Source organism: Micromonospora aridisoli (assembly GCF_056150025.1).
The window spans coordinates 1-57,671 of record NZ_JAXCFK010000018.1 but is presented as its reverse complement, the minus strand read 5'-3'; the positions used below and the strand labels follow the sequence as shown (position 1 = coordinate 57,671).

The following is a 57,671-nucleotide window of genomic DNA, read 5'->3' as shown; positions in this document are numbered from 1 at the left end:
GGAGGTGGCCCAGGCCCGGGAGTTCGTCGAGGCGATGCCGGGCGGGCTGGACACTCCGGTGGCACAGGGGGGGACGAACGTGTCGGGCGGCCAGCGGCAGCGGCTGGCGATTGCCCGGGCGCTGGTGCGCCGCCCCGCCGTCTACCTCCTCGACGACGCGTTCTCCGCGCTGGACCTGCGGACGGACGCCGCGCTCCGAAAGACGCTGCGGACGGCCACTGCGGACGCCGTGCTGATCATCGTGGCACAGCGAATCGCGTCCATCATCGACGCGGACCAGATCGTCGTGCTCGACGACGGCGAGGCGGTTGACGTCGGCCGACACGAGGAACTGCTCGAGCGATGTCCGACGTACGCCGAGATCGCAGGCTCCCAGCAGCCAGCCGTGTCGGCGCGGTGAACGGCACCCAGTACGCCCGGGCCGGTCGGCCCGGTGCCCGCGCCAGATGGTTGGGGACCGCTCTGCCCGGACCACGGTCGGCGGCGTTCTGGACCACGGTCCGACGCCTGGCCGCCCGCCTGCGTCACGACCGGATCTGGATCCTGACCGTGGCTGGGCTGGCCGCCGGTGGTGTCGCGCTGAACGTGTGGCTGCCGCGGCTGCTCGGACGCGCAACCGACCTGGTGTTCGCCGGTGTCGTCGGCAGCCAGTTGCCCGCCGACATCTCTCACGAGCAGGCCGTGCGGGACCTGCGGGCAGCCGGGGAGGAGGAGCGGGCGGCCATGCTGGCCCGAATGGACGTGACGCCGGGCGTCGGCATCGACTTCGCTCGCCTGGGTCAGGTCCTGGCGCTGGCTGTCGTGGTCTGCTCGCTCGGCTTCCTGTTGCTGTGGCTCCAGGGACGAATCCTGGCGGGCGTGGTCAACCGCACGGTGCAGGGCCTACGCGCGGAGGTGGAGGAGAAGCTGCACCGGCTTCCCTTGCGGTACCTCGACCGGCACCCGCGCGGCGAGCTGCTCAGCCGAATGATCAACGATGTGGAGAACATCGCGCAGACGCTGCAGCAGGCACTCGGGCAGATGCTCACCGCGTTGCTGACGATCACCGGAGTGATCGCGATGATGGTGATCATCTCTCCGCTGCTGGCGGTCGTGGCGCTGGTCGGCGTGCCGTTGATGCTGCTGGTCACGCGGGCCATAGCGAGGCGGTCCCAGCGGCAATTCGCGACACAGTGGACGCAAACCGGCGCCTTGACCGCCCACGTCGAGGAGGTCTTCACCGGGCACGAGCTGGTCACGGTGTTCGGCCGGCGCGAGGAGGCCGCCACCACCTTCGCCGAGCGCAACCAGGCGCTGTACCGAGCGGCCGTCCGAGCCCAGTTCATCTCGGGCCTGATCATGCCGGCGACGATGTTCATCGCGAACCTGAGCTACGTGGCTGTCGCGGTGGTCGGCGGCCTGCGGATCACGTCAGGCGCGATGACCCTCGGCGAAGTCCAGGCGTTCATCCAGTACTGTCGTCAGTTTTCGCAGCCGCTGACCCAGGTCGCGTCGATCGCCAACCTGTTGCAGTCCGGCGTGGCCTCCGCGGAACGGGTGTTCGATCTGCTGGACGCGCCGGAGCGGGCGCCGGAGCCGGTCGCGGTGGCACCGACCGGACCACCACGCGGACGTGTCGCCTTCGAGCGTGTGTCGTTCCGTTACCGGCCGGACGAACCGCTGATCGAGAACCTGTCGCTGGCCGTGGAGCCTGGCTCGACGGTCGCCCTCGTGGGTAGCAGCGGCGCGGGCAAGACCACATTGGTCAATCTCCTCATGCGGTTCTACGAGCTGGATTCGGGACGGATCTGTCTGGACGGCACCGACATCACCGCCCTGCGCCGGTCCGACCTGCGGGGGAGGGTAGCCATGGTGCTGCAGGACACCTGGCTGTTCGCCGGCACGATCCGGGACAACATCACGTACGGGCGTCCGGACGCCACCGAGGAGGAGTTCCGTGCGGCCACTCGGGCGGCGCACGTCGACCGGTTCGTCCAGGGGTTGCCGGACGGGTACGAGACGATGGTCGGCGCGGAATCCGGCGACTTGAGCGTGGGCCAGCAGCAACTGATCACGATCGCTCGGGCGTTTCTTGCCGATCCGCAGCTGCTGGTCCTCGACGAGGCGACCAGCTCGGTCGACACCCGAACTGAGGTGCTGGTCCAGGAGGCGATGGCCGCGCTGCGCGCCAATCGGACGAGCTTCGTCATCGCGCACCGGCTGTCCACCATCCGTGACGCGGACGTCATCCTCGTCATGGACGAAGGCCGAATCGTCGAGCGCGGCGACCACGAGACCCTGCTGGCGGCCGGTGGCAGGTATCGCGAGCTGCACGACGCCCAGTTCACGCAGCCGACAACCGATCTCGACGAGCTACCACGCTCGCCGCAGGCGGCGCGGCGCGTCGATCCTTCCCGAACACATCGGAAACCGGAGGTTCCGGTCCGCCGCACCTCGCCTGACACAAGTCCGCACTAACGGATGCCCGACCGTCGCCGCGGTCGGCCCTGGAGACAAGGATGCTGAAGTGACCACACAGAACCCCGACAAGGTCGTCATCGTCGGTGGCGGTACCGCTGGCTGGATGACCGCCTCCTACCTGAAGGCGGCGTTCGGTGACGGCGTGTCCGTCACGCTCGTCGAATCCGGCAAGATCGGAACAATTGGCGTCGGTGAGGCAACCTTCAGCGACATCCGTCACTTCTTCGAGTTCCTCGACCTCAAGGAGGCGGACTGGATGCCGGCCTGCAACGCCACCTACAAGCTGGCCGTGCGGTTCCAGGACTGGCGGCGTGCGGGGCACCACTTCTACCACCCGTTCGAGCAGCTCCGGTCGGTCAACGGGTTCCCGCTGACCGACTGGTGGCTGCAGCAGGGCCCTTCGGATCGGTTCGACCGGGACTGCTTCGTGATGGCATCCCTGTGCGATGCCGGGCGCAGCCCGCGCAATCTCAGTGGTGCCCTGCTCGACCAGGACTTCGCCAGGGGTGGCGACGAGCCCATCGGCCTCACCATGTCGGAGCACCAGGGCAAGACGCAGTTCCCGTACGCGTACCATTTCGAGGCTGCCCTGCTCGCCAAGTTCCTGACCGGATACGCGGTGGATCGCGGGGTACGGCACGTGGTGGACGAGGTGGCGGACGTCCGGCTGGACGAGCGCGGCTGGATCGATCACCTTCTCACCAAGGAGCACGGTGAGCTGCGCGGCGATCTGTACGTCGACTGCACAGGTTTCCGTGCGGTGCTTCTCCACCAGGCGCTCGGTGTGCCGTTCAGGTCCTACCAGGACCACCTACCCAACGACAGCGCGGTCGCTCTCCAGGTGCCGTTGGACATGGCGGAGCGCGGGATTCCTCCGTACACGACCGCGACGGCCCAGGAAGCCGGATGGATCTGGACCATCCCGCTGTACGGCCGAATCGGCACCGGATACGTGTATGCCCGGGACTACTGCACGCCCGAGCAAGCCGAGCGCCGGTTGCGGGAGTTCGTCGGGCCGGAGGCGGCCCACGCGGAGGCCAATCACATTCGCATGCGAATTGGTCGTAGCGAGGAGTCCTGGAGGAACAACTGCGTTGCCATCGGCCTGTCCAGCGGCTTCGTCGAGCCGCTCGAGTCGACCGGCATCTTCTTCATTCACCACGCGATCGAGCAGTTGGTGAAGTACTTCCCCGCGGCCGACTGGCACCCGGCGCTGCGAGAGCGGTACAACGAAGCGGTCGCCCACGTCATGGACGGCGTCCGAGAGTTCCTCGTCCTGCACTACCGGGGCGCGGAACGTGACGACACGCAGTACTGGAAGGACACCAAGACCCGGGCGGTGCCGGACGATCTGGCCGCCCGCATTGAGCGCTGGCAGGTGCAACTTCCCGATTCCGAGACTGTCTTCCCGTATTACCACGGGCTGCCGCCGTACTCCTACATGTGCATCCTGCTCGGTACCGGCGGGATTCAGGTACGCCCGTCGCCGGCGCTGCGGCTAGCTGACGATACCGCCGCGCAGAAGGAGTTCGCGGCGATCCGTGACCGGGCGAGGTACCTGGTCGACACGCTACCCACGCAGCATGAGTTCTTCACACACATGCGGGAGGCGGCGTCTTGACGAGTGCCTGGAGGTCAGGACGCCATGTCGGGGCTGCGCCCGGTCATGAATCCATGCAACCGTGGACTGGCCAGGTATCGCCAGCGAGCCCAGACGAGGCGGCTGTCGGGCCGCGGCGATGATCTGAACGTGCATGCCGTGGTGTTGTGTCTGATGAAGTGATCCATCGCCGGACGGATAGGTACGGAGAGTCTGTCGGCTCCGCCTGAAAACTGACCACGTGGTTCCGGGCGGGTTCCAGGGTGGATTCAAGTAGTGGTCGCAACGGTGACGCTCATTAGCGTGCCAGCGCGGCGCCGAAAATGTCGGCCGGGGTACGCCAGCCGAGGACCTTGCGAGGCCGGCTGTTGAGGCGTTGCTCAACGGCGCGGAGATCGGCTGCGGTGTGCTGGGACAGGTCGGTGCGTTTGGGGAAGTACTGGCGCAGCAGGCCGTTGGTGTTCTCGTTCGTGCCGCGCTGCCAGGGTCGGCCGGGATGGGCGAAGAACACCCCGTCGCGCAGCAGCGGGGCGATCTGCTGGTGGTAGGCCATCTCCGCGCCCTGGTCCCAGGTAAGGGTGAGGCGGGCCGACTCCGGCAGTTCTGCCAGCACGGTGAGCAGGGCGTCGCGGACGGCCTCGGCGGTGCGGTCGATGGGCAGGTGCACCAGTCGCAGGTAGCGGCTGGTGCGGTCGACCAGGGTGGCGATCGCGGACTGGTTCTGCCGGCCGACGATCAGGTCGCCCTCCAACGGGCAGCCGATCACCTACCGACGCTACGACCACCTGTGGGCGCGCATCGGTCAGTACCTGCCGTGGGTGTACGTGCAGCAGATCAGCACCCACTGGCTGCGGCACACGACGCTGACGTGGGTCGAGCGCAACTTCGGCTACGCCGTGGCCCGCGCGTACGCAGGGCACTCGGACAGCGGCAGCGATGCCGGCGTCCTCGGCGCGGTCACGGTCGACGCGCCCGGACCGGTACCCGACCAACGCCGCCGCTTCCACGCCGAACTCATCGTCTACCTCGCCCAACGTGGAGCCCGTGGAGCCTCCGCCGAGCAGCTCACCGACGCACTGTGGCCCGACCAGCAGGTCAAGGACGGCAGCCGCCGGGTCGCCATCACCCGGGCCCGCCGGTGGTTGGGGGAGACCCCGGACGGCAACGCCTGGCTGCCGGAGATGGGCTCCGAACGGCTCTACCGGCTGAACTCGGGCTACCTACTCGACTGGCACCTGTTCCGCCGGCTGCGCAGCCGCGGCGAAAGTCGCGGCGCTGCCGGAGTCAAGGATCTACGAGCTGCGTTGGAGCGGGTTCGGGGCGTACCCCTCGACGGGGCCGAACGCGCGTACGCAGTCGGCGCTCGCAACCCTTTCACCTGGCTACCCGAATCCGACATCTACCCGGGGCACATCACGTCCGCGATCGTGGACACCGCCCACGAACTCGCCGAGCTTTACCTCGACGCCGGCGATCCAACTGGTGCTTGATGGGCCGTGCAGCAAGCCTGGCTGGCCGACCCGGAGCGTGGCGACGACGGGCCCTGGCACGACATCATGCGAGCCGCCCACACCGAGGGACACACCGCGGAGCTACGCAACCTCCTGGGGGAGCTGATGCGGGTCCGCGAGGCCGAGGTGCCCGAGGACCTTGCGCCGGTCACGTACGCCCTGCTGCGCAAACTCCTGCCGGACCTGCTCGCTGCAAGCAGCAGCGGATAGACCGCTCGCGAACGTCCGACCGATTACCGGCGAACCCTGACCACGAACTGACCTGTTGAGAAAACGACCGAACGGAGTAAACGACCTTGCTGACGTCGAAAGGAGCTGGCGGCATGGAGTACATCGAGGCAACGAGACAGATCAGCGCTCGACTCGCGGACGCTGCAGACGACACCGCTGCGTGCGGCGGCGGCCCTGGCGTGACCATCGGCCACTGGCACAGGGAAGCGCAGCGGGCGCTGGGTGCGGCGGCCACGACAATGGAACGGCACCCCGCCAGCAGCGCTGCCGACATCAATGCTGCCGTCATCGCCAGGTCTGCCATCTACCCACAGCTGGCCCGAGCGACCGAACTTCTGGTCGGCGGTCGTCCGGTAGCCGAGGTGCCGAACCGGGCCGGTGCCTCGGCCATTCTGCGGCGACGCGGGCAACGGCTCACCCAGCTCTACGTCGGGCTCGAGCCGCCGGCATCGTCGAGCGGCAGTTCCCGCCACATCCCGCCCCAGCGGCCGCCGAACCGGCACGCTCGCTGCACCGGGCCGCGGACGCCGTCGGCGTGATTGCCGACATTCTCGCCAGCCACGTTCCTCCGGGACAACGACCCCGGACACCGGAAGGGCTCGCGATTCGATCGGGCGGCGGCCTCCAGGCCGGCATTGCCGACATCGCCAGACTCACCTCGAACATGGTCATGATCGACCTCGCCCTACCCGGATGGTTCAGCCATGGGCGCGGTCACCTGACCGAGATCTACCGTCCGGTGACGGAGGCCGCCAGGTGGACTGCCAACAGTGGCTGGGCGCGGTCGCTCGGGAGCTGATCGCCGCCGGGCAAGGCCAACCTCCACTGGACGCACTCGACATCGCCCGCTCGCCGATCAATCCCACGCCCAGCGTCCGTACCGTCGACGACGCGATCGGGGCCGTGGCCGCTGCGCGGAGTTGGATGTGGCAGTACCCGGGGCAGGTCACGGGTGTCCATCTGCAGCTCGGAACTCAGCTCGGACTGGCCGTGTACATGCTGATCAGCAAGGGTGCCCCGACGATGGTGGGCGGTTGGCGGCAGGCCGCCATCGCGGCCGCTGGCTTGCGGGCCGCCCCGCCGATCGGCCCGGCTCAGGAAGCTGCCGCTGAGTTGGTGGAGACGCTGCGTTGGGCGCGGTCACATGCGGCGGTCGGCCGCAACGAGACGTGCCGCTGAGCAACAAGCAGGCCGTACGCCTCAGCTCCGAGCTTTCGTTCCTGGCAGTCACCCTTCACCGCGGGTTGTCGGCTGCCCTTCGGCGGGGTGAGTTGTTCGTCAAGGGGGAGATGCCTTTGACGCGTCCAGCCGGCTCGCTCGTTTCCGTACCGCCGAGCGATGGCGGCCGGCCGTCGCCGATGACGATGTGGTGGAGGACCTGAACCGAGGGCTGGCGCAGCGACAGCAGCCAGAAAACGATGGCCCAGCGGGCGCGGCTCGGGCGTTTCCCAAGTCCTCTCGGCCGAGGTCCTCGGTGGCGCAGGCGCCGGCCCTCGCAGCGTCCGATTCGGTGTCCGGGCAGGGTCGTCGCCGATCACGATGACCGCAGCGAGTTTGCCCGGGCCGATTTGTTGATCTTCGGCAAGATCGATTTGTGTTGACGCAGGGTGACGCTCCGCCGCGGGCTCGGGTTCCTCCGGAGGCTGTTCGTCGGGGCGGGTCGCGGTGTTCAGGTCATCGGTTGGGGTAGCGCGGCGAGGCGGGTGAACGCGATGACGAGGTGTTCGGTCCAGGGCCAGCATTGCGCGATGTGAGGTCGGGTGCGGCGAGCGGAGCGGGTGAACCGGGGCCGGTACATGGAGCAGCCGGTATCGCAGTTTCTTGGGTTCGGCTCGGGCCAGTTCGCCGTCGAGGAGGAGATGTTGAGTCCATGCCAAGGGGGCCGATGCCGGTGGGGTGAGTGCCAGCCAGGCGGCGTTGATGGTGAACAGTTGTGAGGGGAAGCGGCCAAAGCCGGTGTCTTTGCCGGCGCGGATGCTCTTCGACGTGGGCGTGGGCGCGGTGGGCGAGCTTCCAGGTAACGGATGTACCTTTCTTTCCTGATCCACTAGGTGGACCCGCTCTAATGAAGAGCCGAGGTGAGGTGAGGTGAGAACCATGGAACGCAATGTGGCATTACCTGCGAACCCTCAACCCGCTCCTCGCCGCCATCGTCACCGCCGTTAGCCTCAGCGAGTTCAGGTGCGATCTGTGAGTCGATCTGGAATCTTCGAACATGGCTGCGGCTTGACCTGGACCTCTCCCGTCGGGCCCGTACTGCCGCGTCATACCACCATCGGCCGGATATCTTATAAGTCCGGCCTAACAAACCCATTGACCCAGATCACCTTCGATGCGCCGAGGGCGTAAAGCCTTTCGACCTTTAGCCTAGGCATTGTGCCCGGATACCCCGGCGGGCGGCGACTATCGAGACGGGAAAGTCGTCGGTGGCGCCGCGCCTGTTCACCAGCTCACGCAGGATAAGGTTCTCCAGCATGAACGTCGGCTCGAAGCCGGCTGCGGTGAGCGTGTCGAGGCAGAATCCCAGCGCGTCGGGGTAACGGCGCCACAGGTCTGCGGTGAGCCAGCTGCCGGAGATGGCCACGACAATGCTGCCGCCTGGCCGGACGGCCGCCATGGCGACGTCAAGGAGGCGGTCCGGGTTGGGTGTACGGTCAAGGACGTTGACGAGCAGCACGAGGTCGGCGCCGCGCCGATCGGGTCGCAGCGCGAGGAACTCGACGTCGGCCTGAACCAGCAACACGTTGTCGCGGCGCGGTACCAATGAGCGGCGCAGGCGGGCCTCGGGGAAGCCGGCGTCCGCCAGGTCGACGGCGAGGTCATGGTCGCCGCCGAGGATGCGGGCCGCCACGGCGAGCATCGCCGCCGAGCTGTCCAAGCCGACGACCGTGGCCTGCGGGAAGCTGCCCGCCATCTCGTGCACGACGCGGCCGACGCCGCAGCCGATGTCCCAGATCGCCTCGGCAGGTCCACCCCGCATCGATTGTGTGGCGATAGACGTGACCGTCCGGTAGAAGGCGTCGGTTTCGCCTCGCCCCACTAGCCACCCTTTCGCTGCGAGCTCGGGGTTCACGAGGGTCGCGTACGAAAACGCCCACAGCCCCGCGTACCGCAGGGCGTAGTCGTAGCTTGCGTACGGCGGGTCGACCGACGCCGCCTCCCTGCAGCCTTTCGCTGTAAGCACGAGCCGCTGTTCCCACGCGTATCGGTGGGCGCCCGGCCCCACGCACAACGCCCCCCCTGACACCCGGGTGAGATCCGCTCGGCAGCCGTCCCTCTGGCAGGACACGTCGGCAATAAACTGATACATCGCCTTCAGTCTATATCGATGGACGGCGCTGGAGTTCCTAAGGCAGTGCCGGGCGCATCCTGGCAATCGATGCGGTGCGGTCGCTGTGGCCGTTGACGAGGTCCACCACTGAGTCGGCAGTCAGTGGCGCCATCAGGACGCCATTCTGGCAGTGCCCGGTCGCGATAATTACGTTCGGACAGGTGGGGTGAGGGCCGATTACGGGCCGTCGGTTCGCCGTGCAGGGGCGCAGGCCGGAGTAGGCGCGGACGAATTCGTAGTCGCCGATGCCGGGAACGACGGCGAGGGCCCGGCTGAGGATGCCTGAAAGCACTTGCGCGGTGGTGGTGGTGTCGAAGCCGGCGTCTTCGTTGGAGGTGCCAATAAGCAGCTGCCCGCCGGGGCGGGGCATTATGTCGAGATCGTCGCTGGTAGAGACGGGGCGCTGCAGGACGGGTCCGCCCTTCGAGCGCAGGAGCACGACCTGCCCTTTGGTGGGGATCAGGTTAATGATGCGCAGACTGCCGAGGACCGCATTGCTCCAGGAACCGGCGGAGACGATCACCCAGTCGGCGTCGATGCGCCCCGACTCCACGAACACCCCGGAGCAGGTACTACCGGTGACGTCGAGGCTCCTCACGGTCTCACCTGTGCGCACCTCGACTCCGAGGCCGTCGAGGGCGCCACGCAGCAACTCCCGCAACTCCCGAGGGTTGACGTTCATGGCGTCCCGCAGGATGACGGCGGCCTTCACCTGCGGGGAGAGCATGGGTTCGTACTCGCGGGCGGCGTCGCCGCTCATCCGCGTGTAGTGCAGTCCGGCCGTGTCCCACGACTGGCAGATGGCGTCGATTTCCTGAACCTGGGGGTCGGTGACGGCGACGTGGATGTAGCCGTTGGTAGCGACGAACGGCCGAACCTCAGTGGCTGTTTCCAGATCACCGAGGAATTGCAGGAACCGCTGGTAGGCCTGCCCGCCAAAGAGGACCACGTCCGGCGGCACACTAGTGATCGACGGGGGCGCGATATAGCCAAGGGCAGCGTCGGACGACACACCGGGCTTGCCGTCGTCGAGGCAAACCACCTTGTGACCCTGGACGGCGAGACGGAATGCGCTGGCGAGGCCAACGATGCCAGCGCCGACGACAACTACCCTTTGTGGGGTTCGGACATTCATGGCTGCTCCGATCGTCATGGCCGGTCCGGGACGGCGGCGGCCAGACGGGCGCCTGCTTCCCGGATCAGCCTTGTGTCTCTGGCGAGCGACAGGCGGACGAAGTCGTCCGGGGCGGTGGGGCCGCGTCCCTCGGTGAAGGCGGTGGCGGGCAGGGTGTTCACGCCGGCGCAGTGGGCTAGGCGGGCGGACAGTGTGGTTCCGGTCAGTCCGGGTACCGATGCGAGCAGAAAGGACCCGCCCCGGTACGGGTGGGCTGTGCCCGACAGTGCCCTGGTCAGAATGCCGGCGTTTGCGGCGAGAATGGCTCGAATATCGTCGTAGTTGTGTGTGCTGGCCCAGCGCAGCCCGGCGGCCACGGTGTTCTGTAGGGGCGCTGGAATGCGGTAGGTCATGATCTGCTGGATTATCCGGAGGCGCTGGGTGAGTTCCTTCCCCGCAATCGTCCAGCCGAGCCGGAATCCACGTAAGTCGAATTTCTTGCCGCTGTCGGAGACGACCACGACCGGATGGTCTCGATCGGCGACCGCAGCCGGGGAAACGCTAGGTAGGAGATGAGCGAATACCTCGTCGGATATCAGCGGTATCCTTTGATGGGTGCACATTTCGACGAGGCGGACACATGCGGCTTCGTCGAGGACCGCTCCGGTTGGATTATGCGGTGAATTCAGTATCGCCGCGGAAACATCGGCCGCCGCGACCAGCTTGCCAAAACCTTCGATGTCGAAGGTGCCGTCTAAGGCTACGGCAGCGAATAACGGTGTAGCCCCGGCCGCCGCAACCGCGATCGAATACACCGGGAAGTGTGGCGAGAACAGCACGACTGCAGAGCCCCTGCGAGCGAGGGTCAGCACGGCCGCAGTCATCGCCTCCGAGGCGCTGCCAGTCACCGTCACGTTTTCCAGGGGGTCCACGGAAACGCCCTGACGGAGGGCGAAGTCGTCGGCTATCGCCTCCCGCAAGGCTAAGACCCCGTACGGCTCGTCGTCGGCGCCTGGCCGGGCGAATTCCTCGAACAAAACGTCTTGCAGGAATGGGGACGTGTCGAGCTGCGGGTAGCCGACGGCTAGGTCGATACCGCCTGGCCCGGCGGCCAGACGGTTGAACACCATCTCCGAATTGAGAGGGCTGTCAGACAACATTTCGGGGGGTGCCCGCGACGTACTGCTCCACGTTCTCGACGGTTAGATCCAGGAGGCGGTCGTGTGCCTCGACCGTGTACCAGCCGGCCTGCGGGGACAGCACGACGTTCCTGGCGTGCAGCAGCGGACTCTCGCTGCCTGCGGCGCTCTCGTCGAAGCCAGAGTGGGTGATGTCCTCGAAGGCGGCCGAGCCGAGGTGGCCGGATTCAAGCATGTCGGCGACGGCCCTCTCGTCGATTAGCTGGTTGCTGGCGATGTTGATCAATGATGCCCCACGCTTCATCAGTGCAAGGCGGTCCCGGGTAAGCAGGCCGATGCTGGACGGGTTGACGCTCAGCGTCAGCACGAGGACGTCGCTGCGGCGCAGGATGTCGTCGAAGCTCACGTTTTCGACGCCGGGAACGTTCTTAAGGGTGCGGCTATGGCCAATCACCTGCATGCCGAAGCCCTGGCCGATGCGGGCGACCCAACTGCCGATGCTGCCGAGCCCGAGCACACCGAGGGTCTTGCGGTACAGCTCGTGGCCGAGCAGATTCTCGGCGGGGCTGATCGCGTTGCCGGCGCGGACCTGTGCGTCGAGTTCGCGTAAATGGCGGATCGCGCTCAGCGCGAGGGCGAAGGTGTACTCCGCGACACTCTGGCGGGAGTACTCGGGGACGTTCGTGACGACGACGCCGCGTTCACGGGCCGCTTCCACGTCGATGATGTCGTATCCGGTGAGGGCGAGGGAAATGTATTTCAGGCGGGGTAGCCGATCGAGATCGGAACGGCGCAATGTGGTCCAGCCGATGATGGCGATGTCGGCGTCGACGAGTCGCGCGATCGCGGTTTCCGCATCGGGGTGGTCGTCGTAAACGGTGAGGTTGCCGACGGTCCGTAGGCGCTCCAGGTTCTCCCCGGAGAAGTGCAGTTTGTCAAGGACCACAATGTTCATGACGGCGGATCCTAACTTTGATGTCGAGGGTGGGCAATTGGTTCATTCCATCTTCGGGTTATCTGAGCTGGATGGCGGCGACGCCGAGTTCGGTGGTGACGAGAATGCCCTCCTCGCCATCAGAGGCAATCGTGAGGACACGGGTTCCGATGTCGATGAGGTGGGTGGGATTCCAGTTTCGGGGGTTCAAGACAGTGACGAGGTCGCCAGCGGAAATCGCGAGCCAGTTGCCTTCGGCCAGGGTGCGGGGCGGCAGGGCGCAGAGGCCCTGGACCGGCCGTACGGGATCAGAAAAGATCACCTTCGACTCCCGGCTCGCCAGGTCCCACAGGCGCAGGGTGCCGTCGTCGGACACCGAGGCCAAGGCGGTCGCGCTCGCCAAGGCGAGGGCGCGTACGGCTGCGGTGTGACCGAGCAGTGGTTCCCCGCAGGGCCTTTCGCCGCCGAGACCGGTCCATGCGAGGATGGTGCCGTCGGCGTCACCGGAGAACACCCCACCCGTCCCGCTCGTGATTGCGTACACGGAACCGCCGTGCCCTTCGAGGACCGCCCGGCATTCGACCGGATCCGTGACGGTCCAGAGCCGCAGCATGGCGTCGGTGCCGCCGGTCAGTACGTGGGGGCGGCCGCCGATGGCAACTGGGGCGCTGGCCAGCACAGCTCCGCCGTGACCCGCGTGTTGCGCGGTCGGCCGGGCCTCGCCTGTCAAGTCCCAGAAGCGGATGTCCCCAGCGTCGTCACCGGAGATGGCGATCTGCCGGCCGTTGTCGGTGACCACGCTGATGGTCCGCACGGGCCCTTCGTGCCCGCGCAGCGGCTCGCCCACAGGTAAGCCGGTGAAGCGTTCCCACACGCGAATGGTGGAGTCGGCGCTGCCGCTGAGGGCGACCGGGCCGCTGGCGTCGCGGCCAACAGCGACTGCCCACACCGGACCGGCGTGGCCGACGTACGAGTCGCCGACCGGCGAGCCGCTGGTGAGGTCCCAGGTGCGCACGGAGTTGTCCTGACCGACGGTGACGGCGACGTTGCTGTCTTCAGCAGCGCCGACGGACCAGACGGCGGCGCTATGCCGGATAGTGCGGGCGTCCCCGTCGAGGCCGAGAGCGTCGCAGACGGTCACCGAACGGCCGTCGCCGCCGGCGAGCGCGAAGAGGCGGCCACCCGCCGTCGCGGTAGCCACCGACCGTATGCACTCCTGTTCGGGGTGGGGGCGTACGGTCAAGCATTCACCCTTGTTCAGATCCCACGTCCGTACGGTCGCGTCTTGCCCGCCGGTGACCGCGATCGGCACACCATCGGCGATGGCGGTCGCGGTACTCCAGACGATCCCGTCGTGGCCGCCCAGCGGCTTACCGACCGGTTCCCCGGTCGCGGCGTCCCAGACTCGTATGAGCCCGTCGTCGCCCGCTGAGACAACGACGCGGCGGCCTTGGCAGACGACCGTGGACACCGACCGCACCGGGCCGTCGTGGCCGCGCAGGATGTGTCGGGGCGTTCCGGCCGCGACATCCCAGATGATCACCGTCGCGTCCGCGCTCGCGCTGGCGAGGGCTATTTCGCCGTCGCTGGCCCAAAGCGCGACGCTCCACACCGATCCATCGTGGCCGGTCAACGGCGGTCCCAGGGATGCCCGCGTAAGGCCGTCCCATAGCCGAACGGTGCCGTCGTCGCTGCCAGAGGCTATGACGGACTCGGCGGCGGCGACTGCCCGCACCCAGTCAGTGTGGCCGAGCATCGCCTCGCCGATGGGCCGCCCAGTAAGCTGGTTCCACAGGCGCACCGTGGTGTCATCGCTGCCGGTGACTACGACGGGCTGCTCGCCGAGCCGCGTGACAGCGAGGGCGCGCATAGGGCCGGCGTGGCCGACGAACGGGTCGGCAGGCCCAGACTCGTCGGTCAACTCCCAGACGCGCAGCGAGGTGTCGGCACTGCCGGACACGATCACCGGCCTGCCGTCGACCTCGGTGGTGGTGACGGCGTTGACCCAATCGCCGTGGCCAATCAGAGGGCCGCCGATCGGCATGTGAGATTCGAGGTCCCACACACGGACAGTCGCGTCGGCCCCGCCGGACACGATAACAGGGCGGCCGCGCAACTCGCCCATCGCGACGGCCCACACGGCGCCGGTATGGCCGGACAGCGGCTGGCCGACGGCGGCGCCAGAGCGTAGGTCCCAAACCCGCAGCGTGGTGTCGTAGCTACCCGAAACGGCCAAGGGCACACCACCGGAGTAGGCGACGGCGACCGGCCAGGCGGGCCCGGTGTGCCCAGTCATGGGTTCGCCGATGCCGACGCCGGTGGCGAGGTTCCAGCGGCGCAGGGTGGCATCGTCGCCGGCGGAAACGGCCACGGGAGTGCCTTCGACCTCGATGACAGCCACCGTCCGTATCGGACCCTTGTGTCCTTTGAGCGGTTGGTCGAAAGTGTCACCCGAGGCGAGATCCCAAAGGCGCAGGGTGCCGTCGTCGGAGCCTGACACGATGATGCGGCGCTGCCGGACGACTGCGGTGGCCAGCCCCCGGATCCACCCGGTATGTCCGGTGAGGGGTTCGCCTACGACGGTGCCATCAGCGGAGTCCCAGACACGGATCGTAGCGTCGTCGCCGGCGGATACAATCACCTGCCGGCCCCCATCGTCGGCGACCACGACGATGTTGACCGCACCGACGTGGCCTGTCAGCGGCGGGCGGGCTTCGGTGCCCAAGGCTAAATTCCAGAACCGCACGGTGGCGTCGTCGCTAGCGGACACGAGCAGCGGACCAGCCGGGACGAGGGCGTTGACCCACCCGGTGTGGCCGTCGAGGCGCTGGTGGTGGCGGTATTGCCGCCAGGACACCCAGCGCGGTGACCAGGAGCCTTCCTGGTCCTCGGCAGCGGCGCGCGCCGCGAGCTCCTTTGCCCCAGCACATCGTGCGGCAAGGCCGAGATAGGAGATACGGTCTTTCTTCGGGTAACGGCGCAGGGCGGGGGCAGCCCGCCGGTACGCGGCGGCGGCAGTTTGCGCGGTCTCGCTGACGGTGTGGTCAAGGGCAGCGAGCAGGTGTGCCTGGTCAGCGGAGGCGAGGTAGCCGGGATCGGTGGTCAGCTCGTCGGCCAGGTCGGCGGCCTCGGCGTGCTGGGCCAGGTGGAGCCGCAGATAGGGGTGAGCGGCCTGCCAGTCGGGCGGGCCATCGAGGCGGGGTGGCACGTGGTCACGCAGCGCACGGAAGATGGCCATCTCGTCGGCGGTGGGATCGCGGCCGGCGCGCAGGTAGTCGGCCAGGGACTGGTGGAACAGTCGGTATAGCGACCGGCTCTCTATGACGCCGCCCTCGACCACATACGAACCAGCCCGATAGCGTAGCCAGGTGAGATCGTCGTTCGTGTATGTCCTGTTCGGGTGTAGCGCATTTGCCAGGAGCACCCAAATGTCCTCCCACGGCAGGCCGACACCCCGCGCGTAGGCGAGCGGTAGCAGCAACTGCATCGCGTCACGGAACCTGTCGCCGAGCCGGGTGCGTAGGTCGTCGCGCATGGCCTCCCCTGACTGACGAGGCAGGTTGCCGAGCCAGATGTGGTCGTGGTGGTCGGGCAGCCCGTTGCTGAGGGCGAGCCGGGCCTGGGTGGCGGCGACGATGGTAGCGACAAAGAACGATGACCGGGCGACGTTGGCGATCGCGGTAACGACCCCGTCCAGCACTTCGGGCTCGGCGGCGGCGAACGGGGATTCCTGGGCGCCGGCGCCGGCGGTGTGGACTTGGCCGAGCAGCCTGCGCCGGATCAGCATCGAAATGCTGCCTAGGTCGCTGTAGTCCGGGCTGTCGAGGTCGACAAGGCCGTACTCCCGCTGCCAGTTGCGGCCGAACCGGTTAAGGATCTCGCGGCGGGTAGCGAGCAGGAACCGCAGCTTGCCGGTGCCGCGCCGGGTGAGGGGCCGGATGACCATCTCGACGAGCTGGGTGGGATCGGCGGCCTCGTCGAGACCATCGATTAGTACCGTGAGCATGCCGGGCCGGTCGGTGAGGGCAGCGAGTAGCCGTACGACGTATTCGTCGAGGGCGGTTGGATCGGGGTCTAGCCCTGGTATGTCTGCGGCGGCGGCGATGCCGGTGAGCACGTCAGTGGTAGTGAGGCCGCCTGCGTAGATGGCAATGTCGATGTCACCCGGGTCGGGCAAGTCCGCGCCAGTGATGCCGCTGGTGGACACCGCGGGCCGCTGCGACTCGTCACTGAGAGCGGCCAGCAGCCCGAGGACAGCGGTCTTGCCTGAGCCGGGGTCCCCGGTGACCAGGATACTGCCCATCTGGCTTTGGTCGCGCAGCCAGCCGGTCAGGCGGTTTAGGACGGCGATGCGGCCGAGGAAGCCGGCTGATTTGGGCAGGAACCTGGTGCGCAGCTCGTCGGCGCGCTTGTGTTCCTCGGCAAGGCGGGCTTGCCACTGCCGGGCCTGCTCGGCGAGGTCGAGGGGGACGAGGCCGGCCGCGCGCCGCGGGTTCGGTAGGAAGTACGGGATCGAGCCTTCGCCGAGCAGCAACGACCAGGTGGCGGTCTGCGAGGCGGGCACAGCCTTGTCCGCGTGCAGCACCTTGAGCACTGCGTCAATGCTCAGGTCCTTAGGGCCATGGCCGGCGGTGGCCTGATGGCGTACGGCACGCGCGAAGCCTGCGGTGAATGCCCCAGCGACGGCCCGTTCGGCCGGCCGGCTGGCGGTGATCACGATGACGCCCGTGCCGCCGCAGTTCTCGCCGTCGAAACGGAGTGGCCGGCCGAGGCTGGCAAGGGCGGTGGCGGCGAAATCTAGAGCGCCGTGGCCTGAGTAGCAGGCATCGATGACCAGCAGCAGGCGGCGGATCTCGGTGTCGGCGAGTAGCCATTCGGCGAGGTCGGCGCTCTTGATGGCGCGGCGGCGAAGGTCGGTGCCGGTGGCGTCCGAGGGCAGAAGGATGTGCTCGACGCCGGTCTGGCCGATGGGGATGATTTCTCCGTGGCCGGCGAGGTAAAGCACAACGTAGTCGTCGGGCTGCCGGTCGGGGCTGGTCGCGAAATCTCGCAGGGCGTCCTTGGTCTGAAGCCAGGTGGCATCGAGGCCAAGCAGCGGCACATGGGTGTAGCCAAAGTCCTCGGTGAACAGGGCGACCATAGTGGCGAGGTCGTCAGCGAGTTCGGGTCGGTCCCAGGTGGGCTCGAAATGGTAATGGCTGTAGACCCCAGTGAGCAGAAAGCGGCGTGCGATGTCCTCAAGTCCATCACTCATTGGCACCCGTTCACGTCGTGGCGGCGGACCGACGAATCCCGATGCTCTCCAACCCTTCCGACCAGTCGCTGGATTTCCAGCCTCCATGACTAGCGTCCGAATGCTACAGCCGCCGCGATTGTACGTCTACCATGGACTAGACCGCCGTTTGGGTCGACAGGCCAAGCCAAACGTCAACAAGCCGGGGTGATGCAGGGAAGGTAATCCGAGAGCCGTTCATCAATTAGCTGATCCTCAGTTAGGAACCTAGGGGCTGTTCGGGTCGACACGGGCATAGCGTCCATAGCGGGCAGCGTGGGTTAAGGACGTGGAGCCATCGGTAGACAGGTTCTTGCGACGGAATCGGTCTCCGAGAGGGCTTCGCGTGATCACCTGTTCTGCCAGGCTTGACGTGCCCACGGGACTCGTACAGCATGTGGCACCTCTGCTTCGCGCCGAGCGTCGAGCGGTGGGCACCCGCCGACAATGCAAGTGCCGCCGGCATATCGGGTGCTACATTGCGGGCATGGACGGGGCAACGCACCCTCCCGAGGGCTCTGTGGCCGCCGAGGCGGCCGTGTTACGCAGGCGCTTGGCCTCCGATCTTGCCGCCCGAGCTGTGTTCGCCTGGTTGTCGACGACGCGCGGTTTGCTCCACTTCGAACTGTTCCCGAGGCGAGCGCCGCAGGCGGTGGCGAACTTCGTGGGCCTAGCAACCGGCGCCTTGCCCTATCTAGATCAGTTGACGGGAAAGCGGCGGACGGGCCGTTACTTCGACGGGTTCCGCATCGGCCGGATCGTCCGCGGCATGCTCCTCGACTTCGCGTCTACCACCGAGCTACAGCGGCCGGGTTGCACCTTCAACGACGAGTACGCGGCCGACCTGACGTTCAACCGCCCCTACCTAGTGGCGATGGCCAACAACGGGAAGCGGCCCGACGGGTCGGGCACGAACGGCTCGCAGTTCTTCGTAACGCTGTCGCCGGCACCTCACCTGAATTTTACGAAGCCGATCTTCGGGGAGTTAGCCGACGATCACTCGCGACGCCTGGTCGACGAGTTGTCGCTGACACCGGCGGACGAACACGGCCGACCGGACGAGCCGATCGTAGTAGAGCATGTTGAGGTGGCCCTGGACGGCCGGACCAAAGGATGAGGGGTCCCGCCAGCTTCGAGTCACGGGCGCACGAGGACTTGTTCCGCCGTTGCCTACGGGCCGGTGTCGTGCCACCGAAGTTCAGCTATGCGGGCTCCGCCGCCTATCGCCATCACGCCTTGGCGGCGACGAGCGGCTATCAGGCGATCACCGACGCAATCGCCCTGGAAGCCGACATGATCCGGCACCTCGGCGCGCGCCAGATCGCGGAGGTCGGTCCGGGAACCGGTGCCCACACCGTCGCACTGCTGCGGGAGTTGTCGGTGACCTCGGTGCGGTACCTGGGCCTCGACTTCAGCCGGACCATGCTTGACCTGGCCGCCCCGGCCCTGCCAGGCACTCCAGACCTCGCCGTGTGGGACATCGACGAAGGACCGACTGTTGCGATCCGCGAATGGCGGTCCAGTGAGGTGGTACTCACCCTGCTGCTCGGTAATACCCTCGCGAATCTGGACGATCCGGCGGCGGCGCTGCGTAACGTACGGCAAAGTCTCGATGTCGGCGACGCTCTCCTGCTGAGTGTGAATTTCGCGGATGAAGACGTGGACTCGGCCTCTGTTATTGCGGCGTATCAGACGGTCGAGTTTCAGCACACCGTCCTGGAATCATTCCGAGCCGCAGGCGTGGAGGTCGACGATCTTGAGTTTACGTTCCGTGACGGCGAGTTGCTGGCTTTCGTCACTCTAACCATCGAGAACCGGCGTGTTCAATGCTTCCGTTCGCGGCGGTTTTCGCCCGGTGCGCTGGGTGAGGCGTTAGAGGGCTTCACGAGGATAAACACCCGACGGTCTGGCCGGCTCGGGGTGGTTCTGGCGTCAGTCTGAGGCAAGGAGTTGGTGTGAGTGGCGCGTGTGGTTGCCGTACACGGGATCCTGAATACCTATGGAAGTAGGCCGCAGATGTCGTCGACCTGGGTGCCCGCATTGGTGGGTGGCGTCAAAATCGCTGACCCCGGCGCATCGTTCGATGAGAGTGGCATCGAGTGTGTCTTCTACGGGGATCTATTCCGCCCTGCGGGTCGTTTTCTCAGCGAGGAGGTGCCGCCCTTGACCGCCGAGGATGTTGACGACGAGCTGGAGCTCGAGCTGCTGCTGTCGTGGTGGCAGGAGGCCGCCGTCAGAGACCCAGCCGTCGTCTCCCCCGACGCGCGCACCCTCGGCGTACGGTCGTCGACGCGCGCCGCAATCCTTGCCCTGTCGGGGTCGTGGGTCCTGGCGCGGATCTCCGAGCGGGTCCTGGTTTGGTGGCTCAAGCAAGTGACCACCTACTTCAAGCAGCCAGATGTGCGGGCCGCAGTCCAGAAGCGGTTTTTGAGAGCGATTGGCGATGATACTCGCGTCGTGGTCGCCCACTCGCTGGGCTCGGTGGTGGCGTACGAGGCATTGTGCACGCTCGACGACTCTCCGGTGACAGACCTGGTCACACTCGGCTCACCGCTGGGCGTCCCGCACGTGGTGCTGCACCGCCTGCAGCCGGCTCCGAACTGGCCGCCGGGCGTGCGGCGGTGGACGAACATCACCGACGACGCCGACTTCGTAGCGCTGGAGCCACGGCTCCGGCAGATCTTCGGTCCCAGTGTCACCGACGTAGCGATCAGCAACGGCTTCACCGCCCACCAGGTAACCCGCTACTTGACGGCGGCCGAGACAGGCAGCGCGATCATCGCGGGCCTAAACCACTGAGCATGAGATCCACCGGTGCCGTCCCGCTGCGGACACCGTACCGCAGCAGCGGAGGGCTTGACGCTGACCACCCCGCGATCCGAGAGCAATATCCGCAACAGACCGCAATGCGAAGTTATTTTTCCACGTCACGTCGTCACCTCGCCTAGGAGTTCCTGGATCTCGGCTTCGAGGGCTCTCAGTTCGGCGTCGATTTCGGCGATAGGCGTGGCGGCTTGTAGACGTAGAAGTGGCGGGTGAAGGGGATCTCGTACCCGATTTTGGTTTTGGTGTGGTCGATCCAGGCGTCGGGGACGTGGGGGAGGACTTCGCGGCGGAGATACTCCTCGATGTCGTGGCCATCGCACTAGGGCTGGCCGGTGCCGGAATCGTCGCCGCACCCGCCTCCGCAGTCTCCTGCCCAAGCAACAGCCCCTGCTTCTGGGACAACGCCAATCGCGGTGGAAACTGGGTCTACTCGAGCTTCAGCAACGGTGTGCCATCCGCCTACAGCGACAAGGCGTCCTCCTTCCAGACAACACCGGCGGCAAGTTGGTCTGGTACTGGGACGCCGGGTGCAGCGGCAACGTTGCCATGGTCCTGAGCCCGGGGACCTGGCAGAACGCGTCGTGGTTTAACAACGACAAGACGAGTTCGGTCTGCCGGGGATGACAGCACCAGCTCGAGCGGTGCGGGTCTGTCGCGCTCCGGCGCGGCGGGCCCTCGCGCTGCTGACCGCCATCGCAATCCTCCTGGTCCTGGCCAGCGGCGACGCTGGCCAATCGACACCGCCGAAGCCCTCTGATTTCGTGCAGCGGCTGCTGTCGTCATGGCACCGGCCGACCGCACTACCCTCCTCGACATTTATGACCACCTCAGCAACTCACAATCGGCCCGAGGTGCGGTTTGGGATTGCAGCAGCGTCTCATCCAGGAATGTATGCGGCGAGCCGGCTTTCGGTACCACCGGGTGCCCTACAGCCCTCTGGCGGTGGATTTCACCGGCGGCTACGGACCCATGCCAGGTCCCGAAGCGACAGCGACCCGAGCATCGGAGGGGGTGAGCAGCGACCGGAACGCCAGCGGATTTGAGCAGCACGAGTGAGCGCCCAGGTCCTACCGGGCCTCTACCCGACGCCGCTGGCAAGTTACCTCGCCGGGCTCGGCCTGATCCGGGTCATCGGTGAGCAGGCCGATCCTCAGATGACCGCCTCTTGGACGCCCGAGGGCCTGCTCCTCGACACAACCGTCACCGACATCGCCACCTGGCTGGCGCAAACATACGCGCCAACCCCAGTGCTGAGCCCATGGAACGAGGGCAGCGGTTTCGGTGCCAAGGATGTCACCCCCCGTCAGACCCTCGACCGGCTCGTGGCCCATCCCACGCCGAGGCTCGCTGCCTTTCGTGCGGCGGCGGATGCCGCCGCCCTTGTCGCCGGGCGCTACCGCAGTGAAGGCTGGGCCAAGGAACAGGCGGTTCGCGAACTGCGGAACCGCTGCCCGGATGCCATGCTGCCCTGGCTCGATGCGGCGGTCGTGGTCACCAATGGCAAGGCTTACTACCCGCACTGCTCGGCACCGGCGGCAATGACGGTCGCCTGGAGTTCTCCACCAACTTTCACCAACGGCTGACCGAACTGCTCGATCCCTCTCCGAAAGCCGCCGCTCGCGCATTGGCGCAAGCCCGCGACCTGCTCGCCGGCGAGCAGCACGAGCAACTCGCGAACGCCCCAATCGGTCAGTTCGACCCGGCTGGTGCCGGCCCCCTGGCTCGTCGCCATTCGGCGCGGCAAGCGCGCTGGTGAACCCATGGGCATACGTCCTGGTGGTCGAAGGGACGATGCTCTTCGCCTCGCGCGCCAACCGCCGAAACCAGTACGGGGTCGGGCGGGCGGCAATGCCGTTCACCGTCCTCGCCTCTCCGAACTCGTCCAGCGGTGCAGACGGAGAGGAAACCCGAGGCGAGCTATGGGCGCCCGGGTGGCAACAACCCTTCACGCTCGCTGAGATCCGGCACCTCTTCGGGGAAGCGAGGGCGGTATGGCGAGGTCGCCCCGCGCAACGCGCCCTCGACTTCTACGCAGCGACCCGCACACTCGGCGTCGCCAAAGAAGTCGACAGCTACCAGCGATACGGCCTGCACCGCCGCAACGGGCTCGCGTTCGTCGCCGTTCCGCTAGAACGGGTGGAGGTTCGGGAGGACCCGACGGTGCGCCTGGCCCAGGCCAGTGGGTTGAACTTGGTCTTGCACTCTCTCGCCGCGGCTGGCGCTCATCTGGGTCTGGACCGTCCATTGCTCTACGCCCGGGTCGACGTGATTCGTAACAGCAAAGGGATGCCGGTGGTGCTGGAACTGGAGTTGTGCGAGCCGTCGCTGAACTTGCCGTTCGCGGACCAGGGGGCGACGCGGTTTGCGCAGGCGGTAGCCCGACGGCTGGAGTTCAAGGCTCGATGATGAGTGATGCAAGCCTGCGGATGGCGTCATCGATATCAGAAGCCGACGGTGCCGCCACGTAGCTGAGACGGAAATGCAACGGATCGCTGTCGGTGACGTAGTAGTTCGTACCAGGCGTGACGGCGACGCCCTTCGCGAGGGCGGCGGCGACGAGTTGCTGGTCATCGAGGTGGGCGGGAAGCGAGACCCACAGGTCGCGGAGGCGCCCGGGCCGACCGGCGTCGATCGGCCGCGATCACGCCGCGAGGAACGGCTTCGTCAGATGCGGCGTTGCCAGGTGCAGCGTGGTGGCGGTGTCGTGGCCGAGCATGCGTTTCCTTGAGCGCCTGGCCGCCTCAGGGTCGACCTTGTGCGCGTAGGCGAGTTCGGGGTGGAGCAGTTGGAGCGCGTATACTAGGAGGTCGCCGGTGACGAGCGCGAGTTCACGCCCGTCGGCGACCACCTAGGGTCTTCATCAGGTGCCTTCCTTTCGCTGGCTCGACCCCCTCGGATTACTTGCTATGCGGGTACACGGAGGCATGGCGAAGGCCCACCGAGAACTCGGTGGGCCTTCGGCAGCTGGAACTCGTGCTGCTGTTTCGTCGTTTGACTTCGTCCCTCGGTCAGCCGCTGAAAGTTGCTTTCATCCCGGAGGAGAGAGTGTGTCCCCGAACGTCCCCCGGCGATGTCTGTGGTCTTTACCCGCTTTCGGTGGCTAGGGTAAGAAGATTTCCGCGTACCTTTTCCAGCAGTTCGACCAGCGTGGCTCGTTGATCGTTCGCCATTCCGGCTGTTGCGGTCTCGGCGAGGGTGCGCCAGGCCGCTTCGATCTCCGAAATGCCGGTCCGACCTTTGTCGGTCAACACGATACGGGTTGCGCGCCGATCGCCCGGCACGGACTTTCTGACGAACCAGCCGCCGTGTTCGAGACGGCTGAGGCTGCGCGTCACTGTCGGCTGCTCCACGCCGAGCCGAGCGGCAATCTCAGAGACCGTCATGCCTTCGGGCTGCTGCCCCAGCATCCACAGCAGGACGTCCTGCCCGGGGTGCAAGGCGAGCCCGGCCAGCACGTCCGCCTGCGCACTCCGGTACAGCTTGGCCACCTTGACCAGGGCCTTGTTCGTTGCCAGGACATCCGCGAGTTCCACCTCGGCAGTCTACGAGTTGACGAGCCACCCGCTCTTGAAGCATAGTCGGCTAACGTATAGCCGGCTATGGAGTGGTGATGGAAACCGGTCTGTTGAACAAGGTCGCCCTGGTCACCGGTGCTTCCGGCGCCATCGGCAGAGCCGCCGCACGTCATCTGGCCGCCGAAGGCGCACGCGTCGCGGTGTCCTGGCACACCAACCGCAGCGCTGCCATGGATGTCGTCGAGGCCATAACAGAGGCAGGCGGCCATGCCTGCGCCGTCCACCTGGATCACGGCACCCTCGCCACTGTGCAGGGCGTCATCGAACAGATCGCCGCACGCCTCGGGCCGATCTCCGTCCTGGTCGCCAACGCCGTACAGTGGCCCTCCTTCGACACCGATGAGATCGGCGGCCTCACCACATCGCTGGCCATCAACACGGTCGGCCCGGTAGCTCTGATCGATGCAGCCCTGCCGGCGATGCGCGCCGCCGGCTGGGGACGCATCGTTGCCGTGTCGACTGACATCGTCGAGCAACCCATGGCAGGGCCGCTCGGCTACGCCACAGCGAAGGGAGCGCTCGAGACCGCCGCACGAGTGCTCGCCGTCCGGGAAGCCCGCCATGGCATTCTGACCAACATCGTCCGCCCCGGCTTCACCCTCACCGACAAGGCCTTGAACGCTCCATTTCTGGGCCCGAGCGCGATCGTGGCCGAATCCGACAAGACCCCGACCGGCCGCATCTGCACCCCCGAAGACATAGCCACCGCGATCACCTATCTAGCCTCCGCAGCCAATGGCCACATCAATGGGCAGACGCTGTCACTGGCCGGCGGCCGCGAATTCGTGCGCTAAGCCACAAGCACTGTCACGCCGCGATCCGCGCAGCGGAGTGGCGGCATCGCTCCTGCCCAGTGACCGCTATTCGTGGTCGGGTGCGATGGGCACTGGCATGACCGCGTCGTGTCATGCGCTGCATGCACTGCTTCTTCGTCAGGTCGATGCGGGACGGCAAGTCCGGCAGGCCAGGGTGTTGCGCTTTGTCGCCACGCCCGACCGCTTGTAGGTGCCCTCATCAGGCCGCTGACGGTGTGCGTCGATGCGGCGGACCGACTTGACGAAGTCCCGGAGCAGGAACGCCCGTAGCCGGGCGAGGACGGGGGCGATGACCTGGCCGCGGAAGGTGTCGTTGATGCTGTCGTACCAGAGCCAGAACCCGCCGAGCCCCGTCCGGGTCGTCCAGGCCGTGGGTGAACCGGCCCGCGCCAGCCCGGAACTCCGGATCGAACTGCCGTCTCGCCTCAGCGATGAACCCTTATCCCTCAAGCTCTGGCCTCCACGCTACGAGGAAACCTCTGATTGATCAAGTTCGACGTAAACCACGTCGCCCGTGATCGTTGTGTCTTGGAGGGCAGCGAACGGTCTACGGCCGCGCGCCGGGCATATGGCAGTATCGATGCAGTGGCGGCCAACCTGTTCGCAGTCAGCGACCTACACGTCTCGTATGCCGAGAACAGGCAAATCGCCGAAGGTCTAGAACCCCAGTCGGACGAGGACTGGCTGATCGTTGCCGGCGACGTGGGCGAGATCTTCGACGACATTGAGACAACGCTGCGGCAGCTGCGACGCCGGTTCCACACCGTGATTTGGGCCCCGGGCAACCACGAGCTGTGGACGCACGCCTCCGACCCGGTGCAGCTGCGCGGCGTGGCGCGCTACGAGGCGTTGGTGCGCATGTGTCGCGACAACGGCGTGCTCACTCCGGAGGACGCGTATCCGGTGTGGCGCGGCACGGGCGGGCCGGTGACCGTGGCCGCGCTGTTCCAGCTCTACGACTACACATTCCGTACGCCCGGGACGACGAAGGAGGAGTCGCTGCAGCGGGCGTACGACGTTGGGGTGGTGTGCACCGACGAGATGCTGCTGCAACCCGATCCGTACCCGGACCGGGAATCCTGGTGCAGGGCCCGGGTGGCACAGACCGAGCGTCGCCTCGCCGCCGTCGACCCTACGCTACCCACGGTGCTGGTCAGCCACTGGCCGCTGGTGCGCACGCCCACTGACGTGCTGTGGTATCCGGAGTTCGCGCAGTGGTGCGGCACCGTCGCCACGGCCGACTGGCACCTGCGCTTCCGCGCCGCCGTGGCTGTCTACGGGCACCTGCACATCCCGCGCACCACGCACTACGACGGCGTGCGCTTCGAAGAGGTGTCGCTAGGCTATCCCCGGGAGTGGCGGCGGCGGGGCGCCACGCCCCAGCCGATGCGGCGGATCTTCGAGGAGGCGCGGTGATCGCGCGACTGCTACCGAGCTCGGTCGCCGCCGTCGAGGCGTACGCCGACGACCCTGACGAGCAGGTCTTCCCCGGTGAACAGGACTTCATCGCTGGTGCCGTGGCGGTCAGGCGCGGTGAGTTCGTCACGGCTCGACGCTGCGCCCGGCAGGCGCTGACCCGCCTCGGCTACCCGCCGGTGCCGATTCGGCCTGGTCCGCGGCGCGAGCCGCAGTGGCCGCACTCTGTCGTCGGCAGCATCACCCACTGCGCCGGCTACCGCGCGGCCGCAGTGACCCACGTGGCCCACCTCGCGAGCATCGGCATCGACGCTGAGCCGCACGAGCCTTTGCCGGAGGGCGTTGCCGACGCCGTGGCAGGCCCGGAGGAGTTGGCGATGCTGGCTCGGCTCGCCGCAGCTAATCCTGGGGTCCACTGGGACCGGCTGCTGTTCAGCGCAAAAGAGTCGATCTACAAAGCCTGGTATCCGCTGACCGGTCGCTGGCTCGGCTTCGAAGAGGCGCGCCTGACGATCGAACCGGCGGAGGGGGCTTTCCGAGGCCAGCTGCTCGTCGACGGCGCACGCCTGGACGGCGCGTCGCCTCTGACCGAGCTGCGCGGCCGCTACCTGGTCGAGCAGGGCCTCATCAAGACGGTGGTGACAGTGGATCCGACCAGGCGGAGCTAGGCCGCGTTTCACAAGACCGTGCCCGGCTGCGCGGACCCAGGCGGCGACCGACGGCGTTGGAGGTTCGTCCGGATACAACACCGGTATCCGGACGAACCTCCGCCCTGCCGGACCACCGCCTGGGCCTAGGCTCGCCCCGACCCCAAAATCTTCTTCTCTAGACAAGAGGAATCATCGATCGAGGGCTGTCCCCATGATCAGTCGGGGTCGATACCGCCACCCAGCAGGTTGCAGATCAAGCTAGCGCGGAGCCATCCGCAGGGCGCCGTCGAGGCGGATTGTCTCGCCGTTGAGCATCGGGTTCTCGACGATGTGCGCGACCAGCGAGGCGAACTCCGCAGGCTCGCCGAGCCGGGCGGGATGCGGTACCTGCCGGCCAAGCGCCTCGATCGCCGACCGGGGCAGCGGATCGAACATTGGGGTGTGGAACAGCCCTGGCGCGACGGTGACGACGCGGATGCGCAGCGCCGCGAGGTCGCGGGCGATCGGCAGGGTCATGCCGATGACGCCGGCCTTGGACGCCGCGTACGCGGCCTGGCCTATCTGGCCGTCGAACGCCGCGACCGAGGCTGCATTGACGATGACCCCGCGTTCCTCCCCGTCCGCGTCGGCTTGCGCGATCCGCGCTGCGGCCAGGCGGATGACGTTGAACGTGCCGACCAGGTTGACCTGCACGATCTGGGTGAAGGCGGCCAGCGGGAAGGGACCGTCCCGGCCGACGGTCTTGACGGCGTTGCCAGTGCCCGCGCAGTTCACCACGACCCGCAGCGTGCCCAGGCTTGCGGCCAGCTCGATCGCGGCGGCGACGTCGTCCTCGCTGGTCACGTCGCCCTGAGCGAACGCGGCGCGCTTGCCCAGGGCTGCGGCGACGTCCTTGCCCTGCGCCGAACGGGCGAGCACGACCACGGACGCGCCCCGCTCGTGCAGCCTGCGCGCTGCCGCCAGGCCAAGGCCGGACGTGCCGCCAGTGACCAGCGCGACGCTTCCGTCGATCCGCACGTGTCGCTCCCGTTCTCTTCCGCTGCTGTTCGCCGAGGTACTGCGGCGCGGTCCCGACCCAGGCCCGCGCCGGGGACGAGCGGGCTGACCGGCTCGACCGCGGCGCAGGCTCGATCGGTCACTTGCTGGCTGCGTACACCCAGGACAGTCCGTCGGGGGACGGGATCAGACCGCCAGGGAACATCGGCGTCTCCTCCTCGACGTCCTCACCGAGGATGGCCTGCATCTGAACCTTGGAACCCTCGACCATGGCGTCGCGTACGACCGACGACTGCAACAGCGGCCCCCAGCCCTCGGTGCTGTTCTCGTCGATCTGGCTGACGGCGGCGGTGAAGTCCTCGGTGTTGCGGTGCAGCCGCTCGGCCACCGCGTCGGCGTCCGTGAGCGCGTGCTCCCCGGAGGAGACGCCGCCGACCAGGTCGACGAAGGACTCCAACTCGGAGCGGCTGGCCCGGGTCACCTTCTTCGCCTCCCAGAAGTAGGAGTCCTCGCTGCGGTGCATCTGGTAGAAGGACACCAGGAACTCGTAGAAAACGCTGTACTCCTTGCGGTAGCGCGTCTCGAACTCCTGCATCGCCGCCTTCTCGTCGACCAGCCCGGACAGCGTGCTGTTGATCGACCGCGCGGCAAGCAGGCTGCTGTATGTGGCCAGGTGCACGCCCGAGGAGAACACCGGGTCGACGAAGCAGGCGGCGTCGCCGACGAGCACCAGGCCGGGCCGCCAGAACGTGGTCTGGTGGTAGGAGTAGTCCTTGCGGACGCGAATCTGCCCGTACTGGCCCTCGGTGACGCGGGTGGCGGGGGACAGGTAGTCGGAGATCATGGGGCACTCGTCGATAAGCGCCCGCAGCGCCTGCTCCGGGTTGCCCTGCACCTTCTCGGCCAACTCGCGGCGCACGACTGCGCCGACGCTGGTAAGCGTGTCACTGAGCGGGATGTACCAGAACCAGCCACTGTCGAAGGCGACGCACAGGATGTTGAAGCGGTTCGGCTCCGGCAGGCGCTTACCGTTCTCGAAGTAGCCGAACAGGGCGAGGCTGCGGAAGAAGTCCGAATACTCGCGCTTGCCGCCGACGCGCTGGTGCAGCCGGCTCTTGTTGCCGGACGCGTCGACGACGAAGGTCGCCGCCACCTGGTGCTCGCGGCCCTGGTCGTCGCTGTACCGCACGCCGGTGACCCGGTCGCCGTCCTCGATCAGGTCGACGACCGAGCAGCCTTCGCGCACCTGCGCGCCCTGGCGGCGGGCGTTGTCGAGCAGAATCTTGTCGAACTTGGAGCGCTCGACCTGGTAGGCCGTGGAGGTCGGGCCCGCCATCTTCTGCGAGACGGAGAACGAGAACGTCCACGGCTGCGGGCTGGCCCCCCAGCGGAACGTGCCACCGCGCTTGACCGGAAAACCGGCCTTGGCCAGCTCGTCGACGGCACCGGACAGCCGGCAGATGCCGTGGATCGTCGATGGCAGCAGGGACTCCCCGATCTGGTACCTCGGGAAGAACTCCTTCTCCAGGACGAGCACCGAGTGGCCCTGCTTGGCCACTAGCGCGGCCAGCGTCGAGCCGGCGGGACCGCCGCCGACCACCACGACGTCGAATTCTTCGGAGTTGCCCACGCGCGCCCCTCTTGTCCTCTCGGAGATTGTCACCACGGCGCAATGGTGAAACAACTATTCACCGAACGTCCATGGTGGACACCATGGTGCGCCGTAGTCGTGGAATTGCCTGCCGGCATGGCCGATCGACGCCATGCCGGCGTGGATCAGTGGCGTTGTCTCAAGTGCATCAAACACCGGCAGGCGCCGGATCGGCCTTGCCTGATCCGGCGTTTTCAGCAGGGCGAAGCGGATGCGGTTTCGGAAAGATGTCGCGACATGAACTGCGATGACATAGCCAACCCCCGTGTGACTGATTTGGCAGGCCGCGTGCATGCACGGAGGTTTTCGCCCCCGAAGACGCCACAGGCTACCGCGACCTTCAGTCGTGGTGCAAGGCGTCCGGAGCGCTGGGAAGCGTCGATCATGGCGGATTCCCGCATCTTTGAATCGGTCGGAGTCAACGAATGTAACGGCCATATCGGGACGGCGCTGGTCCTCTGCTGTCTGGTCGGCCGTCGCAGCAGCTATCCGGCTGAAGCGGTGATCTTAGTCGTCCGGCAGTCCTTCCCAAGGGCTCCAAGGTATGCAAGGGTCGGGTCTGAGCTAGACGCTCCGTCGTCATCGGACTGCCTTGCGTCAGGGTTGAGAGTCACGGTAGTCTATGGCGTCCTCGGAGGGTGAGGCTCTCCGTGTATGCACGCGGCACTGCCAATCAGTCACACGGGGGTTGACTATGTCATCGCAGTTCATGTCGCGACATCCAGCCGGCACCGCATTCATTCCATCTCGCTGAGGTCGTTTAGCCTCTCGGTCACGCATTGCCGCTGGTTGGCGGATGTCCATTTTGCGCTGAGCACGCGCTCGACAGTCGTCGACGAGGTGTGCTCGACGAATTTCTGAAGCAAATCCGTGCCGTGCCGCGCCCATTCGCGGCGGGGTAGTCCGGTGGCGTGCGAAGAATCGCCAATTCGCGATTCGACGCTGCCTATTGCCGACCGAAAAACCGGGGGAATAAATGCTGACGGCCGGATCGTCGACGTTCCACGAGACCTTCACCGTCACCGCCGACAACCCGCTGCTGCGCGGCCACCTCGTGCGCGGTCGCGCCATCCTGCCTGGCGTCGGCTACGTGGACCTGGCGCTCCAGGTGCTCGCCCGGCACGGGTACCCCATGGCAGAGGTCGAGCTACGCAACCTCACGATCCACGCGCCGCTGGTCGTCGAACCCGGCGAGCAGGTGCTCACCACCGTGGCGGGACGACCGGCGCCGGCCGGCGGGCTCCGCGTGGAGATCAGCAGCCGGCGTACGCCGGACGCAGCCGAGGTCACCCACGCCGTGACGAGCGTGCACCGGGTGCCGCTCGCGGACTTCGCCGAGCGGCTGGCGCTACCGCTCAGCCCCGCCGGCCGGCTGCTGCCGCTCGCCGACGTCTACGCCTGGTTCCGTACGCGGGAGTTGGTCCACTCGGGCCTGATGAAGGCCGACGGCGTGGTGCACCACCGGGCCGACGATGCGGTTACCGAGCTGGAGCTGCCCGCAGCCCAGCAGGGCGGCCGGGCTGACTTCCTGTTCCATCCGGCGCTGTTCGAGGCGGGCCTGCTCGGCGGCGGCGTGGGCATCCACGTGCTCAACGAGCGGCACCAGGGCGATGAGCTGTACCTGCCGCTGGTGTTCGAGTCGTTCCGGGCGATCGCCCCGCTCGGGCAACGCTGCTTCGTTCGGGTACCGGCGGTCTCGGCGCGCCGGGACGAGGAGCTGTTCCGCCTCGCCGTGGAGTTCTACGACGCGGACGGTGTGAAGATCGCCGAGATCGGGCAGGTGGTGGCCAAGCGGGTGCGCGCGGAGGTCTCGCTGGACGGGCGCGAAGCGCGGGACCCGGGCCCTGCGGCGGCTACCCCGCGCCCGGCGGCCCGGCCGGCGCAGGCGGCGGACGCGGACGTGACTGCCCTGTTGCGGGAGCTGGTGGCGGCGCGTCTCGGGGTGCCCACCGCCGAGGTCGGCACGCACGTCGGCTATTACCAGCTCGGGCTGACCTCTGCCGGGCTGCTGGGCCTGGTGGCCGAACTGGAGGACCGGCTGTCGCTGGAACTGTCGCCGACCGTCGTCTTCGAGCACACCACAATCGCCGAGCTTGCGGCCTGGCTGCGCGACCGGCTTACCCAGCCCCACCCGGCCGCGCCCCTCGTCACCACCGCCGCTGCCTCGGCGGACGCGGCGGCCGCCGTACGCGCCGAGCTGAGCAGCGAGATCGCGTCGCTGCTGGACCTGCCCGTGGCCGAGGTCTCGCCGGACATCGAGTTGGTGGACCTCGGGCTCGACCTGGTTGGCCGATCCACGCTGGTGGAGCGCCTGAACGAGCGCTACGGCCTGGCGCTGACCCCGGCCGTGCTCTTCGCGCACCCGACCGTGCGCAGCCTGGCGGCGCATCTCGCCGCGCCTGCGGCGGAGCCCGTCGCGCCCGGCGCGGAGTCGACGCCGTCCCGCCCGCACCCCATGCTGCACCGCCGCCTGCCCGACGACGGTGGCGTGGTGTTCAGCTCCGAACTGGACGGCAGTGAGCCTTACCTGCACGACCACCGGGTGCGCGGCGAGCGGGTGCTGCCTGCGGTCGCCCAGCTGGAGGCGGCGCGCGCGGCGGTGGCCGCCGCCCTCGGCCCGCCGCCCGGACGAACGGTGCGGCTGCACGACGTCGTGTGGCTGCGCCCGGCGCGGGCCGGCGCGCACGGGCTGGAGCTGCGGGTGAGTGTGCGAGCGGCCGGTGCGGGTGCCGCGTTCGAGATCACCGGCCAGGGAGAACTCTGCTGCCAGGGCCGGGCGCGGCTGGTGGACGACGGCGACCGCACGCTACCCGACCTCGCGGACGCCCGGGCGGGCTGCGACGGCCCGTCGATCCCGGTGGCGCGCGCCTACGACCTGTTCGCCGCCGCCGGGCTGGACCACGGTCCGGCGCTGCGCGCTCTGACCGGCCTGCGTACCGGCGTCGACGCGGCCGGTCATCCTCAGGTGCTGGCCGAACTGGGCCTGCCCGACGTCGCCGACCCGCCGGCCGGCTGGCTGCTGCATCCGGCCATCCTGGACGGGGCGCTGCAAGCCGTCGCGGGACTGCGGCTCGCCGCCGCGACGGGATCGGCGCGGCCCGCGCTGCCGTTCGCCGTCGCCCATGTCGACGCGCGCGCCACCGCCCCGCCCCGGGCCCACGCCTGGGTCCGGTACCAACCGGGCAGCGGACCGGATGCGGCGCAGCCGATGCTTGACGTCACGGTCTTCGACGAGCAGGGCCACGTCTGTGCCGACCTGGTCGGGCTGAGTGTCCGCGCCCTGCCGGATCCGCCAGCCGTGCCCGGACCCGAGCCGGTGGAGTCCGTGCAGATGGTCGAGCCTGCGCCGGCGGGATCCGGACTGGACATCGCCGTCATCGGGGTCAGCGGGCGCTACCCGGACGCCGCGGATCTGGACGAGTTCTGGGCGAACCTGCGCGGCGGCCGTGACTCCGTGCGCAGGGTGCCGGCCGGCCGCTGGGAGCACCCCCGGTGGGCCGACGCCGACGCGGACGGCTACTGGGGCGGCTTTCTCGACGGTATCGACCTGTTCGACCCGCTGTTCTTCCAGATCTCGCTGCGCGAGGCGGAGCACCTCGACCCGCACGAGCGCCTGTTCCTGGAGTGCGCCCACCACGTGCTGGAGGACGCCGGATACACCGCCGAGTTGCTCAACCGCACAAGCGGCCGGGTGGGCGTGTTCACCGGGGTGATGTACCAGGACTACCAGCTCTACGGCGCCCAGGCACAGGAACGCGGCCAGGCGGTGGCGCTGTCGGGCAGCGCCTCCTCGGTGTCCAACCGGGTTTCCTACTGCTACGGCTTCACCGGGCCGAGCCTGAGCGTGGACACCATGTGCTCGTCCTCGCTGACCGCCATCCACCTGGCCTGCGAGGCGATCCGCAGCGGACAGTGCGGTGCGGCGATCGCGGGCGGCGTGAACCTGACCGCCCACCCGAACAAGTACCTGATGTTGGCCCAGCGCGGCTATCTGTCCAGCGACGGCCGCTGCCGCAGCTTCGGCGCTGGTGGTGACGGCTACGTGCCCGGCGAGGGCGTAGGCGCGGTGCTGCTCAAACCGCTGGCCCAGGCGCTGGCGGACCGCGACCACATCCATGCCGTGATCAACGGAACAGCGGTGAACCACGGCGGCCGCACCAACGGTTACACCGTGCCCAGCCCGGTGGCGCAGGGCCGGGTCGTCGGCGAGGCTCTGGCCGCGTCCGGGGCGGATCCCCGCGCGCTGAGCTACCTGGAGGCGCACGGCACCGGCACCGCGCTTGGCGACCCGATCGAGATCGCCGGTCTGCTGCGCGCCTTCACGGACGCGGGCTGTGGCCCGGCGCACTGCGCGATCGGCTCGGTCAAGTCGAACATCGGGCACGCCGAGAGCGCGGCCGGGATCGCCGGGCTCACCAAGGTGCTGTTGCAGATGCGGCACCGTGAACTCGTCCCCAGCCTGCACGCGGACACGCTCAACCCGCACATCGACTTCGCGGGGACCCCGCTCCGGGTCCAGCGCGACCTGGCCACGTGGCAGCCACCCACCGTGGACGACGGCGGTCAGCGCCGCACATTTCCCCGCGTTGCCGGGGTGTCCAGCTTCGGCGCGGGCGGCGCGAACGCGCACGTCATCCTCACCGAGCACATCCCGCCCGTCGCCGTGCCTCGTCCGGACGCCGGCCCCGCCGCGCTGCTGGTGCTCTCCGCGATGAGCGAGGCACAGTTGGTCGCGCAGGCCCGGCGGCTGTCGGCCCGCCTCGACCAGCAGACCGAGGCGGACCTGCCCGGCGTGGCCTGGACACTGCAAACGGGTCGCACCGTCCTGCCGGAGCGGCTGGCCTTCGCGGCGAACTCGCTCGCGCAGGCCCGTGCGCTGCTCGACGCGTTCGTCGCGCGGCCGACGTCGTCTGCGGGCTGGGTGCGGGGCACGGTGCTCCAGGAGGTCACGCAGGACGAGGTTGAGCTCGCCGCGGCTCTCGACGACTGGTCGCGCGACGGCAAAGCCGAGCGGTTGCTGCGGTTGTGGGCTACCGGCACGGCGGTGCCGTGGGAGACGGTGTGGCAGGCGTACGCCGTCGGCGCGGGCGCGACCACGTCGTTGCCGCGGCGGGTGCCGCTGCCCGGTTACCCGTTCGCCCGCGAGCGTTGCTGGATCGAGCTGGCCCCGGTGGAGGAGGCGGCTCCCGCCCGCGTCACGCGGCAGTCTGACCCACACCCGGTCCCGCCGGAGGACGGGTTGGCGCTGTTACGCCCGGTCTGGGTCGCCGACCCGCCGTCACCCGATCCTGCACTGCGCGTACCCGAGCCTGCACCGCGCGTACCGGAGGGGGTTGCCGGGTACGTCGCACATCACGTGGCGGTGGTCGGCACGCTCACGGCGGCCGACCGCGACAGCCTGCGCGCCGCGCTGCCACCGGGCACCGGCCTGCGCTTCGTCGACGTCGTCGACGGCCCGCTGGACCAGCAGTACCTCGCCGCCGCGCGTGAGGTGTTCACGCTGCTTCAGGAGGTGCTGCGACCGGGTCTGCCCGGGGTGGCACTGGTGCAGGTCGCGCTGGCACAGCCCGCCGTCGACCCGGCACAGCGGGAACATCTGGCCTGCCTGCGCGGGCTGACCGGCATGCTGCGCACGGCCGCGCTGGAGAACCCGGCACTGCGTACGCAGCTCGTGGACTGCCTCGACGGGGCGCCGGCCGACGTCGTCGCGGCCCGGCTGGTCGCCGAGGCGTCCACCGACCCCGTGCCCGAGGTACGCCACCGCGACGGCCGCCGGCACACCGCCGCGCTTGTGAAAGTCGGCGACGGCGAACCGGGTACGCCCTGGCGCGACGGCGGCGTGTACCTGATCAGCGGCGGCAGTGGAGCACTGGGCCGCCTCGTGGCGAGCGACATCGCCGCAGCCGTCAGGCACGCCACGATCGTCCTGGTGGGACGCTCTGCGCCGGGCGAGGAACTGCGGAGCACCCGGGCCGCGCTGCGCGCCGTGGGGCTGACCGTCGAACACCGACGCGCCGACGTCGCCGACCGGGCCGCTGTCGGTCGGCTGCTGGCCGACGTCACCCGCGACCACGGTCCGCTGACCGGCATCGTGCACGCCGCAGGCGTCATCGACGACCGGCTGATCGTGGGCAAACCCGCGCAGGAGCTGGCGGCCGTCCTCGGGCCGAAGGTCGCCGGGCTGGTCAACCTGGACGAGCTGAGCCAGGACCAGCCGCTGGAGTTCCTCGCCTGCCTGTCCTCGATCAGCGGTGTCTTCGGCAACGTCGGACAGGCCGACTACGCCGCGGCCAGCGCGTTCCTGGACGCGTACGCGGTGCGCCGGAACCTGCTCGTCGCGGCCGGACGGCGCAGCGGCCGAACCGTGTCCGTCGGCTGGCCGCTGTGGGCCGACGGCGGCATGGGCGCGTACGAGGCAGTCGCGACCCGGCTGCGGGCTCTCGGCCTGGCCCCGCTGGACACCGCCCGCGGGCTGGCCGTGCTGCGGCGGGCGATCACCGACCCGGGTGCGGCCGGGGACGGCAGCCTGGTCGTGCTCGCCGGCCGACCCGAGGCCGTTCGACGCATCGCCGACAGCTACACCGCACCAGCCCTCACCCGCGCGGCGGCCCGGGACGGCACCGACGCGCGGGGCCACACCACGGACCGCCAGGACGCTGTCGCCGACCCCGACGGGGCGGCCGGGCCGGCGAGCGGCGGCCGGCCGATGGCGGAGGGAGCTCTCAGGCACCTGCGGCAGACCGTCGCCGGGATCCTCAAGCTCGCGCCGGAACGCCTGCACCCCGACGTTCAGTTGGAGCGCTACGGCATGGACTCCGTGCTGGCGGTCGCCGCGGTCACCGCGTTGGAGGAGACCTTCGGCCCGCTGCCCCGGACCCTGCTGCTCGAGCGGCCCACGCTGCAAGAACTGGCCGAGCACCTCGCGGCCGAGCATTCGGCGGCGCTGCGCGCCCTGCTCGGTGAACCCGCACCCGCCGCACCGCTGCCGCCTGCCGCCCCCGACGAGCCGCCCGTCGCCGCGTTCACTGTCCCGGCCCAGCAGATCGCCACCGCACCGGAGCGCACGTTCCGGGCCGCCGAACGTAGAGGTGAGTTCATGGACGTCGCCGTCATCGGCATCGCCGGGCGTTACCCGCAGGCGCAGGACCTGGACATGTTCTGGGCCTGCCTGCGCGAGGGTCGCGACTGCGTCACCAAGCCGCCCGCCGACCGCTGGGGCGACCTGCCGGGTGGTGGGGCCTGGGGCGGCTTCCTCGACGGCATCGACCGGTTCGACCGCGCGTTGTTCGGCATCGCGCCGCGCGAGGCGGCGGTGATGGATCCACAGCAGCGGCTGTTCCTGGAGACGGTCTGGGAGCTGTTCGAGGGTAGCGGCGTCACCCAGGACGTCATCGCGCGACGGTACGGCCGGCGCGTCGGCGTCTACGTCGGCGCGGCCTACCAGCTGTACCGGGCCGATGGCGACGATCCGGCGTTGGCGGCGCTCACCGCGACCGCCTCTTACAACGCCATCGCCAACCGGGTCTCGCACTTCTTCGGTCTGGAGGGGGCGAGCCTGGCCGTCGACAGCATGTGCACCTCCTCAACGATGGCCATCCACCTGGCCTGCGCCGACCTGAACCGTGGCGAGAGCGAGCTGGCCGTGGCGGGCGGGGTCAACCTTGCCACCCACCCGGACAAGTTCCTCGCCTTGTCGGAGATGCAGCTACTCGGCACCCACCCGGGCAGCCGCAGCTTCCGCGACGGCGACGGCTACCTGCCCGCAGAGGCCGTCGGGGCGGTCCTGCTCAAGCCGCTGGCGGCGGCCCTACGCGACGGCGACGAGGTGCACGCCGTCATCAAGGGCACCGCCTCGCTCCACAGCGGTCACGCCGGCGGTTTCCTCGCGCCCAGCCGCCGAGCCCAGGTCGCCGTGATGCGCAGGGCCCTGGAACAGGCCGGCACCGCCGCCGACTCGATCGGGTACGTGGAGTCGGCGGCAAATGGCACGGCGATGTCCGACGAGATCGAACTGAGCGCCCTGCGGGAGGTGTTCGCGGGCGCACCCGCCCCCGTGGTCGTCGGCTGCGTGAAGTCGAACATCGGGCACCCGGAGGCGGCCTCCGGCATCGCGCAACTGACCAAGGTCGCGCTCCAACTGCGCCACGGCGAGCTGACTCCGCTCACCGACGTCGGCAAGCCCAATCCCAACGTGGACCTGCACGGCGGCCCGCTGGCGCTGTGCGAGCGGCTGACCCCGTGGGAACAGCGCACCGACGCCCAGGGGCGGCCGACCGTCCGCCGCGCCCTGATCAACTCGGTGGCGGCCGGCGGCAGCCACGTCAGCCTCGTGGTGGAAGCCCCGCCGCAGCGCCCGGTCGAGCCGTCGGAGCCGGACAACACCGGTCCGCAGTTGGTCGTGCTGTCGGCCGCCGATTCGGCGCGGCTGCGTACCGCGGTGCGCCGGCTGGACGAGTTCCTCGACCGCAACGAAGCGGTCCAACTCGCGGATGTCGCGTACACGCTGCAAGTGGGCCGTGAGGCGCTGGCCGAGCGGTTCGCGGTGGTGGCAGGCGACGTCGCGGAACTGCGCGTGCGCCTCGCCCGCTACCTCGACACGACCGCCGGTGTCGAGGCGGTGCCGGGGTACGCCGGCAGCATCACCGCCGCGCCGGCTCCGCTGCTCGGGGCGCTTGAGGGGGCCGGCGGCGAGGCGTTCCTGGCCGCCCTGGTCGCCGACGGGGACCTCGACCGACTCGCCGAGCTATGGGTGTACGGGGTGCGCATCCCGTGGCGTGGGCTGCATCCGGGCCGCCGACGGCTGCTGCCACTGCCGGGCACCGTCTTCGACCGGGGCAGCTACTGGCTGGCGGGCATGACCCCGGCCGCCCGGTCCTCTCCCGTGGCGGTCACGCCGGACGCACCGTCCGCGCCGGATGCCGTGGCGGACACCGTGCTGGAGGTCTGCGCGCAGGTGCTCGGCTTCCCGGCCGGCGAGGTTGATCTGGATGACAGCTTCACCGCGCTTGGCGGCCACTCGCTGTTGGCGCACCGGTTCGCCGCGCTGCTGGCGGAGCGGGGGCTGCCCGGCGATCCGGCCGCGATCCTCGGGGCCCGCACCCTGGCAGCCGTCGCCGAGGCGGTGCGGCCCGTGACGACCGGCCCGGCGCCTGCCGTCGGCCCGACGCGGCTCGCGGTCGTCATCGACGGGGCAGACGCCGAGCCGGACGCCGCTGCCGACCGCCCGTCCGTGCCGGGCGGAATCCCCGCAGGCACCACCCGGATCACCCCCGACCTGCTTCCCCTGGTGACGCTCACCGAGCAGGAGATCGCGACGATCGTCGCCGCGGTGCCCGGCGGCGCGGCGAATGTGCAGGACGTGTACCCGCTCGCCCCGCTTCAGGAGGGCATGTACTTCCACCACCTCAAGGAGAGCGCGCACGACCCGTACATCTCCTCCGGGCTGTTCTCCTTCGCCGACCGCGACCGGCTGGACAGCTTCGCGCGGGCACTGCAAGCGGTGATCGTCCGGCACGACGCGCTGCGCACCATCGTCCTGGCCGACGGGCTGAGCCGCCCGGTGCAGGCGGTGCTGCGGCAGGCGGCGCTCGCCGTCGAGGAGATCGCGTTGCACGACGGTGATTCGGCCGCGCAGCAACTGGGTGAGCTGCTGCGCGACGCCCCGCGCATGCCGCTGGACCAGGCCCCGCTGGTGCGGCTGCGGGCCGGCCGGCATCCCGGCACGGGCGGGTGGTACGCGGCGCTGAGCCTGCACCACATCATCCACGACGCCGCCTCCCTCGGCCTGCTCCTCGACGAGATCGTCGCGTGCATGGAGGGTCGCGCCGAGGCCCTGCCGGCGCCGGTGCCCTACCGCGCTTTCATCGCCCACCCGCGCCCGGCCGGGCTCGATCCCGCCGCCTTCTTCGGGCCGATGCTTGCCGACGTCGACGAGCCCACGGTCGTCTTCGGCCTACCTGACGTGCACGGCGACGGACAGGAGGTGCTCGAACTGCGCCGCCCGCTGGACGAGGCGCTGAGCCGGCGGGTAGCCGAGGTGGCGGCCCGGCTGCGTACCAGTCCGGCGACCCTGTTCCACGCCGGCTGGGCGCTGGCCGTCGCGTCCTGGTCCGACCGCGACGACGTCACGTTCGGCACCGTGCTGTCCGGCCGGACGCAGGGGCCCGCAGGCGTGGAGCGGATGGTCGGCAGCTTCATCAACACCCTGCCGATGCGCCTGGACCTCGCCGGACGCAGCGTACGGGAGCTGGTCGGCCGGGTGGAGGAACTGCTGCACGAACTGGTGCGCCATGAGCAGGTGGCGCTCACCGAGGCGCGGGCGCACTGCGGCCTGCCCGCCGACGCACCGCTGTTCAACGCGATCTTCAACTACCGCCGCATGCCCGCTGACGGCGCAACCGAGCGCCTGCTCGCGCGGGTGGGCGTCACGCCGCTCTCCGGCGTGGTGGAGCGCAGCAACTATCCGGTGACCGTCTCGGTCGACGACCTCGGCGACGCGTACGAGGTCGAGGCACTCGTCGACCGGGCGCAGGATGCAAACGTCGTCATCGACTGCCTGGAGGCCGCCGTGGCCGCCGTGGTGGCGGCGCTGTCGGAGCAGGACGGCGCGTCGCCCGCTGCATCGCTGCCGGTGCTGCCGGCGGCGATGCATCACCGCGAGGTCGCCACGTACGCGTGGGAGCCGGTGGCGATCGAGGAGGGCGTGGCCACCGCCGACGCACAGCGGATGCTGCCCGCCTGGTTCGAGGACGTGGCCCGCCAGGCACCGGAGATGGTGGCGGTGCGGTGCGCGGGCCGGGTACTGACCTACGGCGAGCTGAACGCGCGCGCCAACCGACTGGCGCGGCAGCTGCGGGAACTGGGGGTGGGCCGCGAGTCGCTGGTGGCGCTGTGCCTGCCCCGTAGCGAGTGGCTGGTGGTCAGCGCGCTGGCCGTGGTGAAGGCAGGCGGGGCGTACGTGCCGCTGGACCCGTCCGCGCCGGTGGAACGGCTGGGGCATGTGCTCGGCGACAGTGCGCCGCAGGTGCTGCTTGTGGACGGTGCGGCGCCCGCCGGGCTGGACACGGGCGCGGCGCTCGTGCTGGACGTGCCCGGCGACGCCGCGCGCCGGGAGTCACTGAGCGCCGACGACCTGGACCCGGTGGCGGGCGCGAGCCCGTCGGATCTGGCGTACGTCATCTACACCTCCGGCTCGACCGGCAAGCCGAAGGGCGTGATGATCGAGCACCGGCACGTGGTCCGGTTCTTCCTCGCGGCGCAGGAGTGGTTCGACTACCGGCCGGGTGACGTCTGGACCCTGTTCCACTCGTTCGCCTTCGACTTCACCGTATGGGAGATGTGGGGCGCGCTGCTGCATCGCGGCCACCTCGTGGTGGTCACCCAGGAGGTGGCCCGCAGCCCGCGGGACTTCTACCGGCTGCTCTGCGTCGAGGGCGTCACCGTGTTGGGACAGACGCCCACCGGGTTCGGCCAGTTGATCTCGGCGCAGGGCGAGGATCCGACCCCGCACCGGGTGCGGACCGTGGTACTCGGCGGCGAGGAACTGGATGCCTCGGCGCTGGGGCCGTGGTTCAAACGGCCGGTCAACGCCGGCACCCGGCTGGTGAACATGTGGGGCACCACGGAGACGACCGTGGTCACCACGTACCGGCAGGTCACCGAGCCCGACACCCGCCTAACCACCAGGCCCATCGGTGGCCCGATGCCGGGGCTGAGCGTGTACGTGCTGGACCGTCACCAGCGTCCGACACCGACCGGTGCGGTGGGTGAGCTGGTCATCGGCGGCGAGGCGGTGGGCCGTGGCTACCTGAACCGGCCGGAGCTGACCGCGCAGCGGTTCCTCCACGACCCGTTCAGCAACGTGCCGGGTGCGCGCATGTACCGGACCGGGGACCTGGGGCGGCGGCTGCCGGACGGTTCGCTGGAGTTCCTCGGGCGCAACGACGACCAGGTCAAGGTGCGCGGCTACCGGATCGAGCTGGGTGAGATCACCACCCGCCTCAATGAGCACCCGGCGGTCGCGGACGCCCGCGTGGTGGTGCGCGGCCAGGGCGACGACCGGCGTCTGGTCGGGTACCTCGTGCCGGCGGCGCGGTTGTCCGAGCCGGCCGAGCAGGCGCTGCGAACGGAGCTGGACGCCGCGCTGCGGGCCGTGCTCCCGTCGTACATGGTGCCCTCCGGCTACGTGCTGCTGGACCGGCTGCCACTTACCGGCAACGGCAAGCTCGACACCCGGGCACTGCCCGCGCCCGCACTGCCGCAGCGGACCGAGGAGCAGGGCGCGGCCCCGCGTACCGAGGCCGAACAGGTCGTTTCGGAGGTCTGGGCCGAGCTGCTGAACACCGACGCCGGCCAGCTCGGTGTGGAGAGCAACTTCTTCTCGCTGGGCGGCAACTCGCTGCTGGTCACCCGAATGATCAACATGATCAAGCGGCGGACCGGGGTGGAGCTGCGGGTGCAGACCATCTTCGACGCGCGACAACTGGCCGATCTCGCCGCCGCGGTGGCGCGGGACATGCCGGACACCAAGGCTGCCGTCCCGCTGAATCTCGACGCGATCAGCTCCAGCATCGACCTGATCGAGAACATGACCGACGCGGAGCTGGACGCCCTGGACACGGCAGCCGCCGTCCACGACGCCGAGCACCAGGCAGGGGGCCGACCTTGAGCACGCCGCACCAGCAGAGCAGGCAGGAACTGGTCCGCAGGATCCAGTCCATGCCCGCCAAGCGACAGCGCGCCGTGATCGCGATGTTGCGCCAACAGGGCGTCGACCTGTCCGCGCTCGACATCATCCCGCGCCTGCCCCGGTCCGCCGAGCAGCCGCTGCCGCTGTCCTTCGCCCAGCAGCGGCTGTGGTTCCTCGCCCAGATCGAGGGGGCCAGCGCCACCTACAACGTGCCCATGGCGATGCGGCTGCACGGGCCGCTCGACCGGGACGCGCTGCGCCGCGCCCTCGCCGACCTGGTACGCCGCCACGAGGCGCTACGCACGCGGTTCGAGGAGCGCGACGGCGTGCCGTACCAGTGCATCGACGACGGCGCGGGTTTCACCGTGCGCGAGCAGGACGTCGCCGACCCGGCCGACATCCCGCGGATCTGCCAGCGGGAGATGCTCACCCCCTTCGACCTGGCCCGCGACTGCCTGATCCGGGCGGTGCTGCTGCGTCGCAGCGACATCGAACACGTGCTCATGGTGACGATGCACCACACCGTGGCGGACGGCTGGTCGGTCGGCGTGTTCTTCCGCGACGTCACCGCGCTCTACGACGCCGGCCGCCAGGGCCACGAGGCGGCACTCGAACCGTTGCCGGTGCAGTACGCCGACTTCGCGCACTGGCAGCGCGCGTGGCTGGCGGGCGACGTGCAGGCACGCCAGGTGGCGTACTGGAAGGAGCAGCTCGCCGGCGTGGACGCGACGTTGACGCTGCCCGCCGACCGGCCCCGGCCGCCGGTGCGCGGCTACGACGGCACCCGGGAGTTCTTCCGCTGCCCGCCGAACCTGCTCGACCGTCTCCGGCGGATCAGCGACGAGCACGGCGTGACCCTCTACATGACCCTGCTGGCGGCGTACAGCGTCGTGCTGCACCGCTACACCCAGCAGACCGACATCGCCGTCGGCACCATCGTGGCCAACCGCAACCGGGCTGAGATCGAGGGGCTCATCGGGCTGTTCGCCAACACCCTGGTGATGCGCAACGACCTCTCCGGCGACCCGACCTTCGCCGAGCTGCTCGCCCGGGTGAAGCGGACCGTCCTGGCCGCCTTCGACCACCAGGACGTGCCGTTCGAGGCCGTGGTGGACGCCTTGCAGGTGGACCGCAGCCTGAGCCACTCACCGGTGTTTCAGACCGTGCTCGTGCTCCAGGAGGAGCAGGCACAGCCGCGACTGACCCTCGGCGGGTTCGAGGTGACCCCGGTCGACGTCGATTTCACCATCGCCAAGTTCGATCTCACCGTCGACCTGCGTGAGACGCCCGACGGCCTGGCCGGGGCGGTGGAGTACGACACCGCCCTCTACGACCGGGCGACGATCAAGCGTTTCGTGCGGCACTTCACCACGTTGCTGGCCGCCATCGCCCGTACGCCGGACCAGCGCGTCTCCCGACTCGACCTGATGGACGACGCCGAACGCGCGGACATCACCGCCGGATGGGCGGCGTCCGTGCCGGCCGCACCGACCGGGCCCCGTCTGCACGAGTGGTTCGAGGAAGTCGTGCGCCGTACGCCGGACGCGGTGGCCGTGCGGTGCGCCGATCGCGAGCTGACCTACCGGGAGCTGAACGCGCGGGCGAACCGGTTGGCGCGGTATCTGCGGGCGCAGGGCGTCGGCCGCGAGACGCTTGTGGCGCTCTGCCTGCCCGCCAGCGAGTGGCTGGTGGTGTGTGCGCTCGCCGTGCTGAAGTCCAATGGGGCGTACCTGCCGCTGGACCCGGCGGCGCCGGTGGCCCGGCTGGGGGAGGTGCTGTCCGACAGCAGACCGCGGGTGCTCTTCGTCGACGGCGCGGTCCCCGAAGGGCTGGTTACCGGAAGTGCCGTCGTCATCGACGTGCGGGCCCGCTGGGACTGGCTGCCCGCCGACGACCTCGTGCCGCAGCCCGGGGCCGGCCCGGCCGACCTGGCGTACGTGATCTACACGTCGGGCTCGACCGGCCGGCCGAAGGGCGTGCTTGTCGAACACCGCCAGGTCACTCGCCTGTTCACCGAGACCCGGGCGTACTTCGGGTTCGGGCCCGACGACGTGTGGACGTTGTTCCACTCGTTCGCCTTCGACTTCTCCGTCTGGGAGATGTGGGGCGCGCTGCTGCACGGCGGACGGCTGGTCGTGGTCGGGCGGGACACCGCCCGCAGCGCGCACGACTTCTACGCCCTGCTGTGCGCCGAGGGCGTCACCGTCCTCAACCAGACGCCTACCGCGTTCGGGCAGCTGATCGCCGCGCAGGGCAAGGACCCGGCCCCGCACCGGCTGCGGACCGTGGTGTTCGGCGGCGAGGCGTTGGACCCCGCGACGCTGCGACCGTGGTTCGCGCGCCCGGCAAACGCCGGCGTTGAGCTGGTCAACATGTACGGGATCACCGAGACGACCGTACACGTCACCCACCGGGTGATCACGGAGGCCGACACCCGGCGCGGCGCCAGCCCGATCGGCGGACCGCTGCCCGACCTGGCCGTCTACCTGCTCGACCAGCACCGCAGGCCCGTGCCGACCGGTGCCGTCGGCGAGATGTACGTGGGCGGCCGGGGCGTGGCCCGCGGCTACCTGTACCGGCCCGAGCTGACCGCCGAACGGTTTCTGGACGACCCGTTCCGCGGCGAGCCGGGCGCGCGCATGTACCGCACCGGAGACCTGGCCCGCCGGCTGGCAGACGGCTCGCTGGAGTTCCTCGGCCGCAACGACGACCAGGTCAAGGTGCGCGGCTACCGGATCGAGCTGGGCGAGATCACCGCCTGTCTCAACGAGCACCCCGGCGTGCGTACCAGTGCCGTCGTGGTCCGTGCCGATCGCCCCGACAACCGTCAGCTGGTCGCATACGTCGTGCCCGTCGATGGCCAGCCGGAGCCGGAGCTACGCGCCGACCTCGACCAGCTGGCGCGTCGGACACTGCCCGAGTACATGCTGCCCAGCGCCTACCTGATGCTGCCCGACCTGCCCCTGACCACAAACGGCAAACTCGATCGCGCGGCGCTGCCCGCCCCCGGCATCGAGGCCTACGCGTCCCGGGAGTCCGGCGGCTACGCCGCCCCCGCTGCGGGCACCGAACGGACCCTGGCCTCGATCTGGGCGGACCTGCTCGGGTTCGACACCGACCGGATCAGCCGGCACGACAACTTCTTCACCCTCGGCGGGCACTCGCTGCTCATCACCGTGCTCGTGGCGCGGCTGCGCGAGGTCGGCCTGCACCTGGCAGTGCGCGACGTGTTCCGCGCCCCGACCCTGGCCGGCCTCGCGGCGTGCATCGACGCGGCCACCGGCCCGACCAACGGGGCCGGGCCGGTGCCGCCGAACCTCCTCCCCGCGGGGTGCGCACGGCTCACCCCACAGCTGCTGCCCCTGGTCGGGCTGAGCCAGGAGCAACTCGACGCCGTCGCGGCCCGGGTACCCGGCGGTGCGGCAAATGTGCAGGACGTCTACCCGCTGGTTCCCTCGCAGGAGGGCATCCTCTTCCACCACCTGATGGACCCCGACAACGACCCGTACGTCATGTCGGTGGTGTTCACGGCCGCGGACGAGGCCGCGTGCACCGCGTTCACCGATGCGTTGCAGGCGGTGGTGGACCGGCACGACGTGATGCGTACCGCCGTGTTCACCGAGGGGCTGGCCGAGCCGGTGCAGGTGGTGTACCGCAACGCCACGCTGCCCGTGGAGCGCGTCGAGCTCGCCGTGCACGCGACGGCCGGCACCGACCGCGAGCAGCAGGCCCGTGCGCTGCTGGAGCGGCCCGCCGAGCTGCGCCCGGACCAGGCGCCGATGATGAAGGTCCGGGTCGCGGCGGACCCCGACTCGCCGCGCCGGTTCCTGCTTGTCAACTTCCACCACCTCATCGAGGACGCCACCTCGATGCGGCTGATCGTCGACGAGGCGGCGGCGCACATGGCCGGGCGCGCAGACCTGCTCGCCCCGCCCGCGCCGTACCGCGACTTCGTCGCGCACACCCTGCGCCAGTTACGCACCGCCGACGCCGAGGAGCACTTCCGCCGGGTCCTCGGCGACGTCACCGAGCCGACGGTCCCGTTCGGACTCACCGACGTGCGCGGCGACGGCCGGCGCACCCGCAAGCCGCGTCGCGCCCTGTCCGCCGACCTCACCGGTCGGCTGCGGGCCGAGGCCGGGCGGCTCGGGCTGAGCCCGGCCTGGCTCTTCCATGCCGCGGCCGCCCTGGTCGTGGCCGCCGGCAGCGGGCGGGACGACGTCGTGTTCGGCACCGTCATGTCCGGGCGCATGCAGGAGGTGCCGGGCGTGGAGAGGATGCTCGGCAACTTCATCAACACCCTGCCGCTGCGGGTACGGCTGGCCGGGCGGACCGTCCGCGAGCTGGTCGACCAGGTGGCCGACGGGCTGCGCGAGCTGATCGCCCGGGAGCAGTCCTCGCTTAGCCTGGCCCAGCGGTGCAGCGGGCTGGACAGCGACACCCCGCTGTTCAGCGCCGCGATCAACTTCCGGCATTTCGAGCCCGCGGCGGACGGCGTCGCCGCACCGTCCCTGGAGGGCCAGGGCATCTCCTGGCTGGCCGTCCTGGACCGCACCAACTATCCGATGGGGATCTCGCTCGACGACCTCGGTGACGAGCTGTCGCTGACCGTCCAGATCGACGAGGGAATCGAACCGGAGCAGCTGCTGGCCTACGTGGAGACGGCGCTGGCGGGCATCGTCGACGCGCTCGCCGCCGACGACGGCCGCAGCACCCTGGCGCTTGATATCGACGTGCTGCCGATAGCGCAGCGGGAGCGGTCGCTGGCCGTGGCCCGAGGCGCGAGCCCGCCCTACCCCGCCGACGCCGGCCTCGCCGAGCTGTTCGAGGAGCAGGCGGCAGGGCGACCGGGGGCGGTCGCGGTCCGCCACGGCGCGCAGCAGCTGACCTACGCGCAGCTAAACGCGCGGGCCAACCGGATCGCGCACCACCTGCGCGCCGCAGGCGTCGGCCCGGACGTCCTCGTCGGGCTGTGCGCCGACCGGTCCCCGGACCTGGTGGCCGGGCTGCTGGGCATCTTGAAGGCGGGCGGTGCGTACGTCCCGATCGACCCGGACTACCCTGAGCAGCGCATCCGCGCACTGCTCGAAGCGTCCGGAGTGCGACTCGTACTGGGACAGTCCCGGCTGCCGGACCCGCTGTTCGACCAGGTCGCCGAGGTGGTGCACCTCGACACCGGCGAGCGCGCCGGCGACCGGGCGCAGGTACTCGCCGGCCTGCCCGAGCACAATCCGTCCCGGACCGGGCTTACCTCGGACCATCTCGCCTACGCGATCTTCACCTCCGGCTCCACCGGGCGACCCAAGGGCGTGCTTGTGACGCAGCGCGGCGTGGCCCGGCTGGTGCGCAACCCCGACTACTTCGCCGCCGACGAGGACACCGTGGTGCTACACCACTCGTCCATCTCGTTCGACGCCGGCACCCAGGAGGTGCTCACTCCGCTGCTGTGTGGCGGGGTGCTGGTACTGCACGACGGCGACGCCCGCGACCCCGGCCAGCTGCTGGACTGCGTGGCGCGTACCGGTGTCGGCACGATGCTGCTGTCGGCCGCGTTCCTGCCGGAGTTCGCCGAGGCGGCGTCCGGTCGCGAGCTGCCGCTGCGCTACCTGGCCGTGGTCGGCGACACGTTCTCGGCCCGCGACGTGCGCCGGCTCCAGCAGGATCATCCGTGCCTGACCGTCGTGAACGGATACGGCCCGACCGAGAACAGCATCGCCTCCACGTACCACGAAATTCCGCGCGACCTCGCCGACGACGCCCGGGTGCCGATCGGCCGGCCGGTGCCGCACACCACCGCGTACGTGACCGACGAGCGGTTGCGGCTGGTGCCCGACGGCGTGATCGGCGAGCTCTGTCTGGGTGGTGCCGGGGTGGCCCGTGGCTACCTCGACGACCCGGAGCTGACCGCGGCGCGGTTCGTGCGCGACCCGTTCGGCGACGATCCGGCCGGGCGGCTCTACCGCAGCGGCGACCTGGTGCGCCGGCTGCCCGACGGGACGCTGGAGTTCCGTGGCCGCGTCGACGACCAGGTGAAGGTCCGCGGGTTCCGGGTCGAACCGGGCGAGATCGAGACGGTGTTGCAGGCGCACCCCGCGGTGCACAGCGCCGTGGTCGTGCCGCAGACCGCCGGGCAGTCGCGGTCGCTTAGCGCGTACGTGCGCCCCGCCGAGGAGTGGCTGGACCAGGCCATCCAGCAGCAGTCCGGTGACCACCTCGGTCAGTGGGAGCGGTTGTTCGAGCAGCAGTACTCCCGCAGCGGCGGCGAGGACGTCCCCGACGATCTCGACCTGGCCGGCTGGGAGAGCAGCTACACCGGCGAGCCCGTCCCGGAGTCCGAGATGCGGGAGTGGATCGACGGGACCGTCGCACGCATCCGCCGGCTGCGGCCCAAGCGCCTGTTGGAGATCGGCTGCGGTACCGGGCTGCTGCTGCTGCGCTACGCGCAGGACTGCGAGCGGGTGCACGGCGTCGACATCTCCGCCTCGGCGCTGGCCGCCGTACGCCGGGGCGTGCAACGGCGCGGCTGGTCGCACGTGACGCTGCGCGAGGGCGACGCCCGGTCCGTCGCCGAACTGGGCGAGGAGATCGGCCGGGCCGCGTTCGACCTGGTGGTGCTCAACTCCGTGGTGCAGTACTTTCCCGGCCGCCACTACCTGGACGAGGTCGTGGCGCGGATCCTGCCCCTGGTCGAGGAGGGCGGCCGCATCCTGCTGGGCGACGTCCGCAACCTGGACCTGTTCTCCGCGCACGTCTGCGCGGTGGAGCGTACCCGCGCCGGCGTGCCGACCACCGCCGGTGCGCTGGCCGCGCAGGTGCAGCGCCGCCGCCGGCAGGAGACCGAGCTGCTGGTCAGCCCCACCTACTTCGCCCGGCTGTCGGAGCGCTTCCCGGAGCTGGGGGGGGTCGACATCATGGTCAAGCGGGGCGTGGGCAGCAACGAGATGCTCGCCTACCGCTACGACGTGGTGCTGACCAAGGGTCCCGCCGCCCCGGTCGCCGATCACCCCTGGCATGACGCGACGAACCCGGCCGAGCTGCGGGCCCTGCTCGATGCCGGCGCGCCGGACCGGTTCGGCGTCACCGGCCTGACCAACCCGCGCGTCGCGGCCGACGTGGAGGTCAGCGCCGCGCTGTCGCACTGGGCGCCGTCGCGCCAGGTGGAGCCGCCGGCCGGCAGAGTCCGCCTGTCGGCGCGGGCCCAGGCGGAGATTCGGGAGCTGGAGGCAGCGCTGCGGCACGCCGAGCAGTTGGGCTACGAGGTCGCGGCGACCTGGTCGCAGGAGCGCGCGCAGGGGCTCGATCTTGTGCTGGGCCGGGGCGAGTTGCCCCGGGTCCGGGCCCGCTCGGCCTACCACGCCCCGCGTCTGGCCAACGCGCCGCAGATCGGTCGGCTGGGCGCAGCGCTGGTCCGCGAGTTGCGTGAGTACCTGTCGGCGCGGCTGCCCGAGCACCTGGTCCCCGGCGCGTTCGTGGTGCTTGAGGAGCTGCCGGTCACCGCGCACGGCAAGGTGGACAGGCGTGCGCTGCCCCCGCCGGACGAGGACGACACCGCCAAGGAGGTGTACGTCGCGCCGCGCACCGAAACCGAACAGACCCTGTGCCGTCTCATCGGCGGCGTACTCGGGCTCGACCGGGTCGGGTTGCAGGACAACTTCTTCAACCTGGGCGGGCACTCGCTGCTGGCCACCCGCCTCAACCTGCGGGTGAAGAAGGAGACGGGCGCGGACCTGTCGTTGCAGCTCATCCTCACCGCTGCCACGGTGGCGGAGCTGGCTGCGGCGCTGGACGAGGAACTGGGCCGGCTGCACCGGACGTCCGCCGACGCCGGCCCGCAGGAGCCGGTAGTCGATCTGGTCCCGGCCGAACCTGCGGGGGAGGGCGCGGTTGCGCCGCTGGCCACCGCCCAACAGGATCTGTGGTTCCTGCGCGCGCCCGCGCATCTGGCCACCGCGCACGCGAACGTCCAGCTGGCGTTGCGGCTGCGCGGCGACCTGGATCGTCGGGCCTGCGCCGAGGCGGTGCGGGCGCTGGTGCGGCGGCACGCGATCCTGCGCACCAGCTATCTGCCGCAGGACGGCATCGTCGTGCAGCAGATCAACGGTGCCGACGGCTTCGCGGTGCAGGTGCTCGACGTCCCGGCCGCCGACGGCGACGAGACGCTCACCGAGTGGCTGCGGGCGGAGCGGCTGCGTCCGTTCGCGCCGGAGGATCGGCACCTGCTCCGCGCTCACCTGCTGGCGCTCGCGCCGCAGGAGCACGTCCTGGTGCTGACCCGTCCCTGGGGCGTGTTCGACGGCTGGTCCACAAGCATCGTGCTGCGGGAGATCGCGGTCGCGTACGGGGAGTACCGGCAGGGCCGGGAACCGCGGTTCGCGCCGCTGCCCGTGCAGTACGCCGACTTCGCGCGTTGGCAACGCCGGCACCTCGCCGAGGCCGAACTGGACCGCCAGCGTGCGTACTGGCGCGCGCAGCTGGCCGGGCTGCCCGCCTGCGTTTCGCTGCGCACCGACTACCCCCGCTGCCCGGTGAAGTCGTACCAGGGCGCGGCGGTGCAGGTGACGGTGCCGTCCGGACTGCTGGAGCGGCTGCGCAAGGCCAGCGCCGAGCACGGTGTTTCGCTGTATCACACCCTGCTGGCGGCGTACGCAGTTCTGCTGGGCGGGCGCACCCGGGACCGGGAGCTGGCGATCGGCTCGCCGGTGAGCAGCCGGCCCGCTGCCGAACTCGACGGCGTCGTCGGGTACTTCGTCAACGCGCTGGTGATGCGGCTGGACGTCAGCCCGCAGCGGCCGTTCACCGCGCTGCTGGCGCAGACCCGGGAGGTGATCGCGCAGGCGCAGGCGCACCGGGATCTGCCCTTCGCCGAGTTGGCCCGCACCGTGGCCCCGCAGGCCGACCCCGGCTGGTCCCCGGTGTTCCAGGTGATGTTCAACCTGGCGGCGACGGACGGCGGCGCGGAGCCGCCGCCCGACCCGGTCGGCCTGGGTGACCTGGCGGCGCAGCCGGTCGCCGTGGACCCGGGCACGGCGAAGTTCGACCTCAGCATGTCGCTGCGCGAGACCGACGCCGGGTTGGCGGGTCACCTGGAGTACAGCACCGACCTGTTCGCCAGGCGCACCGCCGACAGCCTGGCCTGCGGCTACCAGCACCTGCTGGAGCGGATTGTCCGGCACCCGGACGCCGACCTGGCCACGCTGCGTGCCGGAATCGACGGTGCCACCGAAGGGGAGGACCCGTGAGCCATCTCATCGTCGCCGTCCTGGGCGATGTGGCCCTGGTCATCCTGGTGTCCTGGATGTTCGGCAGGGCGGCCCGCCGCCTGGGGCAGCCCACCGTGATCGGGCAGATCATCGCCGGCATCGCGCTGGGGCCCACCCTGCTGGGCCGCCTGCCCGGTGACCCGTCCGCGTTCCTGTTCCCGGCCGAGGCCCGACCGTTCCTGGCGGTGTTGTCGCAGATCGCGGTGGTGCTGTTCATGTTCGTGGCCGGCTACGAGATCGACTTCCGTACCTTCCGGGCCGGGCGTACCTCGATCAGCATCGCGGCGGCCGGGGTGGTGGTCCCGATGGTGCTCGCCCTGCTGGCCGTCCAGTTGGGCGGCAGGCTGTTCACCGCCGTCGACCCCGAGCACGCCGGTCATGGCTCGTTCGCGATGTTCCTGGCGGTCGCGGTGGCGATCACCGCGCTGCCGGTGCTGGCGGCCATCGTGCGTGAGCGCGGCATCGCCAACACGACCGCGGGTACGGTGTCGGTCGCGGCGGCCGGGTTCATGGACGTCACCGCGTGGGTGGTGCTGGCGGCGGTGCTCAGCGACGCCGGGCAGTCCACCCGCTGGCCCTGGCCGATCATGCTGGCGCTGCTGGCCGCGTTCACCGGGTTCCTGTTCACGGTGGTACGCCCGGTGCTGCGCTGGTGGCTGGCGCGCCCGGCGGCGCTGCTGGCCAACCCGGTGCCGGTCGCGGTGGTCATCGCCCTCGGCAGCGCCTGGGTCACCGAGTCGCTCGGGCTGCACGCGGTGTTCGGCGGTTTCCTCGCCGGGCTGGCCATGCCACGCCGCGCGGGCTCCCCGATCGGCGAGGTGCTGGCGCCGGTGCAGCAGACCGCGAGCCTGTTGCTGCCGCTGTTCTTCGTCACCACGGGGCTGTCCGTCGACATCGGCGTGCTGGGCGCGGACGGCTTCGCCGTGCTGGGCGTGATCATGGCGGTGGCGATCCTCGGCAAGATGGTGCCCGCGTACCTGGTGAGCCGCATGCGTGGCCTGGACGCCCGGCAGTCGTCGCTGGTCTCGGTCCTGGTGAACACCCGCGGGCTCACCGAACTGATCGTGCTCGAGGTCGGCAGATCCGCGGGACTGATCGGCCCGGAACTCTATGCCGTCCTCGTCGTCATGGCGCTGGTCACCACGTTCATGACGGGTCCGCTGCTCCAGTTGGTCGACAGTCGGACCTCGACGCAGCGGCAGCCGCCCCCACCGGGGCGACCCGAGCGCACCGAAGTTCTCGCACGCCCAGCAGCGGCCGTCGCGGTCGGCGGCAACGAAGCGGAAGAGAGGTGAACGATGTCCCACGACGACACCGCACCCGAGGTCATCGATGAGGTCAACGCCATCCGGGAGAAGATCGCCGGCTCGCGGGGATCCTTCCGCGACCAACACTTCCTGGACCAGCTCGCCCAGCAGATCGCGGACGCGCCGCACCTGGGCCGCCTGACGATCGCTCAGGCGTTGGTCGACGACCTGCGCGGCTACGCCGCCAAGCCCCGGCTCACCGCGGTCAAGGAACACATCAACGAGGGGCGCGACCAGCGGATCTTCTCGCTGTTCGAGGCGTCCTACTTCCCCTCGCTGTCACTTGACTACCTGACCTACGAGACGCTGCCGACGAACCCGCACCTGGCCACCCGCTACGCCAGCCCCACCATGCCGGTGAACATCACCTCCGGCTCGACAGGGTTCGACTCGCGCGTCGTGGTGGCGCTGTTCCCGGAGAACCACATCGACGGCATCCAGCAGGGCGATGACCTGATCTTCTACTTCATCAACAAGTTCGTCGAGCGGCACAACCGGATCACCCGCAAGATGATCGACGCGGTGATGGCCGAGGGCAGCTTCCCGCTGCTGCGGGGTGTCGACGACCGCACGGTCGAGCAGGCTTCCTCCTGGTGGGTACGCCTGCACGAGTACCACCACCGGCAGGGGGACATGCCGATCCCCGAGTACCTCCCGATCAAGAAGCTGAAGCCGCTGGCGGGCCTGGAGGAGCTGCGCGTCGACGTCTCGGCGATGCTGGTCTGCCTCGAGGATCCGCACCTGCCCGCCGAGCAGGCGCGGCTGGCGTACGAGTACATCCTCGCCGAGCGGCTGCTGCGCTACGCGGTGGAGGGCATCCCGCGCCCCAACTACGACGCCGTCGCCTCGCAGCTGCTCTTCAACTACCTGTCCGGCCACGGCGGCATCGAGCTGCGCGGCGGCCTGATCCACGTCCATCCGCGGTTGCCCGCCGTGCTGGCGCAGTTCCTCGGCGAGATCGAGCGCATCGAGCAGCGGGTGCACACCAAACCGGCGGAGGAGGTGCAGCAGGACCTGTTCGCCTTCACCAACCAGTACACCGACTACGACCCGGACGCGAAGGACTACCGCCACATCCCGTTCTTCGCCGAGGTCAAGCAACGCCTGGGCGTCTGACCCGGCGTACGTCCACCTCGACGAGCCCGAGCCGACCCGACCGGAGAGGAACCGACATGCCCGCGAGTCGTCCGAGCGAGCAGGCGATCGCCGTCGTCGGCATGTCCTGCCGCGTGCCGGGCGCCGACGACCTCGACGCCTTCTGGCGGCTGCTGCGCGACGGAGCCGACGCGATCGGCGACGTGCCGCCGGGCCGGTGGGACCTCGACGACACCGTCGAGGTCGCCGGGCTGCGCCGGGGCGGATTCCTGGACGGGGTCGCCGACTTCGACCCCGGATTCTTCGGCATCTCGCCGCGCGAGGCCGTCGCCATGGACCCACGGCAGCGGCTGTCCCTGGAGCTGAGCTGGACCGCGCTGGAGCACGCCGGAATGGCGCCGGTGGGACTGCGCGGCGGTTCGGCCGCGGTGTTCCTCGGTGCTGCAGGCGATGACTACGCCGCTCTCGTGCACCGGCACGGTGACGCCGCGGTGTCGCACCACTCGCTGACCGGGCTGAGTCGCGCCGTCATCGCCAACCGCGTCTCCTACCACCTCGGCCTGCGCGGACCCAGCCTCACCGTGGACGCGGCGCAGTCGTCCTCCCTGGTCGCCGTGCACCTGGCTGCGGAGAGCCTGCGGTCGGGTGCTGTTCGGCTGGCGCTTGCCGGCGGCGTACACCTGAATGTGACGCCGGACAGCACACTTGCCTTCGCCCGCGCGGGTGCGCTCTCCCCAGACGGGCGCTGCCACGTCTTCGACGCCCGCGCCAACGGCACCGTCCGGGGGGAGGGCGGCGGGGTGGTCGTGCTCAAGCGCCTGGCCGACGCCCTCGCGGACGGTGACCGGATCCACGGCGTCCTGCTCGGCAGTGCGGTCAACAACGACGGCGGCGGTGCCGGCCTCACCGTCCCCGACGGCGACGCGCAGCGCGAGCTGCTGCGCGATGCCTGCGCGCAGGCCGGGGTGGACCCGGCGCAGGTGAGCTACGTCGAGCTGCACGGCACCGGGACCAGGGCCGGGGACCCGGTTGAGGCGCAGGCGCTCGGCTCGGTGTTCGGTCCCGGCCGCCCCGAGGAGCAGCCTCTGCTGGTCGGCTCGGTGAAGACAAACATCGGGCACCTCGACGCCGCCGCCGGGGTGATCGGATTGATCAAGGTGCTTCTGTCGCTCGGCCACGGCGCCCTACCGGCGAGCCTGCACTACCGTGAGCCGAACCCGGCAATCCCGATGGACCGCCTGCGGCTGCGCGTCAACGACACGACCTCGCCGTGGCCGGACGGCCGCCGGCTGGCGGGCGTCAGCTCGTTCGGCGTGGGCGGCACGAACTGCCACGTGGTGGTCGGGGCGGCCCCGGCCGTGACCCGGCCGCACCTTGCCGGGCCCGCGAACGACGATCCGACCGCGCCGGTACCGGTGTTGGTGTCGGGTCGCACCCCGGCGGCGCTGCGGGCCCAAGCCGCGCGGCTGCGGGACTGGGTGGCCGCCGACAGCGGCCTGCGCCCGGCCGACGTCGGGTACGCGACGGTCACCACCCGTTCGGTGCTGGAGCACCGTGGCGTCGTGGTCGCCACGGAGCGCGCCGAGTTGCTGGCCGGCCTGGCCGCGCTCGCGGCGGGCGAGCCGTCGCCACACGTGGTCGAGGGTACGGCGGGCCCGGTCGGGGACGTGGTGTGGATGTTCCCCGGGCAGGGCCCACAGTGGGCGGGGATGGCCCTGGCGTTGTGGGATTCCCTGCCGCTGTTCGCCGCGCCGATGGATTCGTGCGCCCGGCTGCTGGACGGGCTGGTCGACTGGTCGCTGCGCGAGGTGCTCGCCGACGAGGCCGCCCTGCGCCGCATGGACGTCATGCAGCCCGCGCTGTTCGCGGTGCAGGTCTGCCTGGCGCAGGTCTGGCGCGCCGTCGGCCTGCGGCCGGCGGCCGTGGTGGGCCACTCCCAGGGCGAGATGACGGCGGCCTGCGCGGCCGGCATCGTGTCCGTGGAAGACGCGCTGCGGTTCCTGGTCGAACGCAGCCGGGCCATCGTCGCGCGGCTGTCCGGCCACGGCGCGATGGCCCTGCTGGCGATGCCCGTGGCCGACGTCGACCAGACCCGGGTCGCGATCGGTGCGGTGAACGCCCCGAACGCGGTGGTGGTGTCCGGCACGGTCGAGGTCGTCCGGGAGACGATTGCCGAACACGCGGCGCGCGGCGTGCGCACCCGCTTGGTCCCCATCGACTACGCCTCGCACTCGCCGCAGGTGGAGGTGATCCGCGACGAGGTGCTGCGCGCCGCAGCGAAGGTCACCACCCGCGACGGCGAGGCCGCCTTCTACTCCACCGTGACCGGCGGCCCGTTGCCCGCGCCCGCGCTCGACGCCGAGTACTGGTACCGCAACCTGCGGGAGCGGGTGCGGCTGGAGGAGGCCGTCCGCGCCCTGGCGGACGCCGGACACGGCGTGTTCGTCGAGGCCAGCCCACACCCGGTGCTGACCGGGCCGGTGCGGGAGACGCTGGCCGGGGAGCGTGCCGTCGTACAGGGCACCCTGCGCCGCGGCGACGGCGGGCTGCGGCGGCTGCTGCTGTCCCTGGCGGAGCTGCACGTCCAAGGCGTCGCCGTGGACCTGCGGCCGATGTTCGAGGGCACCGGCGCGCACGCCGTGCAGCTGCCCACCTACGCCTTCCAACGGCAGCCATACTGGATCCCCACCGATGCCGGCGCGCCGCGTCGCATGGCGGAACCGGCGGGGCCCGTCGGGCCACAGCCGGAGTCCGGCGCCGCCGCGCACGACGCCGCCGCGCACGACGGCGCGGTTCCCGCCGGTGCCGGGCAGCCGCCCCGGGACCTGCACGTCCTGGTACGCGCCCAAGCGGCGGCCGTGCTCGGGCACGGCGACCCGACCGCGATCACGGTCGACCGCACCTTCCAGGAGCTCGGCTTCGACTCGGTGACGTCAGTGGAGCTGAGCACGAGGCTCGGCCACGCGACAGGGCTGGAGCTGCCGGCCACCCTGCTCTACGACCACCCCACTCCCGCCGCCCTCGTCCGGCACCTCGACCGCGAGCTCACCGGGCAGGCCGAACCGACGCACCGGACCGACACCGGCCCCCGCGCCGACGACGACCCGATCGTCATCGTGGGCATGGCCTGTCGCTTTCCGGGCGGGGTGGCCTCGCCCGAGGACCTGTGGCGGGTGGTGCACGACGAGATCGATACGATCGGCCCCTTCCCGGAGGACCGCGGCTGGAGCCTCGACCCGTCGGAGACCGGGCAGGTACGCAGCGGCGGCTTCCTCACCGGCGCGCTGGACTTCGACGCCGATCTCTTCCGGATCAGCCCGCGCGAGGCGCGCGCGATGGACCCGCAGCAGCGGCTCCTGCTGGAGGTGTCCTGGGAGGCGCTGGAACGCGCCGGCATCGCGCCGACGTCGCTGGGCGGCAGCCGGACGGCAGTCCACCTCGGTGTCATGCCCCAGGATTACGTCCCCCCGCTACACGAGGCGTCGGAAAGCTTCGCCGGGTACGCGCTGACTGGCGGATCGCCGAGTGTGGCGTCGGGTCGGGTGGCGTACACGCTTGGTCTGGAGGGGCCGGCCGTGACGGTGGATACGGCGTGTTCGTCGTCGTTGGTGGCGCTGCACCTGGCGGCGCAGTCGTTGCGGGCGGGTGAGTGTTCGTTGGCGCTTGCCGGCGGGGCCACGGTCATGTCGACCGCCGGGATGTTCGTGGAGTTTTCGCGGCAGGGTGGGTTGTCGGTGGATGGGCGGTGTAAGGCGTTTTCGGCGGGGGCGGATGGGACGGGTTGGGGTGAGGGTGTGGGG

The 57,671-nt window shown here is 69.8% G+C and carries 31 protein-coding genes and 2 pseudogenes (1 of these 33 running past the window's edge); 20 read left to right on the top strand and 13 right to left on the bottom strand.

Annotated features, from left to right (window positions below):
- From SM447_RS27195 to SM447_RS27185, 3 genes are all read left to right on the top strand, one after another.
- Window positions 1-400 carry the 3' end of an ABC transporter ATP-binding protein gene (locus tag SM447_RS27195; protein WP_474575724.1) on the top strand. It extends 1,334 nt beyond the left edge of the window, so the window shows 400 of its 1,734 coding nt (coding positions 1,335-1,734); its start codon lies off the left edge, out of view; the stop codon is at window positions 398-400.
- A gap of 62 nt (window positions 401-462) precedes the next feature.
- Window positions 463-2,457, top strand: coding sequence for an ABC transporter ATP-binding protein (locus SM447_RS27190; protein ID WP_474575737.1), 1,995 nt, complete (start codon window positions 463-465; stop codon window positions 2,455-2,457).
- A gap of 49 nt (window positions 2,458-2,506) precedes the next feature.
- Window positions 2,507-4,081: a tryptophan halogenase family protein gene (locus SM447_RS27185; protein ID WP_474575723.1), complete on the top strand. Its 1,575-nt coding sequence runs from the start codon at window positions 2,507-2,509 to the stop codon at window positions 4,079-4,081.
- Between the two features lie 277 nt (window positions 4,082-4,358).
- Here SM447_RS27185 and SM447_RS27180 read toward each other — a convergent pair.
- Window positions 4,359-4,808, bottom strand: a pseudogene (locus SM447_RS27180) (IS30 family transposase); the annotation flags it as partial.
- A 76-nt stretch (window positions 4,809-4,884) separates the two neighbouring features.
- Between SM447_RS27180 and SM447_RS27175 the strand changes: the two are divergent.
- The 4 genes from SM447_RS27175 to SM447_RS27160 all read left to right on the top strand — a co-directional run bounded on the left by SM447_RS27175 (window position 4,885) and on the right by SM447_RS27160 (window position 6,981).
- The gene (locus SM447_RS27175) at window positions 4,885-5,550 is read left to right on the top strand and encodes an AfsR/SARP family transcriptional regulator (protein ID WP_474575722.1); all 666 of its coding nucleotides are present in this window, start codon (window positions 4,885-4,887) and stop codon (window positions 5,548-5,550) included.
- A gap of 6 nt (window positions 5,551-5,556) precedes the next feature.
- A complete protein-coding gene (locus tag SM447_RS27170; RefSeq protein ID WP_474575721.1) occupies window positions 5,557-5,781 on the top strand; it encodes a hypothetical protein in 225 nt (74 codons plus the stop codon).
- A gap of 113 nt (window positions 5,782-5,894) precedes the next feature.
- A complete protein-coding gene (locus SM447_RS27165) occupies window positions 5,895-6,341 on the top strand; it encodes a hypothetical protein (protein WP_474575720.1) in 447 nt (148 codons plus the stop codon).
- Window positions 6,342-6,558: 217 nt separating this feature from the next.
- The gene (locus tag SM447_RS27160) at window positions 6,559-6,981 is read left to right on the top strand and encodes a hypothetical protein (RefSeq protein WP_474575719.1); all 423 of its coding nucleotides are present in this window, start codon (window positions 6,559-6,561) and stop codon (window positions 6,979-6,981) included.
- A gap of 490 nt (window positions 6,982-7,471) precedes the next feature.
- On the opposite strand, the pseudogene SM447_RS27155 reads toward SM447_RS27160, so the two are convergent.
- The 6 genes and pseudogenes from SM447_RS27155 to SM447_RS27130 all read right to left on the bottom strand — a co-directional run.
- Window positions 7,472-7,854, bottom strand: a pseudogene (locus SM447_RS27155) (transposase); the annotation flags it as partial.
- Between the two features lie 310 nt (window positions 7,855-8,164).
- Entirely contained in the window at window positions 8,165-9,112 is a 948-nt protein-coding gene (locus SM447_RS27150) for a methyltransferase (protein WP_474575718.1), read from the bottom strand.
- Between the two features lie 37 nt (window positions 9,113-9,149).
- Complete coding sequence (locus tag SM447_RS27145; protein ID WP_474575717.1) at window positions 9,150-10,286, bottom strand: NAD(P)/FAD-dependent oxidoreductase; 1,137 nt, start codon at window positions 10,284-10,286, stop codon at window positions 9,150-9,152.
- Entirely contained in the window at window positions 10,283-11,377 is a 1,095-nt protein-coding gene (locus SM447_RS27140; RefSeq protein ID WP_474575716.1) for a pyridoxal phosphate-dependent aminotransferase, read from the bottom strand. The genes SM447_RS27145 and SM447_RS27140 overlap by 4 nt, the downstream gene beginning before the upstream one ends.
- Window positions 11,378-11,396: 19 nt before the next feature.
- Window positions 11,397-12,341, bottom strand: a complete 945-nt coding sequence (locus tag SM447_RS27135) for a 2-hydroxyacid dehydrogenase (protein WP_474575715.1) — start codon at window positions 12,339-12,341, stop codon at window positions 11,397-11,399.
- A 58-nt stretch (window positions 12,342-12,399) separates the two neighbouring features.
- Window positions 12,400-17,574 (bottom strand): caspase family protein, encoded by a 5,175-nt coding sequence (locus SM447_RS27130; RefSeq protein ID WP_474575714.1) that lies wholly within the window; start codon window positions 17,572-17,574, stop codon window positions 12,400-12,402.
- A gap of 505 nt (window positions 17,575-18,079) precedes the next feature.
- Here SM447_RS27130 and SM447_RS27125 point away from each other — a divergent pair.
- The 5 genes from SM447_RS27125 to SM447_RS27105 all read left to right on the top strand — a co-directional run bounded on the left by SM447_RS27125 (window position 18,080) and on the right by SM447_RS27105 (window position 22,824).
- Window positions 18,080-18,709: a peptidylprolyl isomerase gene (locus SM447_RS27125; protein WP_474575713.1), complete on the top strand. Its 630-nt coding sequence runs from the start codon at window positions 18,080-18,082 to the stop codon at window positions 18,707-18,709.
- Window positions 18,710-18,777: 68 nt separating this feature from the next.
- Window positions 18,778-19,533 (top strand): L-histidine N(alpha)-methyltransferase, encoded by a 756-nt coding sequence (locus SM447_RS27120; protein ID WP_474575712.1) that lies wholly within the window; start codon window positions 18,778-18,780, stop codon window positions 19,531-19,533.
- 75 nt (window positions 19,534-19,608) lie between these two features.
- Entirely contained in the window at window positions 19,609-20,391 is a 783-nt protein-coding gene (locus SM447_RS27115) for an alpha/beta fold hydrolase (protein WP_474575711.1), read from the top strand.
- 1,079 nt (window positions 20,392-21,470) lie between these two features.
- Window positions 21,471-22,001 (top strand): hypothetical protein, encoded by a 531-nt coding sequence (locus tag SM447_RS27110; RefSeq protein ID WP_474575710.1) that lies wholly within the window; start codon window positions 21,471-21,473, stop codon window positions 21,999-22,001.
- A gap of 193 nt (window positions 22,002-22,194) precedes the next feature.
- Window positions 22,195-22,824 (top strand): hypothetical protein, encoded by a 630-nt coding sequence (locus SM447_RS27105; protein ID WP_474575709.1) that lies wholly within the window; start codon window positions 22,195-22,197, stop codon window positions 22,822-22,824.
- Window positions 22,825-23,059: 235 nt separating this feature from the next.
- Here the strand turns inward: SM447_RS27105 and SM447_RS27100 are convergent, their stop codons facing one another.
- Window positions 23,060-23,266, bottom strand: a complete 207-nt coding sequence (locus tag SM447_RS27100; protein ID WP_474575708.1) for a hypothetical protein — start codon at window positions 23,264-23,266, stop codon at window positions 23,060-23,062.
- Between the two features lie 235 nt (window positions 23,267-23,501).
- Entirely contained in the window at window positions 23,502-23,951 is a 450-nt protein-coding gene (locus SM447_RS27095; protein ID WP_474575707.1) for a MarR family winged helix-turn-helix transcriptional regulator, read from the bottom strand.
- Window positions 23,952-24,028: 77 nt separating this feature from the next.
- Here SM447_RS27095 and SM447_RS27090 point away from each other — a divergent pair, with 77 nt between their 5' ends.
- A complete protein-coding gene (locus SM447_RS27090) occupies window positions 24,029-24,787 on the top strand; it encodes an SDR family NAD(P)-dependent oxidoreductase (RefSeq protein ID WP_474575706.1) in 759 nt (252 codons plus the stop codon).
- A gap of 138 nt (window positions 24,788-24,925) precedes the next feature.
- On the opposite strand, the gene SM447_RS27085 is transcribed toward SM447_RS27090, so the two are convergent.
- Window positions 24,926-25,258 carry a hypothetical protein gene (locus SM447_RS27085; RefSeq protein WP_474575738.1) on the bottom strand — a complete coding sequence of 111 codons (333 nt, stop codon included), beginning with the start codon at window positions 25,256-25,258 and terminating at the stop codon, window positions 24,926-24,928.
- 135 nt (window positions 25,259-25,393) lie between these two features.
- Here SM447_RS27085 and SM447_RS27080 point away from each other — a divergent pair, with 135 nt between their 5' ends.
- Together SM447_RS27080 and SM447_RS27075 are read left to right on the top strand one after the other, a co-directional pair.
- Window positions 25,394-26,224 (top strand): metallophosphoesterase family protein, encoded by an 831-nt coding sequence (locus tag SM447_RS27080; protein ID WP_474575705.1) that lies wholly within the window; start codon window positions 25,394-25,396, stop codon window positions 26,222-26,224.
- Window positions 26,221-26,892: a 4'-phosphopantetheinyl transferase family protein gene (locus SM447_RS27075; RefSeq protein WP_474575704.1), complete on the top strand. Its 672-nt coding sequence runs from the start codon at window positions 26,221-26,223 to the stop codon at window positions 26,890-26,892. Before SM447_RS27080 ends, SM447_RS27075 begins: the two co-directional genes overlap by 4 nt.
- Window positions 26,893-27,132: 240 nt before the next feature.
- Here SM447_RS27075 and SM447_RS27070 read toward each other — a convergent pair whose 3' ends face one another.
- The 3 genes from SM447_RS27070 to SM447_RS27060 form a co-directional block, all read right to left on the bottom strand.
- Window positions 27,133-27,891 carry an SDR family NAD(P)-dependent oxidoreductase gene (locus SM447_RS27070; protein WP_474575703.1) on the bottom strand — a complete coding sequence of 253 codons (759 nt, stop codon included), beginning with the start codon at window positions 27,889-27,891 and terminating at the stop codon, window positions 27,133-27,135.
- A gap of 118 nt (window positions 27,892-28,009) precedes the next feature.
- Entirely contained in the window at window positions 28,010-29,500 is a 1,491-nt protein-coding gene (locus SM447_RS27065) for a tryptophan 7-halogenase (protein WP_474575702.1), read from the bottom strand.
- Window positions 29,501-29,554: 54 nt separating this feature from the next.
- Window positions 29,555-29,815 carry a hypothetical protein gene (locus tag SM447_RS27060; protein ID WP_474575701.1) on the bottom strand — a complete coding sequence of 87 codons (261 nt, stop codon included), beginning with the start codon at window positions 29,813-29,815 and terminating at the stop codon, window positions 29,555-29,557.
- Between the two features lie 682 nt (window positions 29,816-30,497).
- On the opposite strand from SM447_RS27060, the gene SM447_RS27055 reads away from it, so the two are divergent.
- The 5 genes from SM447_RS27055 to SM447_RS27035 all read left to right on the top strand — a co-directional run.
- Window positions 30,498-42,188: an amino acid adenylation domain-containing protein gene (locus SM447_RS27055; protein WP_474575700.1), complete on the top strand. Its 11,691-nt coding sequence runs from the start codon at window positions 30,498-30,500 to the stop codon at window positions 42,186-42,188.
- On the top strand, window positions 42,185-51,448 hold the full coding sequence (locus SM447_RS27050) for an amino acid adenylation domain-containing protein (protein ID WP_474575699.1): 9,264 nt from the start codon (window positions 42,185-42,187) through the stop codon (window positions 51,446-51,448). The genes SM447_RS27055 and SM447_RS27050 overlap by 4 nt, the downstream gene beginning before the upstream one ends.
- Window positions 51,445-52,764, top strand: coding sequence for a cation:proton antiporter (locus SM447_RS27045; protein WP_474575698.1), 1,320 nt, complete (start codon window positions 51,445-51,447; stop codon window positions 52,762-52,764). Before SM447_RS27050 ends, SM447_RS27045 begins: the two co-directional genes overlap by 4 nt.
- Window positions 52,765-52,767: 3 nt before the next feature.
- Entirely contained in the window at window positions 52,768-53,892 is a 1,125-nt protein-coding gene (locus SM447_RS27040) for a DUF6421 family protein (RefSeq protein WP_474575697.1), read from the top strand.
- A 56-nt stretch (window positions 53,893-53,948) separates the two neighbouring features.
- A partial coding sequence (locus SM447_RS27035; protein ID WP_474575696.1) for a type I polyketide synthase occupies window positions 53,949-57,671 on the top strand: 3,723 nt, incomplete at its 3' end.

Bases quoted from the DNA above. Each gene is read 5' to 3' on its own strand.
- SM447_RS27130 (WP_474575714.1), bottom strand. From the start codon at position 17,574: ATGAGTGATGGACTTGAGGACATCGCACGCCGCTTTCTGCTCACTGGG.
- SM447_RS27055 (WP_474575700.1), top strand. From the start codon at position 30,498: ATGCTGACGGCCGGATCGTCGACGTTCCACGAGACCTTCACCGTCACC.
- SM447_RS27140 (WP_474575716.1), bottom strand. From the start codon at position 11,377: ATGGTGTTCAACCGTCTGGCCGCCGGGCCAGGCGGTATCGACCTAGCC.
- SM447_RS27040 (WP_474575697.1), top strand. From the start codon at position 52,768: ATGTCCCACGACGACACCGCACCCGAGGTCATCGATGAGGTCAACGCC.
- SM447_RS27145 (WP_474575717.1), bottom strand. From the start codon at position 10,286: ATGACGATCGGAGCAGCCATGAATGTCCGAACCCCACAAAGGGTAGTT.
- SM447_RS27125 (WP_474575713.1), top strand. From the start codon at position 18,080: ATGGACGGGGCAACGCACCCTCCCGAGGGCTCTGTGGCCGCCGAGGCG.
- SM447_RS27135 (WP_474575715.1), bottom strand. From the start codon at position 12,341: ATGAACATTGTGGTCCTTGACAAACTGCACTTCTCCGGGGAGAACCTG.
- SM447_RS27090 (WP_474575706.1), top strand. From the start codon at position 24,029: ATGGAAACCGGTCTGTTGAACAAGGTCGCCCTGGTCACCGGTGCTTCC.
- SM447_RS27150 (WP_474575718.1), bottom strand. From the start codon at position 9,112: ATGTATCAGTTTATTGCCGACGTGTCCTGCCAGAGGGACGGCTGCCGA.
- SM447_RS27115 (WP_474575711.1), top strand. From the start codon at position 19,609: ATGTCGTCGACCTGGGTGCCCGCATTGGTGGGTGGCGTCAAAATCGCT.
- SM447_RS27060 (WP_474575701.1), bottom strand. From the start codon at position 29,815: ATGCACGCGGCCTGCCAAATCAGTCACACGGGGGTTGGCTATGTCATC.
- SM447_RS27165 (WP_474575720.1), top strand. From the start codon at position 5,895: ATGGAGTACATCGAGGCAACGAGACAGATCAGCGCTCGACTCGCGGAC.